This window comes from Bradyrhizobium tropiciagri (assembly GCF_018130545.1).
GTDB lineage: Bacteria > Pseudomonadota > Alphaproteobacteria > Rhizobiales > Xanthobacteraceae > Bradyrhizobium > Bradyrhizobium tropiciagri_A.
The window spans coordinates 170,013-211,203 of sequence record NZ_JAFCKF010000012.1; the positions used below are offsets into that span (position 1 = coordinate 170,013).

The window sequence follows — 41,191 nt, forward strand, 5'->3', positions numbered from 1 at the left end:
AGATGATCTTCGACATCCCGCCGGATCAATTGGCCGATACGCGGGTCGAAATGACCTTCTTCGAGGGCCGCAAGGTCTACGAGCGGGGCAAGTGATGGCAGCAATGGATCAGATCCCGGTCACGGTGCTGACCGGCTTCCTCGGCAGCGGCAAGACCACGGTGCTGAACCATCTGCTGCGGCAGAAGGAGCTCAACGGCGTCGTCGCCATCATCAATGAGTTCGGCGAGGTGGCGCTGGATCATCTGCTGGTCGAGAGCAGCGAGGATCGCCTGGCGCTGCTCGACAATGGCTGCATCTGCTGCTCGGTGCGCGAGGATCTGATCGAGACGCTGGCTGACCTCGCGTCACGCCGCGCCGCTGGCACGATCCCACCGTTCCACCGTGTGCTGGTCGAGACCACCGGGCTCGCCGATCCCGTGCCGGTGCTGCACACGCTGATGACGGCGCCCGATATCGTCGGCCGCTACCGAATCGACGGCGTGGTCGCGACCGTCGATGCCGTCAACGGTGCGCGCACGCTCGAGATGCACGGCGAGGCCGTCAGGCAGATCGCGGTGGCCGACCGGCTGCTGGTGACCAAGACCGATCTCGCCGCTGATGATGAATTGTCTCGGCTCGATGTCCAACTTGCGGCGATCAATCCGGTCGCGACGCGGTCTCACGTGCGGAACGGGATCGTCGATCCAGCGAAGGTTCTCGATGCCGGGCTGTTCGATCCGTCAGCCCGATCCGCCGATGTCGTCAGCTGGTTCGATCTGGCAGCGCAGGCGGCGAGCGCGCCGCATCATCACGCGGATCATGATTGCGACGACGAGACATGTGGGCATCACAGCCACCATACCCACGACGCCGGCGTGTCGTCCTACAGTCTTGTTATCGACGAGCCGATCCAGCGTGAGGCGTTCATACGCTGGCTCGACTATGTCGCCGCGCTGAAGGGCGAGGACCTGCTGCGCTTCAAGGCCATCGTGCATGTCGCCGAGCAGCCCGATGCGCCGCTGGTGGTGCATGGCGTGCAGCACGTGTTCCATCCGCCGATCACGCTTGCCGGCTGGCCATCTGCGGATCGGCGCTCGCGGCTCGTCTTCATCGTGCACGGCATCCCGCGCCAGATCATCGAGAACACCTTGTGCAAATTTGCCGCGGTGAGCCGCAACGCGATTCAAAGATCGGCGGCCTGAAGCATGATCCGGAAAAGTGCGAAGTGGTTCCGAAAAGATCATGCTCAAAGACGAGCGAGACGTAGTTCAGACAATTGTTTCAGGGGAGAGGGACATGACTGAGAATTCAAAAACGACAGCGTCCGGCCGGTTCGACCGGCGCACGCTGCTGAAAGCGGCGGGTGCCACCGGTCTTGCATCCGCGATGAACGTACCGCTGGTCAACGTCGCACGCGCCGCCGGCAACACCATCAAGATCGGCTGGGTCGGCTGCCTGTCCGGCGTCCGCGCCCAGTTCGCCGAGCCCGATCCCTGGATCCATGAGCGCATCAAGGTGCGACTGAAGGACGGCCTGAAGATCGGCGGCAAGACCTACCAGGTCGAGCTGGTGTTCAAGGACAATCAGTCCGATCCGAACCGCTCGTCGGTGATCGCAAGTGAGCTCGTGCTGCGGGAAAAATGCGACCTGATCCTGATCGAGGACGGCGACGCCCAGCCGCCGGTGCAGGAGCTTGCCGATGCCCGCGGCATTCCGACGATCTCGACCCAGGTGCCGTGGCAGGGCTGGATGTTCCCGCGCAAGTCGACGCCGGACAAGGGCTTTCCCTACAGCTACCATTTCTTCTGGGGCGCCGACGACGTCGCCAGGAACTTCCTCGGCATGTGGCAGTCGGTCGAGACCAACAAGAAGGTCGGCACGCTCTATATCGACAACCCACCGGGCCAGGCGTTCTCCGATCCCAAACTTGGTCTGCCGGCGGGCATCTCGGGGGCTGGTTATCAAGAGTTCTCTGCCGGCAAATTCCAGATCGCGACCGACGATTTCACCAATCAAATAGCGCTGTTCAAGAACAACGGTGTCGACATCGTCTCCGGCTTTACCTTCAGCAATCACTGGGTGACGCTGTGGAACCAGGCGGCGCAGGCCGGCTTCAAGCCGCAGATCTGCACGGTGGCGGCGGCCTTCCTGTTCCCGGCCGCAGTGAACGCGCTCGGCGATCGCGGCGACGGCATGTCGACCGAGGTGTGGTGGACGCCGGCCTATCCGTTCAAGTCGTCGCTGACCGGACAGAGCGCCGCCGAACTCGCCGCCGAGTGGGAGAAGACCACCGGCAAGCAGTGGACCCAGCCGATCGGCTATGCGCATGCGCTGTGGGAGGTCGGGCTCGCGGCGCTGCAGAACAGCGATCCCAAGGACAAGAACTCGCTGCGCGACGCGATCGCCGGCCTCGACATGGAGACCGTGGTCGGCCGGGTGAAGTTCAAGGACAGCCCGATCAAGAACGTCGCGGTGACCTCGCTGTCGGGCGGGCAGTGGCGCAAGACCAAGGGCGGCAAGTCGAAATACGAGCTCTTGATCGTGCACAACGGCACCGCGCCGTTCATCCCGAAGCAGGCCGATCTCCAGCTGCTCTCCAAGCTGGCCTGAGATGGCACCGCTTCTGCGCGTCAGCGGGCTCTCGAAGCGTTTCGGCGAGATCGTGGTCGCCGACAATGTCAGCTTCGCGCTGGCGCGCGGCGAATGCCTTGGCGTGATCGGCCCCAACGGCGCCGGCAAGAGCTCGCTGCTCAACCTGATCGTCGGCCTGCTTACGGCCGACGACGGGTCGATCATGCTCGACGACAAGGAGATAACAGGGTTGCCGCCGCATCGCCGGGCGCGGATGGGGCTCGGGCGCGCGTTCCAGATCCCGCAGCCGTTCCCGCATCTCTCGGTCTACGAGAACGCGTTGGTCGCAGCGTCCTATGGCGCCGGCCTCTATGGCGAGGCGGCGTCGAGCTGGACCATGGAAGTGTTGCAGCGGACCGGGCTCGACGCCAAGGCGGACAAGCTCGCCGGCGCCTTGCCTCTGATCGATCGCAAGCGGCTGGAATTCGCCAAGGCACTGGCCTCGAAGCCCAAGCTGATCCTGCTCGACGAGATCGCGGCCGGACTGACCGAGCCCGAGGTCGAGCGTCTGGTCGCGATCATCAAGTCGGTGAAGGCCGACCACGCCATGATCTGGATCGAGCACATTCCGCACGCTTTGCGTGCGGTGTCGGATCGCATCCTGGTGCTCGATTTCGGCCGCAAGGTGCTCGAGGGGCCGCCGGCGGAGGTCATGGACAGCGCGGTGGTGCGCGAGATCTATATGGGATTGAAGGCCGATGGCGTTGCTTGATGTGAACGGCCTGCAGATCTTCTACGGCGATCTCCAGGCCGTGTTCGACATGAACTTCACCGTCGCGGATGGCGAGGCGGTGGCGCTGGTCGGCGCCAACGGCGCCGGCAAGTCGACGTTCCTGAAGGCCCTGGTCGGGCTCAACGAAGAGCGGCGCGGAGCGGTGCATTTCGACGGCATCGACATCTCGCAGATGCCGGCCGAAGACGTCTCGCGGCTCGGCCTCATCATGGTGCCCGAGGGGCGCCTGCTGTTCGACTCGCTGACGATCGAGGAGAACCTCTTGATGGGCAGCGTCAACCGGCGCAAGGGCAGCTGGACCTTGCGGCGGGTGTTCGACCTGTTTCCAATACTTGAGGAGCGGCGGCGGATGTTTCCCGGCCAGCTCTCCGGCGGCCAGCAGCAGATGGCGGCGATCGGCCGTGCGCTGATGTCGAACCCGCGCCTCTTGCTGTGCGACGAGATCTCGCTCGGGCTCGCGCCCGTCGTGGTCGAGCAGATCTATCGCTCCTTTGCCGACATCCGCCGCGAGGGGACTGCGGTGGTGCTGGTCGAGCAGGACGTCAAGCGCGCGCTCGCGACCTCCGAGCGGATCTATTGCCTGTTGAAGGGGCGGGTGTCGCTGACCGGCCCGGCGCAAGGGTTGCAGCCGGAGCAGCTGACCCACGCCTATTTCGGAAACTAGCCAGGATTGTCATGACATGATCTGGGTTGAGACATTGATCAACGGAGCCTTGCTGGGCGGGCTCTACGGCCTGCTCGGCATCGGGCTCGCGCTGGTGTTCGGCGTGATGCGCGTCGTCAACATCGCCCATGGCGAGTTCATGGTGCTGAGTGCGTTCTGCGCCGTGCTACTTTCCAATATGTTTCCGCAGGTCTCGCCGCTGTTGATGCTGATCCCGGTGATCGCGCTGTCGTTTGCGGTCGGCTGGCTCTACCAGGCTGTGATCGTCAACCGCGTCGTGACGTCGCCCGATCCGCTGTCGCCGTTGCTGCTCACCTTCGGCGTGTCGGTGATCCTGCGCAACGTCATGGTCGAGATCTTCGGCGCCGACGTGCGCAGCCTCCAAGTCGGCGAGCTCTCCCGCGCCAGCCTCGAGGTCGCCGGCCTCAACATCGGGATCATGCCGCTGCTGACCCTGGTGCTCGCCGCATTGCTGTTCATGGCGCTGCAGCTCGTACTGCGCCACACCGAGTTCGGGCGGATCGTGCGTGCCACCGCCGACCGCCGCGACATCGTCCGGCTGTCCGGGGTCAAACCGGACCGGGTCTATAACTACGTGATGGGCCTGTCGCTGGCGCTCGGCGCGATCGGCGGCGTGCTGCTCGCGGTGCGCTCGAGCTTCACGCCGTTCTCGGGCGCCGAGCGGCTCTTGATCGCCTTTGAGGTCGTGGTGCTCGGCGGGCTCGGCTCGTTCTGGGGCGCGCTGCTCGGCGGCATCGCGCTCGGCATGGCGCAGTTGATCGGGCTGAAGATCGATCCGAATGCCGGGCTGCTGTATGCGCACCTCCTGTTCTTCATCATGCTGCTGATCCGCCCGTCGGGTCTCGTGTCGAGCAGGGTTTGATGCCGATGCCAACCCGGACAATTCTTCTGGCCTCCACCATCGTGCTGGCTGCGATCATCGCCGGCGCGCCCTTCGTGCTGAACGAGGGCATTCTGCGGCTCGCGACCGAATGCCTGCTGCTGCTGACGATGGCGCAGATGTGGAACCTGCTGGCGGGCTATGCCGGGCTGGTGTCGCTCGGCCATCAGGTCTTCATCGCCTTCGGCGCATATGCGCTATTCCTGACCTCGGGCTGGCTCGAAGTCACCCCGATCTGGGTCTTGCCGGTGGCGCCGCTGGTGGCGGCGGCGGTTGCGGCGATCATCGCCTTTCCGCTGTTTCGGCTGCGCGACGCCTATTTCTCGATTGCAATGTGGGTGTTCGCCGAGATCATCGGCGCCTTCACGATGAAGTCGCAGGCCGTCGGAGGTACGTCTGGGGTGCCGCTGGCCACCAGCAAGCTGATCGATTTCGATTGGTTCGAGCCCACGATGTTTTGGCTCGCCGGCGGCCTGACGCTGGTCACCATCGCGGCGCTGTACCGGATGATGACCTCGAGCTTCGGGCTCGGGCTGATGAGCGTGCGCGACAATGATCTCGCCGCGATGAGCGTCGGTGTCGACGTCCGGCACAACCGATTCATCGCTTTCGTGCTCTCGGCGGCGGGATGCGGGCTTGCCGGTGCGCTCAGCTTCATGGGCAATCTGTTCATCGCGCCGCTGGCGGCATTCGACGTCAACTGGTCGGTCTACATGATGTTCATCGTGATCATCGGCGGCATCGGCACGCTGGAAGGCCCGATCCTCGGCGTTATCATCTTTTTCGGCCTGCGCGAGCTGATGACCGGGCCACTCGGCCTGTCCGGCGGCTGGTACTTGGTCGGGCTCGGCGTCATCGCCGTCGTCGTGATGATCGTGGCGCCGCGCGGCATCTGGCCGGCCTTGCGCGATCGTCTCGGCGTGCGGCTGCTCGATGTCCACCGGGCCGCGCCACGCACGGCTACGGCCGCGATCCTGCCGGCCGCGTCGGAACGGGTTACCGGATAAAGCGGGCCTTCACGCCGTCACCTTTGCTTGTATTCTGACCGTTCTGGCTTTGAGTGGAGGGCACGATGGCTCTGATATCCCGGCATGGCGGATGGGCGTTGGCCGGCCTGGTCGCGGCGACATTGGCGGCGCCGCCATCGGTGCAGGCCGAGCGCAGGATGTGGCCGCAGGCGGCCGCGACGCACCCGATGGACGGGCTGACGACGGACGAGATCCGTTCGGTCTCCGAAATCCTCCGCGGCGCCGGCAGGCTCGACGATGCGACGCGGGTCGTCTCGATGACGGTCGAGGAGGATCCCAAGGACGAGGTGCGGGCGTGGAAGCCCGGACAGCCATTCGCACGCCGCGCCAACGCGACGCTGTTGAGCGGCGGGCACCTCTACGAGGCGCATATCGACCTCGCTGCGCGCAGCCTCGTCGGCTGGGAGGAGATCAGGGATCATGAGGCGGCGCTGACCATTGATGAGCTGATGTCCGCCGGCGATCTTCCGAAGCAGGACCCGCGCTGGATCGCGGCGATGGCCAAGCGTGGCATCACCGATTTCAAGAACGTGCTGTGCCTGCCGCTGACGGTCGGGCCGGTGACCGATCCGGCCCTGAAGGGCCGACGCCTGCTCAACGTGCCCTGCGTCGACACCACGGGCGCCGGCAACAATCTCTGGGGCAAGCCGATCGAAAACCTGTTCGCCCAGGTCGATCTCAAGAGCAAGACGGTGCTGTCGGTGACCGATCTCGGCGTGGTGCCGCCACCGCCGCAGACGCCGTCGCACGCCTATGCCGACTCCGGCAAATACCGCAAGCCGCCGAAGCCGATCGAAATCAGTGCGCCCGAGGGCAGCAATGTGAAGGTGGAGGGCGGCCAGGTCCGCTGGGACAATTGGTCGTTTCATGTCCGTCTCGAGCCGCGCGTCGGCGCCGTGCTGTCGCTGATCCGCTATGACGACCACGGCACGCTCCGCGACATCGCCTACCAGATGTCGGCGAGCGAGATGTTCGTGCCTTATATGGATCCGGCGCCGACCTGGTCGTTCCGCGCCTATATGGATATCGGCGAGTACGGCTTTGGCGTGCTCTCCAGCGAATTGCAGCGCGGCGTGGATTGCCCAGAAGGCGCGCATTATCTCGACCTGACGATCTCGGACACCAAGGGCGCGCCTGTCGTCTCCAAGGGCGCGGTCTGCATCTTCGAGCGGCCGACCGGCGATCCGATCTGGCGGCATAGCGAATTGCTCAACAACACCGCCGAGGTGCGGCCGAACAATGAGCTGGTGGTGCGGATGGCGCCGGTGGTCGGCAATTACGACTATCTGGTCGACTATGTGTTCGACCGTGCCGGCAACATCGACGTCAAGCTCGGCGCCTACGGCATCGACGCCACCAAGGGCGTGGCGAGCAAGACACTGAGCGACCCGACCGCCGCGCAGGATACCGCCTACGGAACGCTGGTCGACGAGGGGCTGCTGGCCGTCAACCACGATCACTACATGACGTTCCGGATCGACATGGACGTCGACGGTACCGCGAACCGCCTGGTCGAGGACCGCTTCAGTGTCCGCCGGCTGGAGCAGGGCCAGCGCAAGAGCCTCTGGCAGGTCGACACCAAGCCGGTCACGACCGAAGGACCGATCACGACGCCGCTGAACGCGGCGCAGTTCAGGATCGAGAGCACGGGCAAGACCAACAGCCGCGGCTACCGCACCAGCTACCAGATCATGCCCGGCCATTCCGACGTCTCGCTGTTGGCCAAGGACGATCCGATCCAGCTGCGCGCCGGCTTCAGCGCTTACACGCTGTGGACCTCGGCCTATGCCCGGGACGAGCGCTACGCCGCGGGCATGTATCCGAATGAAAACCCCGAGGTCGATGGCCTGCCGAAATGGACCGCGGCGAAGCGGCCGATCGAGGATCGCGACCTTGTGCTGTGGTACACTGTCGGCTTCCGCCACGTGCCGCGCGCCGAGGATTGGCCTGTGATGCCCGGCCTGTGGCATGGCTTCCGGCTGCGTCCGTTCAACTTCTTCGATCGCAATCCCGCGCTCGACGTGCCGCCGATGGTGAACGCCAGGGAGAGCAAGTGAGGGGCCGCGTGCATCGCGCCGGAGCGATGGCTGGCGCTCTGCTGGCGTTGTTGGCGTTGGCGCCAGCCGCGCTTGGTGCGGCGGCTTTATCGAACGACAGCACTGACGATGCGTCCTTGCTCTATCTGAGCAGCAGCGACTGGGAGCACCAATCCGCGCCGCGCAAGGTCGCGCTCGCCGCCGACTTCATGCGGATCTTCTGCACGGTTCAGACCATGTCGGCCGCATCGCTGGCCGACTGCCTCGATCGCGACAAGGCCGATGGCGCGGTGTTCGAGCGCGCCATGGCGTGCGTCAGCGCATTGTCAGCCGGCCGCTGAGAGGCCGGCGTCGATCCCTTCGGCAATCCGCTTCACGTCGGCCGTCGTCAGGATGAGGGGCGGGGACAGGATGAGGTTGTTGCCGGAGACCCGCAACATCACGCCCGCCTCGTAGGCGGCGTCGGCGACCTTGGCCATCGTCTTCTTGTCGGCTGGCTTTTTGCTGTCGCGATCGGCAACCAGCTCGAGCGCGGCCATCAGGCCCTTGCCCCTGACATCGCCGACCAGCGCATGTTTCGCCTTGAGCGCGGCCAGCGCCTGCGCGAGGTCCTTGCCGCGCGCGGCAGCATTCTCGTCGAGCTTGAGGCGGCGGGTCTCGGCGAGTGCCGCAAGGCCGGCGGCGCAGCCAACCGGATGGCCCGAATAGGTATAGCCATGGCCGATCGAGCCGAACGTCGTCGTGTCAGCCTCGAACGTTTCCGCGACCTGCTCGCCGATCAGCGTGGCGCCGAGCGGGAAATAGCCTGAGGTGATCGCCTTGGCCATCGTCATCATGTCCGGCTTCACGCCCCACAGCCGCGAGCCCGACCATGCGCCGGTGCGTCCGAAGCCGGTGACGACCTCGTCGGCGATCATCAGGATGCCGTGACGGTCGCAGATCTCGCGTACCAGCTTCATGAAACTGTCCGGCGGCACGATTACGCCACCGGCCCCGAGCACCGGCTCCATGATGAAGGCGGCGATGGTGTCGGCGCCCTGGAACGCGATCTCCTCCTCCATCGCCGCCGCGCAGAGCTGCGCGAGCTTGGCGGGATCGGTCTCGTTGAAGGGATTGCGATAGGTCGACGGCGCAGGGATATGAAAGACGCCCGGCAGCATCGGCTCATAGTTGCGGCGGAAATTGGCGTTGCCATTGACCGACGCGCCGCCGAAATGGGTGCCGTGATAGCCTTTCTTCAGCGCCAGGAATTTGGTGCGATCGGCCTGGCCCTTGATCTTCCAGTATTGCCGCGCCAGCCGCAGCGCGGTCTCGACCGAGTCCGATCCACCCGAGGTGAAGAAGGCGCGCACCATGCCTTCCGGCTTGAACCATTCGGTGAGCTCGTAGGCGAGTTCGATCGAGGGACCGGATGAGGTGCCGCGGAAGCCCGAATAATACGGCAGGGCGCCGAGTTGGTCAGCGATCGCCTGCTTGATCGGATCGCAGCTGTAGCCGAGATTGACGTTCCACAACCCGCCGACCGCATCGATCACGGTCTTGCCGTCGATGTCGGTGACTTCGACGCCTTCGCCCTTCATCACGATCCGCGGCGGCTGCGCTCGCATCTCGGCGGGATGGGCCATCGGGTGCCAGATCGGCTTGGCGTTGTTCTCAACCAGGAAGTTTCTGTCGCGCATGATCGCTCTCTGTTACTCGAATTGCAGCCCGAAATGCCGCAGCGCCTCGCCATAGGACGCGGCCGGGTTGCGCACATCAAACAGCACCGTGCGCATGTTGCACGCGGCGGCGCCCACGATGTTGCGGCGCTGGTCGTCGACGAAGACGCAATTGTCTGCCTCCAGCGCCAGTTCGTCCAGCACGCTTTGATAGGCACGGGAATCGGGTTTCAGGATCCCGGTATGGGTCGCGTCGACGATGGTCTCGAAGCGCTTGAGGATGGACAGGCGGTCGCGGAAATCGGCGCCGTAGAACAGGTCGAGCTCGTTCGACAGGATGGCGAGCCGGAACCCGGCATCGGCGGCGAGTTCGATCGCGCGCACCGCCTCGGGGCGGATCACGGTGTCGGGATCGGCACCGCGCGCTCGTTTCACGAAGGTTTCCATGTCATGCCAGTCTTCACCGACCATGCGCCCGATCTCGCGGCTGCGGGTCAGCCAGTAGTCCCGCTCGGAAATCTCGCCACGCTGCATAGCAGTCCAAAGCGGATCGCTGTCGGGCGCGAACGGTCCGAGCCATTTCAGCGTGCAGGGGGCGAGCCCGAGCGCGCGCTCGGTCAGGTCATGGGTCTCGAACAACGTCTTCGAGATCACGCCGCCGAAGTCGAGCACCAGCGCTTGGGCGTGCGGCCTCCTCATGCGGCGGCCGTCGTACGGCCGGGGCGGACAATGCCGGCCGCGACCCAGCGGTCGAAGATGCCGAGCACTGTTTCGTTGAATGCCGCGCTGTTGATGTGATCCTGGATCTCGTGCAACTCGACCGGCGCCTGGACCGCCGACCGCATCGCGTCGACAAAGGCGGCGAGGGCGTCGGGATCGTGCAGGGCCTCGCCCTCGCGGTCCCATTGCTGGATGCCGCCGGCCGGCAGCACGAACGCAACCGGCGCGCTGGCGCCGGATAGCTTCTGGGCAATCGCGCGGGCGATCCGTTGGCGATCGGCGGATCCCGACGTCGCCGACGCAAGCAGCCGGTTATGCGCGTGGAATGGACGATCCGACAGCTCCTTCGGAACCCCAAGCCATGCCGGGAAGTCGACCATGTCGATCGCCCCGGGAGCGACGATCTGCGGAATGCCGGCTCTCCCCGCGTTCTCCAGCCTGTCCGCACCGGAATTGACCACCGAGCCGGTGAGCTGGTTGGCAACCTCCTGCAATGAGAGATCCAGCACCGCCGCAAAGCCACCCTGGGCTGCGATCGATTCCATCGCGCGGCCGCCCATGCCGGTGGTGTGGAACACCACCACCTCGTAGCCGCGCCGCTCGAGCTGCGGCTTGAGCTCGACCATGTAGCGCAGGCAGCTTTTGCCAAGCGAGGTGATCGCAACGACCGGCCGCTCCTTGCGCGGCTTGATCGCGCTCCTGGCCGCGCCGACGATCGCACCGCAGGCTTGCGACAGCACGGCGGTGCAGGTGCCGTTGAGGCCATAGAGCCCGCCGGCCCACAGGATCATCATCAGATCGGCGGCGACACGCTCCGGCGGAATCAGATGCGAGAACGCGACGGTCGAGACGATCAGCTTCGGCAGGCCGAGCGGCAGCGCCTGCGCGACGTCGAGCGCAAGATCGGTGCCCATCGTGCCGCCGATCGCGATCACGCCGTCGATCGCATCGTTGGCAGCGAGCTCGCGCGCCAGATTGGCGGCACCGACCGCCATCAATGACATCGCGGAATTCTCGTCGCCGCTCGATGCAATCGCCGCGATCGTGGTCTGCGCGGCGGCCGCCACCGCGTGTTTGTCATGCGCGGGCTGATAGGGCGGATCACCGAGCACGCTGATGTCCATCATGATGGTGCGGCCGCCGGCACGCGCGATGCACTCGCTCATGAACAGCAGTTCGTCGGCCTTGGTGTCTCCCGTTCCGATCAGGAGAATACGGGGCTCTGTCATCTCAGGCATGACCTTCGGCTCGCCGGCGGCGTGAGGGATGTGGACGAGTTGGTTTGCACCGAGCGTGCAGAGCGTTCGGCCATCGTGCAATCACGCTATGGGGACGGTGGCTGCGGTGACATCCACCTATCGGTTGATTGCTGCCAAAGCCTTGATTTGGCGAGGATTGCACCATGCCCGCGATCCCGATCGGGAGCCGCTTTTGCCACCGTCACAATGATCCCGCATGCAGCAAGCCCAGATCGATCAACTTCGCTCGGCCTCCATTCCGGCCCAGCAACTTTTCATCGGCGGCCGACCCGCGCAGGCGGTCGGTGACGCGCGGCTCGATGTGGTGTCGCCGATCGACGGCCAGCTGCTGACGAGCATCGCCGACGGCGATGCGGCCGATATCGACGCCGCGGTGAGACATGCGCGGCAGGCCTTCGATCAGGGCAGCTGGTCGCGGGCGGTGCCGGCGCAGCGCAAGAAAGTTCTGCTGCGGTTCGCCGATCTGATCGAGCAGCACGCGCTCGAGATCGCGGTGCTCGGCGTGCGCGACAATGGCACCGAGATCGGCATGGCCTACAAGGCCGAACCGCTGTCGGCGGCCGGCACCATCCGCTACTACGCCGAGGCGATCGACAAGGTGTATGGCGAGATCGCGCCGACCTCAGGCGACGTGCTTGGGCTGGTGCACCGCGAGCCGCTCGGCGTCGTCGGCGTGATCGTGCCTTGGAATTTTCCGCTGATGATCGGCGCGTGGAAGATCGGCCCCGCGCTCGCCGCCGGAAATTCGGTGGTGGTCAAGCCGCCGGAGCTCGCCTCGCTGACGCTGCTGCGGCTCGCCGAGCTCGCGACCGAGGCGGGCTTGCCGGATGGCGTGCTCAATGTCGTCACCGGCCGCGGCGCATCGGCGGGCGAGGCGCTTGCACTGCATATGGACGTCGACGTGCTCGCCTTCACCGGCTCGGGCGCGGTCGGCCGGCGGCTGCTGGAATGTTCGGCGCGGTCGAACCTGAAACGCGTCCATCTCGAGCTGGGCGGCAAGTCGCCCAATATCGTGTTCGCCGATGTGCCCGACATCAAGCATGCGGCCAAGGTCTCGGCGAACGGCATCTTCCGCAATTCGGGCCAGGTCTGCGTGGCCGGCTCGCGGCTGCTGGTGCAGTCGCAGATCTACGATCGCTTCATGGCAGAGCTGCTTGACGCGACCGCCAAGCTCCGTGTCGGTGATCCCCTCGAACTGATTTCGGATGTCGGTGCCATCGCAAGCAAAGTGCAGCTGCGCAAGAACCTGGATGCCGTCGCCCGCGCCGAAGCGCAGGGTGCGCAGCGGCTGGTCGGCGGCGAGCAGATCCGCGTCGAGAGCGGCGGCAACTTCATGGCGCCGGCGATCCTCGCCGAGGTGACGCCGAAGATGGAGGTCTGGCGCGAGGAGGTGTTCGGCCCGGTGCTGTCCGTCACCCGGTTCGACGACGCGGATGATGCCGTCACCCTGGCCAACGCGACGCCTTTCGGACTTGCATCGGCAGTGTGGACCGGAAGCCTCTCGACTGCGCATCGCATGGTGCGCGCCATCCGGGCCGGCGTCGTGCACGTCAACGCCTATGGCGGCGCCGACATCACGGTGCCCCTCGGCGGCTTCAAGCAGTCCGGCTTCGGACGCGACAAGTCGCTACACGCGCTCGACGCCTATACCGACCTCAAGACCGCCTGGATCGCGCTATGACATCTGCAACTGCCGAACGCACCGGCGTTCTGAACCGATTGCTCGATGCCGAGCAGGAGCGATTTCGCGCGCTGCATCCGCGCTCGACCGCGGCCTGGCAGCAGGGCCGGCAGCACTACCTTTATGGCGGCCCGTCGCACTGGATGCGGCGCTGGGCCGGCGGCTTCCCTGTTTATGTCGAGGAGGCGCAGGGCGCGCATATCAGGGATATCGACGGCCGCGACTATATCGATTTCTGCCTCGGCGACACCGGCGGCATGTGTGGGCACGCGCCGGAGGCGGTGACGGAGGCAGCGCTCAATCAGCTCAAGCGTGGCGCCACCATGATGCTGCCGACGGAGGACAGTATCTGGGTTGGTGCCGAGCTGTCGCGCCGCTTCGATCCGAAATACTGGACGCTGACGACGTCGGCGACCGATGCCAACCGGGCCGCGATCCGGATCTCGCGCATGATCACCGGCCGACGCAAGGTGCTGGTGTTCTCCGGCTGCTATCATGGCGGCGTCGAGGAGGCGCATGTCGAGATCCGCGACGGCCGCGTCGGCCTGCGCAACATGATCCATCCCAACGGTATCGATCATGACGCGGTGAGCCGTGTGGTCGAGTTCAACGACGTTGCTGGCCTGGAGGCGGCGCTGGCGCAGGGAGACGTCGCCTGCGTGCTGACCGAGCCGCTGATGACGAATTTCGGCATGATCCCGGTCGATCCCGGATTTCACGAGGCGTTGCGCGACCTGACCCGCCGTGCCGGCACCGTGCTCATCATCGACGAGACGCATACCTTGTCCTGCGGGCCGGGAGGCTACAGCCAGGCGTATGGACTGGAGTCCGACATTCTCGTCGCCGGCAAGGCGATCGCGGGCGGCATTCCCGCCGGCGTGTTCGGCCTTAGCCAGGAGATTGCGGAACGGCTGTGGAAGCTCGTGCCCCACGTCAATCCGCGCGAACGGCAGTCCGCGCATCTCGGCTTCGGCGGCACGCTGGCCGGCAACGCGCTGACGGTCGCAACCATGCGTGCGGTGCTGGAGAAGGTGCTGACCTCGGCGAATTACGAGCGGATGATCGGGACCGCGACCTGGCTCGCGCAGGAAGCGCGCCGGTTGATCGAAGCGGCCGGTCTGCCCTGGCACGTCACGCAGATCGGCGCGCGCGCCGAGATCATGTTCATGCCGCATCCGCCGCGCAGCGGCGCCGATGTCATTGCAGGCCGGCAACCCGATCTCGAGACCTTGCTGCATGCGTTCTACATGAACGAGGGCATCCTGGTGACCCCGTTCCACACCATGCTGCTGATGTGTCCGGCGACCTCGGCGCGCGACGTCGACAAGCATACGGCTGTGTTCGCGCAGTTCATCGATTTGCTGCGCCGCGCGGGAGCAATCTGATGCAGCCGCCACCGTTCAATCTCGAGGGGCGGGTTGCCATCGTCACCGGCGGGGGCAGGGGGATCGGCGCCGCTATCGTGACCCGGCTCGCGCAGGCCGGTGCGACCGTGGTGATCGCAAACCGGACGCTCGATGTGGCCGAGGCGCTGGCGCGTGACCTGGCAGCCGAAGGACGGGTGGCACATTGCGTCCCGTTCGACCGGCTCGACCGGAGCAGCTTGCGTGCGATGGTGGACGGCGTGGCGGCCCAGCACGGCCGGCTCGACATCGTCGTGCACAATGCCGGTGGCTGTCCGTGGGCCTCGCTTGAGGAGCTCGATGAAGCCAGGCTCGACGAGACGCTGGCGCTGAACCTGAACGCCAGCATCTGGCTCGCACAGACGGCGATGCCGCATATGCGCGCCAACAGATTCGGGCGCATCCTCGTGACGTCCTCGGTGTCTGCGCGCGTCGCGATGGGCGGCGGCGCGCATTACTCGGCGGCGAAAGCCGGCGTCAACGCGTTCATCCGCGGCGCCGCCTTCGAGCTCGCGCGCGACGGCATCACGGTCAACGGCGTCGAGGCCGGCTTCATCGAGAAACCGGGCCGCGGCAGCATGAGTGCGCCGGAGAACAAGCCCAAGCTCGAGCGCTTCATTCCGATGGGGCACATGGGGAGCGCCGACGACATCGCCTGCGCGATGCTCTATCTCGCTTCCGCTGAAGCCAAATACGTCACCGGGCAGACCATCGTCGTCGACGGCGGCTCGACCTTGCCGGAGACCGGATTCGCCGTCGAACGGCAGTGGGGAATCTAGATGAGCATCATCTTTTCGGAAAACCGGTTTCCACGTTTCCGGATCATGCTCTGATGCCGCGGCTGGACGGAAAGACGGCGCTGGTGACCGGCGCAGCTACGGGTATCGGCCGCGCCACGGCGTCGCTGCTCGCATTGAGCGGCGCGCGCGTCGTGTTGTTCGGTCTCGGTGACGCCGAGCTTCAGGCGGCTGCGGCGGAGTGCGGCGGGCAGGCGATCCATGGCGACGTCACCCGGCCGGACGACGTTGCGAAAGCCGTCACTGCCTGCGGCGCCTGGCTCGATATCGTCGTCAACGCGGCCGGCCTGATCGTGCCGGATCAGCCCGCAACCGTATCCGATGAAGTCTGGGCCAAAACGCTTGATGTCAACCTCACCGGGACGATGCGTGTCTGCCGCGCATCGCTGCCGCTGCTCCGGCAGCGCGGCGGTGCGATCGTGAATGTCGCCTCGGTTGCGGCGTTCAATGCCAGCCCGGACAGCGCAAGCTATGCCGCGAGCAAGGCGGCGGTCGTCGCCTATACGCGCTCGCTGGCCTACGCGCACGGCGCCGATGGCATCCGCGCCAATGCGGTCGCGCCCGGCTGGGTGCGGACGCCGATGAGCGCCTATGAAATGCAGCTGCTCGCGGAGCAGAACGACACCACTGTTGACGCGGAGTTTCGCAGCGTCGAACGGCGGATCGCGCTGGGGCGGATGGCGGAGCCCGCCGAGATCGCGGCGTGCTGCCTGTTCCTTGCCTCCGACGAGGCGTCCTTTGTCACGGGTGCGGTGCTGGTCGCCGATGGCGGCGGCCGCTCGCCGACGCAGAATCGCGCGGTATAGAACGGTCGATTCGCGTCCAGGTGTGGCCGCCGGCACCTTGATCAGGGCCGGTGGATTTGGCACTCTCGCATCGTCACGTCATTCGATCGAGGGGCGTTATGAACAAGTCATTTTCTGTGATCATTGCTGCGGCTGCTTCAATCGTCGTCCTGTCGTCGACGGCGGCGCGATCTGGCGAGGTTTACCCGTTCGGCGATCCGCCATACCGGCTGGACTACATCCAGGAGCCTCAGATCGAATCAGGCTGCTGGAAATGGAATTGGCAGCTCTACCAGTGGCAGGATCACTGCCCGGTCTACGTCTATCCCAAGGCCTATATGTTCTCGCGCTCGTCGCGCGTCGTGCTCCACTCCAAGGGGTGAGGCGCAGCTGCGCTGACCAAAGTGCTTCGCGTCACGCCAATCGACGCGGAGCACGCGCTGAAGCGCGATCGCGCTTCAACTTTCTTGTTTGAACATGATCTCCGCGCAAACGCTTTGCGTTTGTCGCGAGGGAAACCGCTTAGCAGGTTTCCCGATCATGCTTCATGAATGGTCGATGGTGCAGGCGACCTGCTGGTGCTTGCCGAAGTTGAGCAGCGCGTTTTCCCGGAAACCGTCCAGCCAGACGCCGCGGCCAGCATAGCGATAGCCGACGCCCATCGGAACGTGCCGCACATGGATGCCGCCACGACCGGTCATCAGCGAGGCGGTGACCACTTCGCCCTCGACCGACACGGCGCGCGGGCACAGCGGATAGTGATGGCCATTCTCGCAGGTGAAGACGATCTCGGTGCAGGTGCCGACCGGTGCCTTGGTGATCAGGCCGAGATCCGCGGCCGCCGCCGGCCGGGAATTGCCCGACAGCGCTGCGCCCAACGCCAGAATGCCCGCGACCATGTAGCCAATTCGAATACGCATCAGTGCCCCCTCGTCCAGCGATAGGCTAAGTAATTGAGGAAAAATAACTGGCGCTAAATGAGCAAAAAAAGCCTCCGAGGTCAAACCTACGACAGCGGTCAGCACAGGGTTCGGGCGCTGGGTGTTGCAGGTTTGCTGCAGTGGAACGGAATTGAGCTGAACGCTGCCCGGCTGCGACAACGTGCCTTTACTGGCCACAATTGGCCTGCAAGTGGTGGGAGGTATTTGAGTCGTTTCGCAGGGACTGCTTCAGCGCCTGACCGGATCGCATCGCGAACGGCGCCGCGCGAACATCGGGGGTGGGAATGAACTTCCGTGGTGCAATTGCAGGTTCGTTACTGACCTTGATGATGGTCTCGACGTCGGCGCTGACGGCTCAGGCGCAGACGGCATCTCCTCAATCCCCTAACGGCCGGGCCGCGGCAGCGCAGGGCGATCAATCGTTTTCCGGCCCGAGCTTCCGCAAGGGCTTGTGGCGCTTCATCCGAACGCTCGACGTCGTCCGGAGCGCCAACAAGAATTTCAAGTATCGGGTGATGAATGCGGAAACGACGCGCTGCGTCGACCCGACCTTCGCGATGAAGGCGACGTTTTCGCCGGATCCGGTCGGAGGCTGCGTCTCCGACAAGCCTGAAAAGGTCGGAAATCAATACACCTTCGGGCACCGATGCGATTACATGGGCGCGGTCAGCACAGTGATCACCGTGCGCAGTGACGAGGCCTATACCGAGCTGAATGAGGTCAGCACCGGCGAGCATCCGAGGACCGATATGGTCGTCGCGACCAGGATCGGCGACTGCGAGGATGGGGCGGCCGCCAGTCCTGAGAAGTCGGCCGTCGCGCGCTTGCAGCATTAGCCGGAGATCAGGAGCAGCCGGCCCAGGCGTCGGCGTGCTGAAGGCTTGGGTTTTGCGGCCGGTGCCTCGCCTTTGACGGTGAAGATTCGTAGCCAAAAGGGCGAGTGTTTACCTGACCTTAACGCGAAGTGTTCTGAAATGACGTCAGGTTGGCGTGCTTCAAGCCGAAGTCACGCGATGCGCATCGTGCGGCCGATTAAGGATTCAACACATGATATCGCGTGAGGGCTTCGGGCAGTCGAAGGTCTGCGCATGCACGCTTGGCGTCGTGATCGCGCTTGCCGTGTCCTTGTTCGCTTCGCACGGCGCCGCCGCCGAGGAGAGTTTCAACGGGCCCACATTCCGGAAAGGGATGTGGCGTTTCGTGCGGACGATGGAGTTGGTGAACGGGCGGCAGAAGCTGCTCGAGCGCGAGATGACCCGCTGCGTCGACCCGACCCAGGCGATGAAGGCGACCTTCTCGTCGCCGTCGATCGGAAACTGCCATTCCTCGAGGCCGGAGAAGATCAGCAACAAGTACATCTTCTCCAACCGGTGCGACTACATGGGGCCGGTCTCCACCGTCATCACCGTGCTGAGCGATGAGGCCTATACCGAGGTCAACGAAGTCCACGGTCAGGCGCCGCGGATGGACCGGGTGGTCGCTCGCCGAATCAGCGATTGCCATGAGGAAAGGGCGCAGCTTGGCCAGCCCGCCGCTGCAGCACCGAGCGATGTCTCGCGCGACGTGGAGCAGGAAACGGCCGAGGGCGATCCGCTCTGAGACCGCGCCGTCAGATCTTTTGCTGGTTGCCCGGCCCGCTGACCTTGACAGTGATCTTCTGAATTTCGGTACGACCGCCCTGGTACTTGACCTCGATCGTCAGGGCGTCGTCGCCGAGGAATTCCGGTGGCGCCTTGTAGAAGGCGACATAGGCCGGCACCTCGAGCGCCAGGCAGGCCTTGTAATTGGTGGCCTTGGCCTTCGCCGTCTTCACCACGACCTTTCCGGCAGTGGGGGGCGTGACCAGCCTGATGGTCGGCAATGGCCCCGACGTGCAGTCAGGTAATACATTGAGATAGATGCCGATTTGGGTGTCCCGGTTGGCCAGGGTCCGGACCTGGCGTTCGACCGTGGTCGCCGGTGGGACGGGCGTTGGTGTTGGCGCTTGCGCGAATGCCGCGCCGACCATGCCGCAAAATAAAACCGCGGCGCATCCCTGAAGAATCACCCGCATCGGCCACTCCAAAATCGACGGCAACATGAAATTGGGCCGGGCGGCCAGACCGCCTTTCGACCAAGCCGAATCGGCTAAGCCGTTGTTCTTGCAGCCTCGACCTGTTCGATCTTTACCACACTCGCAGGGAAAGCATTGATTAACCAAATACATTTCTTGACCGGGGGGAGGGTTAACAATAGCCTAAAACTAAATTTTTCTACAATTTTTCCTCTAAACGCATTTTTGCGGAGTTGATAATGCAGGGTTCGTTTCAGGTCGCTCAGGCTACCGGCACCGGCAATTCCACCAATTCGGCTCCCGTACGAATTTACAAGCTGACCAAGCCGCTGACCGACCAGGCAGTGGTGGTCAATCTTGGCTACGACCAGAAGGTGAAGGTCGACTTCTCGTCGATCGCCAATGAAAAGATCACGCTGGTTCATATCGGCGAAAAGCTGATCATCCTGTTCGACAACCAGTCGACTGTCACGGTCGAGCCGTTCTTCGACTCCCGCGCGGATGGCCTCAGCAACATCACGATCGAGATGGCGCCCGGGCGCGACGTCTCGGTGCAGGACTTCGCGAGCCTGTTCCCGATCAGCACGGACTCCTCGGTGTTGCCGGCAGCCGACAATGGCGGCAACTCGAACGGCAACGCGCAGGCGAGCGGTGCGAACTTCAGTCCGTTCGCGGTGGATCCGCTGGCCCCGCCGCCTCTCAATACGTTGGCTCCGCAGGAAGAGCTGCCGGGCTTCACCGACACGGCGCCGACCGGCTTCGTGCCGCAGCAGACAACCACGCCTGACGCACCCACCATTTCCCTGGGCACCGCACCGGGCCTGACGGTTGATGAGAGCTTCCTCACGGTTGCGACCAACGGGATCGCCGGCTCGGGACAGCTTCCGGCGGGATCGACCGTCTCGAGCGGGCTCATGCCGTTCTCGATCACTGCGGCCGGCGGCCAGCAGTCACTGACGTTCGCGCTGTCGATCAGCGCGCCGGGAGTGGATTCCGGATTGATCGATTCCCAGACCGGCAATCACGTCTACCTGTTCGTCGAGAACGGCCAGGTTGTCGGCCGGGAAGGTACGAGCGCGGGGACCGCGGCGACCGGTCTGGCCGATTTTACGGTCTCGGTTGATTCCACCGGCCACATCACGCTGACCGATTTGCGCAGCGTGCACGAGAATACGCCCGGCAACTCGAATGAAGGAATATCGCTGGCGTCTGGGTTGATCACCCTGACGGCGACGGTGACCGATAATTTCAACCAGACGGCATCTGCGACCGCCGATGTCGGTTCGCATCTGACGATCCTGGATGACGGTCCGCTCAATCCGACGGTGACGCTGTCTGGGGTGAATGCGGGAGAGCTGCTGACATTCGACGGCGGTCTGGCCGGCGGTAACTTCGTCGGCGTGCAGAACGTACACGACACCAATGCGTCGGCGACGGTCGCGACGGAGAACTTCTCCGGTGCGTTCACGTTCGGCAATTTGGACGCTGCCGGTGCAGACGGCGGTACAACGGCGATCAGCTACACGCTCGATCTGCACCCCGGCGTGGTCGACGGCACCGCCAGCGGGCTCACCCATGCCGGCAGCACGATCTTCCTGTACGACGTCGGCGGTGTGATCACCGGTTCGACCTCGGCCACCGAAGCCGGCATCACCGCCGGCAACACGGTGTTCACGCTGAGCGTCGGCCTCACCACCGGCATCGTGACGCTGACCCAGTTCGAGTCGATCGATCACACGCAGACGGATACTTACAACGGCTCGTACATCAACGACATCAAGTCGCTGGCTGCGAACCTGATCGATCTGAAGGCAAGCGCCGTTACCACCGACAACGATGGCGATACGTCCGCCACGATCTCGGCGGTGCTCGATCTGGGCGGCAGCGTTCAGTTCGGCGACGACGGTCCGAAGGCGCCGACGGTGACGCTCTCGGCATTGAAAACGGGAGAACTGCTGACGTTCGACGGCGGTCTGGCAGGCGGCAATTTCACCGGCACGCAAGATTCGCACGACACCAACCCGTCGGCGACGGTCGCGACCGAGGACTTCTCCGGTGCGTTCACGATCGGCAACACCAACCTGTATGGCGCTGATGGCGCCGGCGCGACGACGGTCAATTACACGCTGGGCTTCCACACCGGCGTGGCCGACGGCGTCGATAGCGGCCTGACCCATGCCGGCAGCACGATCTTCCTGTACGACGTCGGCGGTGTGATCACCGGTTCGACCTCGACGACTGCTGGCGGTATCAATGCCGGCAACACCGCGTTCACGCTCAGCGTGGACCTCACCACCGGCATCGTGACGCTGACGCAGCTGGAGTCGATCGACCACTCGCAGACCGACACCTATAACGGCTCGTATATCAGCGACATCAAGCAGATCGCGGCGAACCTGGTCGATCTGACGGCGAGCGCGTTCACCACGGACAGCGAAGGCGACAAGACCGTGACGGTCTCCGCGTCGGTCGACGTCGGCCATCAGATTCAGTTCGGCGATGACGGCCCGCAGACCCCGACGGTGACGCTGGCGGCGTTCACCGCACCGGTGCTGCTGACGTTCGACGGCGGTCTCGCCGGCGGCAACTTCACCGGCACCCAGGACTCGCATGACACCAATCCGTCGGCGACGGTCGCGACCGAAGACTTCTCCGGTGCGTTCACGATCGGCAACACCAACCTCTATGGTGCCGACGGTCCGGGTGCGACCACGATCAACTATACGCTGGGCTTCCACACCGGCGTGGCCGACGGCGTCGACAGCGGTCTGACCCATGCCGGCAGCACGATCTTCCTGTACGATGTCGGCGGTGTGATCACCGGTTCGACCTCGACGACCGCTGGTGGCATCAACGCCGGCAACACCGCCTTCACGCTCAGCGTGGACCTAACCACCGGCATCGTCACGCTGACCCAGCTGGAGTCGATCGACCACTCGCAGACCGACACCTATAATGGCTCGTATATCAGCGACATTAAGCAGATCGCGGCGAACCTGGTCGATCTGACGGCGAGCGCGTTCACCACCGACAGCGAAGGCGACAAGACGGTTACGGCGTCGGCCTCAGTCGATGTCGGCCATCAGATCCAGTTCGGCGACGACGGTCCGCAGACCCCGACCGTGACGCTGGCGGCGTTCACCGCACCGGTGCTGCTGACGTTCGACGGCGGCCTGGCCGGCGGTAACTTCACCGGTACCCAGGATTCGCATGACACCAATCCGTCGGCGACGGTCGCGACGGAAGACTTCTCCGGTGCGTTCACGATCAGCAACACCAATTTGTACGGTGCTGACGGTGCCGGCGCGACCACGATCAACTACACGCTGGGCTTCCACACCGGTGTGGCCGACGGCGTCGACAGCGGTCTGACCCATGCCGGCAGCACGATCTTCCTGTACGATGTCGGCGGTGTGATCACCGGTTCGACCTCGACGACTGCTGGCGGTATCAACGCCGGCAACACTGCGTTCACGCTCAGCGTGGATCTGACCACCGGCATCGTGACGCTGACCCAGCTGGAGTCGATCGATCATTCGCAGACCGACACCTATAACGGTTCCTACATCAGCGACATCAAGCAGATCGCGGCGAACCTCGTCGATCTGACCGCGAGCGCGTTCACCACCGACAGCGAAGGCGACAAGACGGTCACGGCTTCGGCGTCGGTCGACGTCGGTCATCAGATCGAGTTCGGCGATGACGGCCCGCAGACCCCGACCGTGACGCTTGCGGCGTTCACCGCACCGGTGCTGCTGACGTTCGACGGCGGCTTGCCCGGCGGCAACTTCGTCGGCACCCAGGACTCGCACGACACCAACCCGTCAGCGACGGTCGCAGCCGAAGACTTCTCCGGCGCGTTCACGATCGGCAACACCAATTTGTACGGTGCTGACGGTGCCGGCGCGACCACGATCAACTACACGCTGGGCTTCCACACCGGCGTGGCCGACGGCGTCGACAGCGGCCTGACCCATGCCGGCAGCACGATCTTCCTGTACGACGTCGGCGGTGTGATCACCGGTTCGACCTCGACGACTGCTGGCGGCATCAACGCCGGCAACACCGCGTTTACGCTCAGCGTGGACCTGACCACCGGCATCGTGACACTGACCCAGCTGGAGTCGATCGACCACTCGCAGACCGACATCTACAACGGCGCCTACATCAACGACATCAAGCAGATGGCGGCGAATCTCGTCGACCTGACCGCGAGCGCGTTCACCACGGACAGCGAAGGCGACAAGACCGTCACGGTCTCCGCGTCGATCGACGTCGGTCACCAGATCCAGTTCGGCGATGACGGCCCGCAGGCGCCGACGGTGTCGCCGGGAGCGTTCAACGCACCGGTGCTGTTGACGTTCGACGGCGGCCTGGCCGGCGGCAACTTCACCGGCACCCAGGACTCGCACGACACCAACCCGTCGGCGACGGTCGCAACGGAAGACTTCTCCGGCGCGTTCACGGTCGGCAACACCAGTCTGTACGGAGCGGACGGTCCTGGATCCACGACCATCAGCTACACGCTTGCTCTGCACACCGGCGTCGCCGATGGCAGCTCCAGCGGCCTGACCCATGCCGGCAGCACGATCTTCCTGTACGATGTCGGCGGTGTGATCACCGGTTCGACCTCGACGACTGCTGGCGGCATCAACGCCGGCAACACGGTGTTCACGCTGAGCGTCGGCCTGACCACCGGTATCGTGACGCTGACGCAGCTGGAGTCGATCGACCACTCGCAGACCGACACCTATAACGGTTCGTACATCAACGACATCAAGCAGCTTGCTGGCAACCTGATCGACCTGACGGCGAGCGGGTTCGTCACCGACAGCGAGGGCGACAGGTCGGTCACGGCGACGGCCACGATCGACGTCGGCCACCAGATCCAGTTCGGCGATGATGGCCCGCAGACCCCGACCGTGACGCTGGCCGCGTTCACCGCACCGGTGCTGCTGACGTTCGACGGCGGCTTGGCGGGCGGCAACTTCACCGGCACCCAGGACTCGCACGACACCAACCCGTCGGCGACGGTCGCAACCGAAGACTTCTCCGGCGCGTTCACGATCAGCAACACCAATCTCTACGGCGCCGACGGTGCCGGCGCGACGACGGTCAATTACGCGCTGGGCTTCCACACCGGCGTCGCTGACGGCGTTAGCAGCGGCCTGACCCATGCCGGCAGCACGATCTTCCTGTACGATGTTGGCGGCGTGATCACCGGCTCGACCTCCGCCACCGCGGGCGGCATCAACGCCGGCAACACGGTGTTCACGCTGAGCGTCGGTTTGACCACCGGTATTGTGACGCTGACCCAGCTGGAGTCGATCGACCACTCGCAGACCGACACCTACAACGGTTCGTATATCAACGACATCAAGCAGATCGCGGCGAACCTCGTCGATCTGACCGCGAGCGCGTTCACGACCGACAGCGAAGGCGACAAGACGGTCACGGCTTCGGCCTCCGTTGACGTCGGTCACCAGATCGAGTTCGGCGATGACGGCCCGCAGACCCCGACCGTGACGCTTGCGGCGTTCAGGGCCCCGGTGCTGCTGACGTTCGACGGCGGCCTGGCCGGCGGCAACTTCACCGGCACCCAGGACCCGCACGACACCAATCCGTCCGCGACGGTCGCGACCGAGGATTTCTCCGGCGCGTTCACCATCAGCAATACCAACCTCTATGGTGCTGATGGCGCTGGTGCGACCACGGTCAACTACACGCTGGGCTTCCACACCGGCGTTGCCGACGGCGTTAGCAGCGGCCTGACCCATGCCGGCAGCACGATCTTCCTGTACGACGTCGGCGGTGTGATCACCGGTTCGACCTCGGCCACCGCGGGCGGCATCACCGCCGGCAACACCGTGTTCACGCTGAGCGTCGGTTTGACCACCGGCATCGTGACGCTCACCCAGCTGGAGTCGATCGACCATTCGCAGACCGACACCTACAACGGCGCCTACATCAACGACGTCAAGCAGATCGCTGCGAACCTCGTCGATCTGACCGCGAGCGCGTTCACCACCGACAGCGAGGGCGACAAGACCGTGACGGTCTCGGCGGCGGTCGACGTCGGTCACCAGATCCAGTTCGGCGATGACGGCCCGCAGACCCCGACCGTGACGCTGGCTGCGTTCACGGCGCCGGTGCTGCTGACGTTCGACGGCGGCTTGGCCGGCGGCAATTTCACCGGCACCCAGGACTCGCATGACACCAATCCGTCGGCGACGGTCGCGACCGAGGACTTCTCGGGCGCGTTCACCATCAGCAATACCAACCTCTATGGCGCTGACGGTCCCGGCGCGACCACGATCAACTACTCGCTCGGCCTGCATACCGGCGTGGCCAATGGCAGCGTCAGCGGGCTGACGCATGCCGGCAGCACGATCTACCTGTATTTCGACAGCGTGACCGGCGTGGTCACCGGCTCGACATCGGCCACCCAGGCCGGCATCACCGCCGGCAACACGGCGTTCACGCTCAGTGTCGGCCTCACCACCGGCATCGTGACGCTGACGCAGTTCGAGTCGATCGATCACTCGCAGACCGATACCTACAGCGGTTCGTATATCAACGACATCAAGCAGCTTGCTGCCAACCTGATCGACCTGAAGGCAAGCGCATTTACCACCGACAGCGAAGGCGACAAGACGGTCACGGCCTCGGCCTCGATCGATGTCGGCCACCAGATCCAGTTCGGCGATGACGGCCCGCAGACCCCGACGGTGACGCTGGCCGCGTTCACCGCGCCGGTGCTGCTGACGTTCGACGGCGGCCTGGCCGGCGGCAACTTCACCGGCACCCAGGACTCGCACGACACCAATCCGTCGGCGACGATCGCAACGGAGAACTTCTCCGGCGCGTTCACCATCAGCAACACCAATCTGTACGGCGCCGACGGCGCCGGTGCGACCACGATCAACTACTCGCTCGGTTTGCATTCTGGCGTGGCCAATGGCAGCGCCAGCGGCCTGACGCAGGCCGGCAGCACGATCTTCCTGTATCTCGACAGCGTGACAGGCATCGTGACCGGTTCGACGTCGGCGACGCAGGGCGGCATCAACGCCGGCAATACGGTGTTCACGCTGAGCGTCGGTCTCACCACCGGCATCGTGACACTGACCCAGTTCGAGTCGATCGATCACTCGCAGACCGACACCTACAACGGCTCCTATATCAGCGACATCAAGCAGCTTGCGACCAATCTGATCGACCTGACCGCAAGTGCATTCACGACGGACCATGAAGGCGACAAGACGGTCACGGCCTCGGCCTCGATCGACGTCGGCCACCAGATCCAGTTCGGCGACGATGGTCCGCAGACCCCGACGGTGACGCTCGCGGCGTGGACGGCGCCGGTGCTGCTGACGTTCGACGGCGGCCTGGCCGGCGGCAACTTCACCGGCACCCAGGACTCGCACGACACCAACCCGTCGGCGACGATCGCGACCGAAAACTTCTCCGGTGCGTTCGCCATCAGCAATACCAACCTCTATGGTGCTGATGGTCCCGGTGCGACCACGATCAACTACACGCTTGGCCTCCACTCCGGCGTGGCCAATGGCAGTGCCAGTGGTCTGACGCATGCCGGCAGCACGATCTACCTGTATTTCGACAGCGTGACCGGCGTGGTCACCGGCTCGACGTCGGCCACTCAGGCCGGCATCACCGTCGGCAACACGGCGTTCACGCTGAGCGTCGGTCTCACCACCGGCATCGTGACGCTGACCCAGTTTGAGTCGATCGATCACTCGCAGACCGATACCTACAACGGCTCGTACATCAGCGACATCAAGCAGCTTGCGACGAACCTGATCGACCTGAAGGCAAGCGCGTTCACGACCGACAGCGAAGGTGACAAGACGGTCACGGCCTCGGCCACGATCGACGTTGGGCACCAGATCGAGTTCGGCGATGACGGCCCGAAGACCCCGACGGTGACGCTGGCGGCGTGGACGGCGCCGGTGTTGCTGACGTTCGATGGCGGCCTGGCCGGCGGCAACTTCACCGGCACCCAGGACTCGCACGACACCAACCCGTCGGCGACGATCGCAACGGAGAACTTCTCCGGCGCGTTCACCATCAGCAATACCAACCTCTATGGTGCCGATGGTCCCGGTGCGACCACGATCAACTATACGCTCGCCCTGCACAGCGGCGTGGCCAATGGCAGCGCCAGCGGCCTGACCCATGCCGGCAACACGATCTACCTGTATCTCGACAGCGTGACAGGCATCGTGACCGGCTCGACCTCGGCCACGCAGGCCGGCATCACCGCCGGCAACACGGCGTTCACGCTCAGCGTCGGCCTCACCACGGGCATCGTGACGCTGACGCAGTTTGAGTCGATCGATCATTCGCAGATCGACACCTACAGCGGCTCGTACATCAACGACGTCAAGCAGCTGGCAGCGAACCTGATCGACCTGAAGGCGAGTGCGTTCACCACCGACAGCGAGGGTGACAAGACGGTCACGGCCTCGGCCTCGATCGACGTCGGTCACCAGATATCGTTCGGTGATGATGGCCCGAAGGCACCGACCCTGACGGTGAGTGCCGCGACGGTGGGTGTCGACGAGACGCCTGGCGTTCAGACGGTCAGCGGCGCAAGCGACGTTCTCGGTTCGACCGCGATCACGTTCAACGGTGCGGCGAATACGGTTGCCGGGCTGTTCGCAACCGTGGCCAACGCGGGCACCGATACCGACGTGCCTTCCGCGGTGCTCGACAATGGTGCGCTCAGCTTTGCCTCTACGGGGGCCGCCAGCATCCTGACGGCAGCCGGCGGCAGCTACGGCGCGGATGGCGCGGGAACGACGATCTACGCCCTCAGCGTGCTCAATGCCGCGTCTGGTCTGACCCTGACGGACGGCACGGCGATCACGCTGTCACTTGATGCCAGCGGCCGGATCATCGGTACGGCCGGCGTTGATGCCGCCAATCCCAGCCTGAGCAACAAGGTGGCGTTCGCGATCGCGATCGATCCGGTCACCGGTCAGCTCTATGTGGCGGAATACCTCTCGCTGCATCAGAACGACACGACCAACCCCAACGACGTTCTCACGATGGCGGCGGGCAAGGTCGGCGCGACGGTCACCGTGACCGACTCCGACGGCGATCATGCGACTTCGTCGGCCGACATCAGCACCCACATCAGCTTCCTCGACGACGGCCCGACGCTCGGCGCATTCGTCAACGGGACGCTGCCGAACGAGATCGGGTCGGTGAACGGCACCTTCGCCGTGAACTTCGGCGCCGACGGATTTGGCGGTTTCACGCTCACCGGTCCGGCCATTGCCGGCATCACCTACTCGACGGTGAATTTGACCGATGCCAGCGGTCATGTGATCGGCTCCGAGCTGATCGGGTCGGCCGGCGTCACCCAGGTGTTCGATCTGAAGGTGTACGAGGACGGCACCTACACGTTCGATCTGCTGCATCCCCAAGCGTCGACGACGGTCACCGACAGCCTCACCGGCTTGACCAGCGGACACGTTCCATGGGTCGAACTTGCTGATGGCAGCATCGAGTTCTCTTCGCCAGGCGATGTCAATTCTTCGACGCAAGGCTTTGGCGTCGGGAACAACTTCCTGAACTTCGGCGAAACGTTCAACATGGAGTTCCACGTTCCGGGGACGGGCATCGGGACGAATGACGCACCCAACTCGAACCCACAGTTCGTGGATTTCGTGAACTTCAGCGTCAATTCCGCCAACGTCGGGGACTCGGTGTCCTGGACCGCAACCGACACGGTTCATGGCATCACGCAATCAGGAACAGCGTCCGTGGATGCGACCGGGCATCTGCTGATCGATCCGACGATCGCGTTCAACTCCCTTCAGGTCACGGGAAGCACGGCTGGCGAATCCATTCGCTTAACCGCGGCGGAGATTGGGAAGACGGTTCTTCCGTCCGACCAGAACCTCTCATTCGGGATCGTGGCGACCGACGGCGATGGCGATCATACGACGTCGTCCACCCTGGGCATCCACGTCGTCGCCGGCGATTCCAGCGGCAACTTCACGCTGACGGGCGGCGTAACCGCCGACGTCATCGCGACCAGCTCGCACACCGATACCGTTGTTGGTGGGGGCGGCACTGATATCGTCGACTATCGGGACGACACGACCGGCGTGCAGGTGAACCTGCAGACGGGTACCGGCTTGGGCGGTACGGCCCAGGGTGATACCTATAGCGGGATCGAGGGCATCCTCGGCGGGAGCGGTAACGATACCCTGACCGGTCTCGCCGCCGGCGGTAACTACCTCGACGGTGGTCCCGGTAACGACACCCTGAACGGCGGTGCCGGCAACGACACCTTCGTGTTGCAGTTGAACGGTGGCGGACACGACACCATCAACAACTTCAACGCGCTGTCCGACCAGATCTTCGTCAACCTCGGCGACAATCTGTCGATCGGCCAGGCGTCCACCGTCGCCGCGGCCAATTTCCATACCGGCGACGAGACCAACGCCGCGACGTGGAATGGCGGTACCGGCAAGGAGTTCGTGTTCAATGCCACGACCCATGAGTTGTGGTATTCGGCCAACGGTACCGGCACCGACAAGGTGGACCTTGCTCACGTCAGCACTGGCGTGCCGGCCGCGGCGAACGTGCACGTCTACTGATCGGCCCTGACGCGTTCTGCAAACCCCGTCGAGTTTTCGACGGGGTTTGTTTTTGCGCGCCGCTACATGAGCACGGGCAGGAAGCCCGGGAGCGGGTCTGCGGCTTCGAGCGGCTCGACGCCGGTCCATTCGGCCTCTGCCGCATTGGCGGCCGCGGGAGCGGCATCGAGCTCGTCGCCGAGCGGCAGCCGCTTGGCGTAGGGCGCTGCAAACAGCTGCACGCCGCGCTCGTTGATCGCAAACATCGGCGTGAAATTGCCGAGCTCGCCGTCGTCGATCAGCTCGGAGCGGCGGCTGTCCAGGATCAGCCAGTGGCCGTCGAGGCGCGCCGCCAGCACGGCATGGTCCTGGCGGATGGCGCGATCGCGGCCGAGCACCAGGCGCAGGTCCTCGCGCGAGAAGCCGGCCTCGCTGAGCGCGATGTATTTTGCGATCGCATAGTCCTCGCAGTCACCCTTGCCGGTTGCAAAGGTCGCAAGCGGGGCGCTCCAGCGATCGGCCTCGCCATACTGGGCGAAGTCGCTGACGTAGCGGACCGCCTGGTTGACGGCACGGTTAGCCTCATCCAGCCGGTCGCGTCCGGATTTGGACTTGACCGCGTTGATCAGGCGGAGGAATTGCGCGGCATTGGGCGGGCAGCCGGTCGCGTTCTCGCGGCATTGCACGAGCACGGTCTGCTCCTTTGCCAGGTCGGCTTCGAGGCCGCGCCACTTGCGCCACAGGCTGCTTTCCGGCGCGCGGAAGGTGAACAGGCCGAACGGCTCGGCACCCACAGGCGGAAGCGGCTTCGCCGCGGGCGAGGCGTCGTTCGCGGTATTCGTCGGCGTCAGCGAGGCGGTGCGAAGGGCGTTCGGGCCGCGGCCGCGCTGCCGGTCGAGCTTGGCCAGCACGTCGCTGATGGTGAAGAAGGTGGCCGGCGGGCGGTTCGATGCGGCGTCCGACGCCGGCGCGGGCTCGCCGACTGGGGCGGCAAGGGAGGTGCCAAGGGAGAATTCGTCGGCAGCAAACGCTGGCGGCGCTGTGCAAAGACTTATTGAAAATGCGGCCACGGCGATCAGCGCCGACGAGGCCAACTTCACCGACTTCATAATGACGTCCCCACTGCCGGGGACCGTCAACGTCTGTGCGTCGATCTGCGTCCCCGCTGTTATCGGGACGCAGACTGGCGCCTTGGCCGCTTAAGCGGAGTTAAGTGGAAAGGCCGGGGCCTGGCATTGTCGGAAAGGCGGTCAATCCAGGGTTTGCCGGTTCGTTCGAAGTTGAACGATCAGACGTCAGGATCGGTTAACCACGCGGGCGCCGATCAGCGCTCGCGCAGGGCCTCGTCGCGCAGCAGGCGGGCGGGCTTTATGATGTAGTCCAGCACGGACTTCTCGCCGGTCAGGACCTCGACCGTGGTGATCATTCCTGGAATGATCGGCAGCGGATGCTGCTCGGTGCCGAGATGGTTCTTATCGGTGCGCACCATGACCCGGTAGAACGTCTCCTGACGTTCAGTCTTGTCCTTGTCGTCGACGATGGTGTCGGCGCTGATGCGTTCGACCTTGCCCTTCAAGGATCCATAGACCGAAGAATCATAGGCGCTGATCTTCACCACCGCGTCCTGGTCCGGACGGATGAAGGCGATGTCCTGCGGACGGATCCGTCCCTCGACCAGCAGCGTGTCGTCCAGCGGAACGATGTCCATCAGATTGGCGCCGGGCTGCACGACGGCACCGATGGTGCTGATGTTCAACTTGTTGACGATGCCGTGGACCGGCGCCTTCAGATCGGTGCGGCGCACCCGGTCCTGGGCGGATTTGATGTTCTCGTCGAGCACGGCGAGGTCGGCACGCGATTTGGCCAGATCCTCGTCGGCCTGCGAACGGAACGACGCGGTGATGTTGGTGATCTTCGACTGCGCCTCGGCCAGCTGTCCCTTCATCTCGGTGGCCTGCCGGTCGAGCCGCAGCATCTCGATCTCGGGCACCACCTTCTGCTCATACAGCTTGCGGGTCAGGGTCTGCTCGCGTTCCAGGAGCTTCAGCGAGCCGGTGAGGCGGGTGACCTGCTGGTTGAGCACGTCGATGTCCTGCGCGACCTTCTGGCCCCGCATCTTGAACACGCTGCTCTCGGTCGCGATGGCGGAGGGAACCATCTTGTCGAGATCGTCCGGGAAGGTGATCTCGCTTCGTCCGCGCGCCTCGGCGTCGAGGCGGGCGACGCGCGCCGCCATCGCGGCGCGGCGCTCGCGGATCTCGCCGAATTCGGAGGCGAACTTGGTGTCGTCGATGCGCATCAGGGACTGGCCCTGCTGAACGATATCGCCTTCGCGCACCAGGATATCGCCGACGATGCCGCCTTCGAGCGATTGCACCACCTGCATCTGCCGCGACGGCACGACGCGGCCGCTGCCGCGTTTGACCTCGTCGAGCACAGCGAAGTGCGCCCAGACCACAAACGTCGCCAGCAGCGCGCAGGACGTCCACAGCAGCATGCGTGAGGTGCGGGGCGTGCGGAGCAGCGCCGCGGACCGGATGTCGTTTGCAAAGGCAAAATCGGAAGACGCCATAATATTCGCTCGTTATGCAGATTTCGGCTGGATCGTATTCTCGGGCGACGGCGGCGTCGACGCGGGCTTGCCCTGGAGCAAAGCGAGCACCTTGTCGCGCGGGCCGTCGGCAACCAGGCGGCCATTGTCGAACAGCAGCAGGCGGTCGACCATGTTCAGCAATGACAAGCGGTGGGTCGAAATGATGATGGTCATGCGCTCGTCGCGCAGCCCCTTGAGACGTTCAAGGAATTCCTGCTCGCTGCGAATATCGAAATGCGCTGTCGGCTCGTCGAGGAACAGCACGCGGGGCTTGCGGATCAGGACGCGCGCGAGACCGATGGCCTGCTTCTGGCCGCCCGACAGGCTGCGGCCACCTTCGGAGATCGGCATGTCATAGCCCATCGGGTGGCCGGCGATGAAGCTCTCGACGCCGGAGAGCCGCGCGGCCAGCAGGATTTCCTCGTCGGTCGCCTCCGGTTTGCCGAGCGCGATGTTGTCGCGCAGCTTGCCGTAGAACAGGTCGGTATCCTGCATCGCAAAGCCGATGCCGGCGCGCAGGTCCGAAGGATCGTATTGGCGCGAGTCGACGCCATCGACCATGATGCGGCCTTCCTTCGGCTCGTAGAATCCGAGCAGCAGCCTGCCAACCGTGGTCTTGCCGGATCCGACCCGGCCGATGATGCCGACCCTTTCTCCGCCCTCGATCTTGAAGCTCACTTTCTCGAGCGCGTGGCCCGGCGCGTTGGGATAGGCGAACGTGACGTTCTCGAAGGCGACCTTGCCGTCGTCGATCCGCCTCGCGACATAGGATCGGGTCGGCGAGCGTTCGCGCTCGATCGACATGATGCGGTCGATCGCCTTGAGCGACGACAATGTCTGCGTTCCCTTGGTGATCACAGAGGCGATGCCTGCGATCGGCGCCAGGATGCGGCCGGCCAGCATGTTTGCCGCGACCAGCGCGCCGACGCTCAGCTTGCCGTCGAGGATCAGGAAAATGCCGACGATGACCAGCAGCAGACTCGTGATCTGCTGGGCGGTGCTCGCGCTTGTCAGCGACATCGAGGACCAGAAGTGAACGTCCTCGCCGGATCGAGCGGTCGCCGCGACCGAACGCTCCCACAAGGTCTGCATGCGGGCCTCGGCGCCGGTCGCGCGGACGGTTTCGAGGCTCGACAGCGACTCGACCAGCACGCCGTGCCGGGCGGCGGATTCGGCCTGCAACCGCTTCATCGCGCGGTCGAGCGGGCGCTGCAGCAGGAAGCCGACCAGCATGACGAGCGGCAGCATGATCAGCGGGATCCAGGCCAGCGGCCCGGCGATGATGAACAACACGCCGACAAACAGGATGGCGAACAGCAGGTCGGTGGCCGAGACCACGCTACCGGACGTGAAGAACTCGCGCACCGAGTCGAAGTCGCGGAGCTGATTGGCGATGATGCCGACCGAGGTCGGCCGCTGCGCCATTTTTACGGCCATCACATGCTCGAAGATGTTGGCGGCGAGCACGACGTCGATGGTCTTGCCGGTGACGTCGATCATCCGGCTGCGGACCATGCGGAAGATGAAATCGAAGACGATGCCGAGGCCCATGCCGATCGAGAGCGCGATCAAGGAGGGGATCGCGCCGTTGGGGATGACGCGGTCATAGACGCTCATCGTGAACAGCGGGGTCGCCAGCGCGAGGATGTTGGTCAGGAAGGCCGCGATCGCGATGTGCCCGTAGCTGCGCCAGTGCGCTTTCACCACCGACCAGAACCAGTGGTTCCTGGGGATGTCTCCTGCGGCGAGGGTGCGCGCATCGGCCTGCGCCGCGCTTCGCACCAGAAATGCGTAGCCGGTATAGTCGGTCGCGAGCGAGGCGATGCCGGCGACGCGCGGGGTGTTCGGCGTTTCCGGGTCGACGATCTTGATCGACTTGTTCGCCGGGTCGACGCCGAGCAGGATGAGCGCTGAGCCGTCCTTCATGATGAGGACAGCCGGCAGCACCAGCGCGGGAATGTCTGCGATCTCGCGTTTGACGGCCTCGGTCTCGAGGCCCGCGCGCCGCGCGGCGCGGTCGTAGAGCGAAACCGACAGTCGTCCATCCGTGATCGGAAGTCCGCCGAGCAGCGCTTCGCGGCTCACGGCGCGGCCATGATGAGCCGCGAGATAGGTCAGTGATGCGGTGAGGGGATCATCGCCGAGCGCGCGCGGCCGGCTTGTCGCGGCGGGCGTTGGAGTTGAATCATCTGACGGGGAGCGGCTGGCATTCGCCGCCGCGATGGGGGTTCGAAACAACAACTGAAACCTCGATAACCAAATGGAAATGCAGAAATCGCATTCGAAGATCTGGGTGCAGACTACAACAAACAGCGAACGAAATCAGCGAAACTTGCTTTAAGTATTAATACGGGAATCAAAAGGGCCCCGTTTGGGGCCCTTTCGGAAGTTCCTGATCCCAGTCTTTGCGGCTGCTATTGAGCCGAAGTCGGGAAGGCCGACAGCAGCCAGTGCGGCTTGGTCGACGCATAGGAGCTGGCGTTCGCCGTGACCGACGGGTCCGCGTAAATGACGTTCGGACCGTCAGCGGCATTCTTCTGCTGCTGCATCCATTCCGCGGATCCGGGCACCGAAGCGGTCGTCGTCGAGCCGGTGAAGCGGTCCGCAAAGCCGGTATCCTTCGGCTGAGCCGCCGCATAGCCTTCCCTGTAGCCCTTGGCGGGGCGGGCAGCGGCAGTGGGGGCCGGAACGCCGACGTGCAGCGGCTCGGAGCCGGTCTGCGGCAGGTTCACGCGCAGGGTGGGGAACGAGTAGCGCGGCAGGCCAATCGACAGCATGTCGGTCGGCGCCGCGTCGACCGGCGGCGGAGCCTTCAGATACTCGATCAAGGTGCCCATCGCAGCCAGCAGCTGGTAGTCGGCGAAAACGACGACGCTGCGGGCGGAGGTGAGCGAGACTGACGCGTTGAAGAACTGGTTCTGCGCGTTCAGCAGATCGATCAGCGAACGCTGGCCGAGCTCATATTCCTTCTGGAAGGCCGCGATGGTCTTGCGGTCCGCTTCCAGCTGACGCGTGAGAGCCGAGATACGCGTGGCCGTAATCGTACGGGCATTCCACGCCTTGTCGATCGACTCATAGGCGTCGCGCTGCAAGCGCGCGTGACGCATGGTGGCTTCGGTATAGCGCTCCGCCTTCTCCGACCTGTTCCAGGCATCCGCGCCGCCGCGGAAGATGTCCCACGACATCACCACCTTGCCGCTGTAATCCTCATGGGTCACGGCGGGATTTCCCGGGGCCGTCACGTAAGGGAACGAGTTGTCGTAGTGGGTGGCGCGTCCCTCGAGATAGAATTTCGGGCCGAACGTTCCGTCGGTCGCCTTGAACGCATGCTTGGCGGCGTCGGCATCGGACTGGGCCGCGGCGATCGTCGAATTGAAGCGCAGCGTGGTCGCGAGCGCTTCGTCGCGGCTGTGCGGCAATCCACTGAGAGGGGCGGGGAAGCGGACGTTGATCGGCTCGAGCCCAACGACCTTGCGGTACTTCGCCCGCGCATCGTCGAGGCTGCGCTGGAATTCCGCGAGCGCCGCACGGGCGGCCTCGACGCGTTCGCGCGCCTGCTCAAGGTCGCCTTCGCCGGCCCGGCCGCCGGAGAAGCGGGAGTTCACGTTTGCAAAGATCTTCTCGTGATTGGCGACGTTCTGCTGGGCAAGGCTCACCAGCCGGATGTAGCGCACGACGTCCATGTAGCCTTCGGCGGCGTCGAGGGCGAGCAGCTCGGTTCTTTCCTTGACGCGCGAGGCCGCCGCATTGACGCGCGCGGTCTGGCGCCAGACGTCATAGATCGACGAGAAGCCGTCCCACAGCAGCTGGCGCACGACCACCGATTCCTGGCTGCCGTTGCGCCACGGGCCTGAACCGACGGTCGGCGTCTGCACGGTGTTGATGACGCCGGGCGGCTGGTCGAATTTCTCCGGACCGTAGCTGGCGTCGACGCGCACCTGCGGCAGCAACGTGCTTTGGGTTTGCCTGAGTTCGCTTTCCGTCGCGCGCCGGTTTGCTGAAGCCTCACCCACGCCCGGGTTGGTCAACATCGCCTGGCGCAACGCGTCATTGATCGAGAAAACCTCGGCACATGCTGGCGTTGCCGCCAGGCAGAGGCACGCAATTACCGTGTATGCCGATCTCATAATTTCCGCCCCTACTCACAAAAATATTAGGTAAGAATCTGCGGAAGGCTAACAGCGGACAGTTCCACAACCTATGACATTTCAGCCACACAGCGGCCCTAAGTGACGGGGAGCGGTCTCGCGCGAGTGGCCGGAGGTATTAAGATTTTTATTAAAATTCAACGGTTTGGGTGCCGCTGGGTGATCGATCCGGCTGATGCCGGGCAGCAACACCGGCGACCGGAACAGTTAAGGCCGTCTTAACGCCGGGACCTGCGCCTACTGCTCGCGACAGGTCGCGAGATAGGTTGCAACGAAGGGCATGGCCTTCGAGTCGGACGAGGGACCCCCGAGGCGGCTCGTCAGTTTGTAGAGCGTCTTGCTGCCAAAATAGAACCGGAAGATCTCGGCTGTGGACTCGTCCACGCGGGTTGCGAAGATCGATGCCGCGGTTCGATGGGCGGCGGCAAAGACATAGGTCGTGAGCTTGGCTGGCTTGCCTTCCGCCGCGACCGACGTTCCCCAGGTGACCGTGAAAGTTTCGCCATCGATCACGACGGCAGGCCGGACCGTCGCCAGATCGTCCTCCGTCCACTGAACATCGTTGCCCTTGCCCGAGGTGCCGGGCTCGACCCGTTTGCCCTGCGGCGCGTCACAGGTAAATCGGGAAGGTTCAGCTATCGCTGCGCTTGCTGTTGCCAAGAACAACAACAGACAGCCGACCATCCGCCACATGGGCTCCCCCTCTGCAATTGCGTGATCATACTGATGTCTCCGACTGGTCCGCGCAACTCGGCGATCTACGGACACGTCGGCCGGAGGCCTCACTCCGGCGCAATCGGATGCGGCGGGCGCTCGATCGATGTTCTGAGGCTCTCGAGTTCGACGAAGGCATCGGCGTGCCTGCGAAGTTCGTCGGCGATCATGGGAGGTTTGGTTCGAATGCTGGAAATGACGGTGACGCGCACGCCCATCCGCCGGACAGCTTCGACAACGGCGCGCAAGTCACCATCGCCGGAGAACAGGAACGCCTGGTCGATGCGCGGTGCGATTTCGAGTGCGTCGACCGCGAGCTCGATGCCGATGCTGCGCTTGATGCGCCGCCGTCCATCGCCATCCTCATGTTGCTTGGCCGACTTTCGCCTGACCGCATATCCATTGTAGTCGAGCCAATCCACCAGCGGCCGAAGGCTGCTGAACTCGTCGTCGTCCCTCACGACCGTGTAGAAATAGGCACGGACGATCTGCCCGTGCTTGCCGAACTCCGTGAGCAAGCGCCGGAAGTCGACTTCGAAGCCGAGGTTCTTGACCGTGGTGTGCAGATTCGCACCATCGATGAAGAGTGCAATACGATCGGTCATCTGAAGCCCCATGACGCCGGATCAGTCGCGGTACGCTTTGGTTCTGGAAATTCCACGGCGCTTGGTGGCGCCCTCATTGAAATGCCTGATCCTAGAGCAAGGAGTCGGCGGGGATGAAGCGGAAAGTTCCGCCAGCGCGTTGGGAGTATCTCATCCAGCGCATGCCGATCCGGTCGCGGTCGCGGTGAGGCGAGCCTTCGACCGCAAGCGAAACGCTCGCTGGTTGAAGGAGATGGTTGTCGTCGCCGAAAGAAAACGCCGCTATCGCCGCATGGTGCGGCGCTACGCCGACGTCTTGCCGCTGCGCAAGGTTGCTATTGCTTGCGCAGCTGGAATGCATTTACCATCAACCAGCTGACGCGCCGTACGGTACCCGGCGATATTTGAGACGATCACCTGATTTTTGCGGATTTCTTTTTTGAAGCCCGGATTTTTTTGTCGCAAGCGAGAGGACGGTTCTGCGTCCCTGACTGCACAAACAGTTTGCTGTTGCTTGCAGGCGTGACCGAAGGAGGTACGTCGATCGGGTTAGCTTGCCGCCGGATCCGTGATCAGCGAGAGGCCGAGGGAGAGGCCTGGTCAAAGCGCGCCAGATGCCTGGTTGTCCTTTCGCTCTGCATCCTGCTGTCCTGTTGCGGCGCTGCGCGCCAGGCCATCGAAAAGGAGGCGGGAGCGGCAGCGGACCCGACAACGGAGACGGCAACAGCGGGGACTGCAACAGCGGTCACCGAGCCGACACCAGCAGCGACGACGACACCGGCACCGCCCCCGGAGGTGACAACGACACCGTCACCAGCGGCGGAAACGGTCAATCTGAGCGGCGCACTCGTGGAATGCCGGAACGCCTTTCCGGACCAGATTGCGCAAGCGGTGGCGAGGGCGGCTTGCGTGATCAAGGCAACCGAACCGGTACGGCCCCTGTTGCCGTTTCCCGACTTGCTCGATCGGGAGAACGCCCTGCGCAAGACGCTGGCAGAGCAGGTTCAGGCAAGAACAATCTCTCTGCTCGAGCGAAACATTCAGATCCAGAAGCTCCATTCGCAGCTGCTCGACGAAGAGCACAGCAGACTGCAGGCCGCGCCGGCGGACGCGAGCAAGCCGCCGCTGGCGGTCACGCAGTGGCGGCAATCCAACGGGGAGAGTTGCGGGCGGCTCGGAGGGGATTCCGGGACCTGTTACTGAGAAGAGGCCCTTCCTGTGACGTGGCTCGCGCTACCCATCGCTATCATCGAAACAGAATGGGAAGGAGAGATTCGCTGTTTCCGTGAGGCCGACGCTTCGGTGATCCTAATGCAACGCGACAGATCGATCCTTGGCCTGCTTGATTCCACCGGCAAGCGCCTTTGCGTATAGCTCGCGCGCCTTTGTCACGTCGCCGAGTGTTCCATAGGTCTTCCAGGTGGAAAGAACGAGGGGATCATAAGTCTCCGCAAGCATAAAGCTCGCCTGTGCACTGCTCCTCCCGACGGCGTGTTCGAGCACGATCCGTGCGGCACTGATATCCCCCTGGACGAGCAGAGCACTGGCGCGCGCTAGCAGCCTGGCAACTTCCGGATCGCCTTGCGCCTCAGCGATCGTTGGCTGCTCTTTCGCAGCTACCTCCACGGCTTGAGTGAGCTTGGGTTCGCGGCCCGGTGCCGACGCTTGGGCCGTGTCGTGCTCCTGCTTGAGAGACTGTCGCAGCTCTGTCGTCGCGCTCTTGGCGGCCTTCTTTGCCTGCACCGCTTCGTCACCGGCCTTGCTTGACAGCGCCAGCTGGGTCTCGATGTCCCGCCGTGCCCTCGCAAGCTCGTGAGTCAGCGCCTCGGCCCTGTCGTGTTCCGTCTTCAAAGACTGTTGCAGCTCCGCGATGGCGCTCTCGGCGGCCTTCTTCGCCTGCACCGTCTCGTTACCTGCCTTGCTTGACAGCGCTAGTTGGGTCTCGAGGTCGCGCCGCGCTGTCGCAAGCTCGCCAGTCAGCGTCTCGGCCCGCTCGTGCTCCTTCCGCAGAGATCGTCGTAGCTCCGCCATATCGCTCTCCGCGGCCTGACCGAGCTGCGTCGCCTGATCGCGCGCCTTGTTCGCCTGCGCTGCCTGCATCTCAATGGTCTGCTGTGCGCTCGCCAGTTTATTTGCCAAGGCCTCTGCGCGGCGCCGTTCTTTTTCAGCAGACTGTTGCTCTTCCGGCTGCATTGCCGCGGCAGCTTGTTTGCCCTGCGCACTATCCCGCGACGCCTGCACGATCGCCCGGTCGGCTTGCTGATGAAGCGCCGGATCTCCCGCCGATGAATCTGCCTTTTGCTGGTCTTGGCTTGGGACCTGGGTCTCCTTCTTGACCGCCCCCACGCCAGCTGTGACAGGCCCGACGTTTTCCTGCTCACCAATGTATCGGGCCACTCGGGCGGAGAGTTCAGCGTGGAAATACCAGCCAATGAGCGACGCCCCGACCATCGCTGCGGCGATCGAGAAGATGGCGCGCCGCGCGGTCCGTCCGCGCTCCTGCTTGCTCTGCTTGGCCCGCGCTTCAACCAGGACGTCAGTGACCGGGTCCGCGTTCGTCACCAGACGAGTCAATTCCGCTACCCTCGCGCGCTCGGCGAGGCCCGAGGGGAAACAAAAGGAGCGGGGCCCTGGCGACGCCGGAGGAGCGATCGATCCACTTTGCTTTGGCGGAATAAACTCATCCTGCAGAATAAATTCATCACCTTCCTCTGGAAGGTGCATTGTTTGCCAATGCGTCGGCGTGATCTCGCTTGGCGCGCCATTTTTCCTAACCCACCCACGCCCCTCGGCCGACCATTGAGCAGATTCGAAGCGTCCGCTTACGTCATCCTCAAGAATGACGAACGTTCCATCCTTTGGAGCGGTGTCGATCACGCGGCGCATGCAAAAGACGCCTATTCGATGCGGTTATCCGAATTTCAAAAAGGACTTCGCCAATGCACAGATTCTACTCCACCCCACCAAAGCCCTCAAGAAAAAGTCATTTTGGTCTTTGGCGGTAGTCCGATTGCAGGACGGCGGGCACCTCCTGGGCTGCGCGCGATCAGGAGAACGCCCTGCGCAAGAACCTGGCAGAGCACGTTCAGGCAAGAACAATCTCTCTGCTCGAGCGAAACATTCAGATCCAGAAGCTCCATTCGCAGCTGCTCGACGAAGAGCACAGCAGACTGCCGGCCGCGCCGGCGGACGCGAGCAAGCCGCCGCTGGCGGTCACGCAGTGGCGGCAATCCAACGGGGAGAGTTGCGGGCGGCTCGGAGGGGATTCCGG

Annotated in this window: 32 protein-coding genes (1 of these 32 running past the window's edge); 19 read left to right on the forward strand and 13 right to left on the reverse strand. The window is 64.3% G+C overall.

Annotated features, from left to right (window positions below; translation table 11 throughout):
• From JQ616_RS36930 to JQ616_RS36970, 9 genes are all read left to right on the forward strand, one after another.
• Window positions 1–95, forward strand: partial view of an amidohydrolase gene (locus JQ616_RS36930; RefSeq protein WP_212023091.1) — the 3' end only. It extends 1,573 nt beyond the left edge of the window; the window shows 95 of its 1,668 coding nt (coding positions 1,574–1,668); its start codon lies off the left edge, out of view; the stop codon is at window positions 93–95.
• Window positions 95–1,183 carry a CobW family GTP-binding protein gene (locus JQ616_RS36935; protein WP_212023092.1) on the forward strand — a complete coding sequence of 363 codons (1,089 nt, stop codon included), beginning with the start codon at window positions 95–97 and terminating at the stop codon, window positions 1,181–1,183. Before JQ616_RS36930 ends, JQ616_RS36935 begins: the two co-directional genes overlap by 1 nt.
• A gap of 94 nt (window positions 1,184–1,277) precedes the next feature.
• Window positions 1,278–2,591, forward strand: coding sequence for an ABC transporter substrate-binding protein (locus tag JQ616_RS36940; RefSeq protein WP_249137791.1), 1,314 nt, complete (start codon window positions 1,278–1,280; stop codon window positions 2,589–2,591).
• Window position 2,592: 1 nt separating this feature from the next.
• Window positions 2,593–3,324 carry an ABC transporter ATP-binding protein gene (locus JQ616_RS36945; protein WP_212023093.1) on the forward strand — a complete coding sequence of 244 codons (732 nt, stop codon included), beginning with the start codon at window positions 2,593–2,595 and terminating at the stop codon, window positions 3,322–3,324.
• Window positions 3,311–4,009 carry an ABC transporter ATP-binding protein gene (locus JQ616_RS36950; protein WP_212023094.1) on the forward strand — a complete coding sequence of 233 codons (699 nt, stop codon included), beginning with the start codon at window positions 3,311–3,313 and terminating at the stop codon, window positions 4,007–4,009. Before JQ616_RS36945 ends, JQ616_RS36950 begins: the two co-directional genes overlap by 14 nt.
• A gap of 16 nt (window positions 4,010–4,025) precedes the next feature.
• Window positions 4,026–4,892, forward strand: coding sequence for a branched-chain amino acid ABC transporter permease (locus JQ616_RS36955; protein ID WP_212023095.1), 867 nt, complete (start codon window positions 4,026–4,028; stop codon window positions 4,890–4,892).
• Window positions 4,892–5,917, forward strand: a complete 1,026-nt coding sequence (locus tag JQ616_RS36960) for a branched-chain amino acid ABC transporter permease (protein WP_249137793.1) — start codon at window positions 4,892–4,894, stop codon at window positions 5,915–5,917. The genes JQ616_RS36955 and JQ616_RS36960 overlap by 1 nt, the downstream gene beginning before the upstream one ends.
• 65 nt (window positions 5,918–5,982) lie before the next feature.
• Window positions 5,983–7,995 (forward strand): tyramine oxidase, encoded by a 2,013-nt coding sequence (locus JQ616_RS36965; RefSeq protein WP_212023097.1) that lies wholly within the window; start codon window positions 5,983–5,985, stop codon window positions 7,993–7,995.
• Between the two features lie 26 nt (window positions 7,996–8,021).
• On the forward strand, window positions 8,022–8,315 hold the full coding sequence (locus JQ616_RS36970) for a hypothetical protein (RefSeq protein ID WP_212023098.1): 294 nt from the start codon (window positions 8,022–8,024) through the stop codon (window positions 8,313–8,315).
• Here the strand turns inward: JQ616_RS36970 and JQ616_RS36975 are convergent.
• From JQ616_RS36975 to JQ616_RS36985, 3 genes are read right to left on the reverse strand one after another with little or no spacing between them, the layout of a single operon-like run.
• Window positions 8,301–9,653: an aminotransferase class III-fold pyridoxal phosphate-dependent enzyme gene (locus tag JQ616_RS36975; protein ID WP_212023099.1), complete on the reverse strand. Its 1,353-nt coding sequence runs from the start codon at window positions 9,651–9,653 to the stop codon at window positions 8,301–8,303. The two genes, JQ616_RS36970 and JQ616_RS36975, sit on opposite strands and share 15 nt — an antisense overlap.
• A 12-nt stretch (window positions 9,654–9,665) precedes the next feature.
• A complete protein-coding gene (locus JQ616_RS36980; protein ID WP_212023100.1) occupies window positions 9,666–10,331 on the reverse strand; it encodes an HAD family hydrolase in 666 nt (221 codons plus the stop codon).
• Entirely contained in the window at window positions 10,328–11,590 is a 1,263-nt protein-coding gene (locus JQ616_RS36985) for a Tm-1-like ATP-binding domain-containing protein (RefSeq protein ID WP_212023101.1), read from the reverse strand. The genes JQ616_RS36980 and JQ616_RS36985 overlap by 4 nt, the downstream gene beginning before the upstream one ends.
• A gap of 217 nt (window positions 11,591–11,807) precedes the next feature.
• Between JQ616_RS36985 and JQ616_RS36990 the strand changes: the two genes are divergently transcribed.
• The 5 genes from JQ616_RS36990 (at window position 11,808) to JQ616_RS37010 (ending at window position 16,660) form a co-directional block, all read left to right on the forward strand.
• Window positions 11,808–13,292, forward strand: a complete 1,485-nt coding sequence (locus JQ616_RS36990) for an aldehyde dehydrogenase (protein WP_212023102.1) — start codon at window positions 11,808–11,810, stop codon at window positions 13,290–13,292.
• Window positions 13,289–14,677 carry a transaminase gene (locus tag JQ616_RS36995; RefSeq protein ID WP_212023103.1) on the forward strand — a complete coding sequence of 463 codons (1,389 nt, stop codon included), beginning with the start codon at window positions 13,289–13,291 and terminating at the stop codon, window positions 14,675–14,677. Before JQ616_RS36990 ends, JQ616_RS36995 begins: the two co-directional genes overlap by 4 nt.
• Window positions 14,677–15,474, forward strand: coding sequence for an SDR family oxidoreductase (locus tag JQ616_RS37000; protein WP_212023104.1), 798 nt, complete (start codon window positions 14,677–14,679; stop codon window positions 15,472–15,474). Before JQ616_RS36995 ends, JQ616_RS37000 begins: the two co-directional genes overlap by 1 nt.
• Before the next feature lie 53 nt (window positions 15,475–15,527).
• Window positions 15,528–16,298 carry an SDR family NAD(P)-dependent oxidoreductase gene (locus JQ616_RS37005; RefSeq protein WP_212023105.1) on the forward strand — a complete coding sequence of 257 codons (771 nt, stop codon included), beginning with the start codon at window positions 15,528–15,530 and terminating at the stop codon, window positions 16,296–16,298.
• A 98-nt stretch (window positions 16,299–16,396) separates the two neighbouring features.
• The gene (locus JQ616_RS37010; protein WP_212023106.1) at window positions 16,397–16,660 is read left to right on the forward strand and encodes a hypothetical protein; all 264 of its coding nucleotides are present in this window, start codon (window positions 16,397–16,399) and stop codon (window positions 16,658–16,660) included.
• A 162-nt stretch (window positions 16,661–16,822) separates the two neighbouring features.
• On the opposite strand, the gene JQ616_RS37015 is transcribed toward JQ616_RS37010, so the two are convergent.
• A complete protein-coding gene (locus JQ616_RS37015) occupies window positions 16,823–17,197 on the reverse strand; it encodes a hypothetical protein (RefSeq protein ID WP_212023107.1) in 375 nt (124 codons plus the stop codon).
• Between the two features lie 305 nt (window positions 17,198–17,502).
• On the opposite strand from JQ616_RS37015, the gene JQ616_RS37020 reads away from it, so the two are divergent.
• Window positions 17,503–18,054 (forward strand): DUF3617 domain-containing protein, encoded by a 552-nt coding sequence (locus tag JQ616_RS37020; RefSeq protein WP_212023108.1) that lies wholly within the window; start codon window positions 17,503–17,505, stop codon window positions 18,052–18,054.
• Window positions 18,055–18,265: 211 nt separating this feature from the next.
• The gene (locus JQ616_RS37025; RefSeq protein WP_212023109.1) at window positions 18,266–18,817 is read left to right on the forward strand and encodes a DUF3617 domain-containing protein; all 552 of its coding nucleotides are present in this window, start codon (window positions 18,266–18,268) and stop codon (window positions 18,815–18,817) included.
• A 10-nt stretch (window positions 18,818–18,827) separates the two neighbouring features.
• Here the strand turns inward: JQ616_RS37025 and JQ616_RS39560 are convergent, their stop codons facing one another.
• Entirely contained in the window at window positions 18,828–19,424 is a 597-nt protein-coding gene (locus JQ616_RS39560) for a hypothetical protein (RefSeq protein ID WP_249137795.1), read from the reverse strand.
• A gap of 86 nt (window positions 19,425–19,510) precedes the next feature.
• Here JQ616_RS39560 and JQ616_RS37035 point away from each other — a divergent pair, with 86 nt between their 5' ends.
• The gene (locus tag JQ616_RS37035; RefSeq protein ID WP_212023110.1) at window positions 19,511–29,902 is read left to right on the forward strand and encodes a DUF5801 repeats-in-toxin domain-containing protein; all 10,392 of its coding nucleotides are present in this window, start codon (window positions 19,511–19,513) and stop codon (window positions 29,900–29,902) included.
• 62 nt (window positions 29,903–29,964) lie between these two features.
• Here JQ616_RS37035 and JQ616_RS37040 read toward each other — a convergent pair whose 3' ends face one another.
• The 6 genes from JQ616_RS37040 to JQ616_RS37065 form a co-directional block, all read right to left on the reverse strand.
• On the reverse strand, window positions 29,965–30,990 hold the full coding sequence (locus tag JQ616_RS37040; RefSeq protein ID WP_212023111.1) for a transglutaminase-like cysteine peptidase: 1,026 nt from the start codon (window positions 30,988–30,990) through the stop codon (window positions 29,965–29,967).
• A gap of 215 nt (window positions 30,991–31,205) precedes the next feature.
• Entirely contained in the window at window positions 31,206–32,453 is a 1,248-nt protein-coding gene (locus JQ616_RS37045; RefSeq protein ID WP_212023112.1) for an HlyD family type I secretion periplasmic adaptor subunit, read from the reverse strand.
• Window positions 32,454–32,465: 12 nt separating this feature from the next.
• Entirely contained in the window at window positions 32,466–34,592 is a 2,127-nt protein-coding gene (locus JQ616_RS37050; RefSeq protein ID WP_212023133.1) for a type I secretion system permease/ATPase, read from the reverse strand.
• Between the two features lie 296 nt (window positions 34,593–34,888).
• Window positions 34,889–36,601 carry a TolC family outer membrane protein gene (locus JQ616_RS37055; protein WP_212023113.1) on the reverse strand — a complete coding sequence of 571 codons (1,713 nt, stop codon included), beginning with the start codon at window positions 36,599–36,601 and terminating at the stop codon, window positions 34,889–34,891.
• A gap of 258 nt (window positions 36,602–36,859) precedes the next feature.
• On the reverse strand, window positions 36,860–37,315 hold the full coding sequence (locus JQ616_RS37060; RefSeq protein WP_212023114.1) for a hypothetical protein: 456 nt from the start codon (window positions 37,313–37,315) through the stop codon (window positions 36,860–36,862).
• A gap of 89 nt (window positions 37,316–37,404) precedes the next feature.
• A complete protein-coding gene (locus tag JQ616_RS37065) occupies window positions 37,405–37,941 on the reverse strand; it encodes an NYN domain-containing protein (RefSeq protein WP_212023115.1) in 537 nt (178 codons plus the stop codon).
• Between the two features lie 10 nt (window positions 37,942–37,951).
• Between JQ616_RS37065 and JQ616_RS37070 the strand changes: the two genes are divergently transcribed.
• Window positions 37,952–38,299, forward strand: a complete 348-nt coding sequence (locus tag JQ616_RS37070; RefSeq protein ID WP_212023116.1) for a hypothetical protein — start codon at window positions 37,952–37,954, stop codon at window positions 38,297–38,299.
• Window positions 38,300–38,829: 530 nt separating this feature from the next.
• Window positions 38,830–39,123 carry a hypothetical protein gene (locus tag JQ616_RS37075; protein WP_212023117.1) on the forward strand — a complete coding sequence of 98 codons (294 nt, stop codon included), beginning with the start codon at window positions 38,830–38,832 and terminating at the stop codon, window positions 39,121–39,123.
• A 105-nt stretch (window positions 39,124–39,228) separates the two neighbouring features.
• Here JQ616_RS37075 and JQ616_RS37080 read toward each other — a convergent pair whose 3' ends face one another.
• Complete coding sequence (locus JQ616_RS37080) at window positions 39,229–40,797, reverse strand: hypothetical protein (RefSeq protein WP_212023118.1); 1,569 nt, start codon at window positions 40,795–40,797, stop codon at window positions 39,229–39,231.
• A 95-nt stretch (window positions 40,798–40,892) separates the two neighbouring features.
• On the reverse strand, window positions 40,893–41,191 hold a 299-nt coding region (locus JQ616_RS37085), incomplete at its 5' end, for a hypothetical protein (protein WP_212023119.1).

What these genes read in the sequence shown, in the direction of transcription:
- JQ616_RS36935 (WP_212023092.1), top strand. Translation starts at nt 95, where the DNA reads ATGGCAGCAATGGATCAGATCCCGGTCACGGTGCTGACCGGCTTCCTC.
- JQ616_RS36940 (WP_249137791.1), top strand. Translation starts at nt 1,278, where the DNA reads ATGACTGAGAATTCAAAAACGACAGCGTCCGGCCGGTTCGACCGGCGC.
- JQ616_RS36945 (WP_212023093.1), top strand. Translation starts at nt 2,593, where the DNA reads ATGGCACCGCTTCTGCGCGTCAGCGGGCTCTCGAAGCGTTTCGGCGAG.
- JQ616_RS36950 (WP_212023094.1), top strand. Translation starts at nt 3,311, where the DNA reads ATGGCGTTGCTTGATGTGAACGGCCTGCAGATCTTCTACGGCGATCTC.
- JQ616_RS36955 (WP_212023095.1), top strand. Translation starts at nt 4,026, where the DNA reads ATGATCTGGGTTGAGACATTGATCAACGGAGCCTTGCTGGGCGGGCTC.
- JQ616_RS36960 (WP_249137793.1), top strand. Translation starts at nt 4,892, where the DNA reads ATGCCGATGCCAACCCGGACAATTCTTCTGGCCTCCACCATCGTGCTG.
- JQ616_RS36965 (WP_212023097.1), top strand. Translation starts at nt 5,983, where the DNA reads ATGGCTCTGATATCCCGGCATGGCGGATGGGCGTTGGCCGGCCTGGTC.
- JQ616_RS36970 (WP_212023098.1), top strand. Translation starts at nt 8,022, where the DNA reads ATGGCTGGCGCTCTGCTGGCGTTGTTGGCGTTGGCGCCAGCCGCGCTT.
- JQ616_RS36975 (WP_212023099.1), bottom strand. Translation starts at nt 9,653, where the DNA reads ATGCGCGACAGAAACTTCCTGGTTGAGAACAACGCCAAGCCGATCTGG.
- JQ616_RS36980 (WP_212023100.1), bottom strand. Translation starts at nt 10,331, where the DNA reads ATGAGGAGGCCGCACGCCCAAGCGCTGGTGCTCGACTTCGGCGGCGTG.
- JQ616_RS36985 (WP_212023101.1), bottom strand. Translation starts at nt 11,590, where the DNA reads ATGCCTGAGATGACAGAGCCCCGTATTCTCCTGATCGGAACGGGAGAC.
- JQ616_RS36990 (WP_212023102.1), top strand. Translation starts at nt 11,808, where the DNA reads ATGCAGCAAGCCCAGATCGATCAACTTCGCTCGGCCTCCATTCCGGCC.
- JQ616_RS36995 (WP_212023103.1), top strand. Translation starts at nt 13,289, where the DNA reads ATGACATCTGCAACTGCCGAACGCACCGGCGTTCTGAACCGATTGCTC.
- JQ616_RS37000 (WP_212023104.1), top strand. Translation starts at nt 14,677, where the DNA reads ATGCAGCCGCCACCGTTCAATCTCGAGGGGCGGGTTGCCATCGTCACC.
- JQ616_RS37005 (WP_212023105.1), top strand. Translation starts at nt 15,528, where the DNA reads ATGCCGCGGCTGGACGGAAAGACGGCGCTGGTGACCGGCGCAGCTACG.
- JQ616_RS37010 (WP_212023106.1), top strand. Translation starts at nt 16,397, where the DNA reads ATGAACAAGTCATTTTCTGTGATCATTGCTGCGGCTGCTTCAATCGTC.
- JQ616_RS37015 (WP_212023107.1), bottom strand. Translation starts at nt 17,197, where the DNA reads ATGCGTATTCGAATTGGCTACATGGTCGCGGGCATTCTGGCGTTGGGC.
- JQ616_RS37020 (WP_212023108.1), top strand. Translation starts at nt 17,503, where the DNA reads ATGAACTTCCGTGGTGCAATTGCAGGTTCGTTACTGACCTTGATGATG.
- JQ616_RS37025 (WP_212023109.1), top strand. Translation starts at nt 18,266, where the DNA reads ATGATATCGCGTGAGGGCTTCGGGCAGTCGAAGGTCTGCGCATGCACG.
- JQ616_RS39560 (WP_249137795.1), bottom strand. Translation starts at nt 19,424, where the DNA reads ATGTATTTGGTTAATCAATGCTTTCCCTGCGAGTGTGGTAAAGATCGA.
- JQ616_RS37035 (WP_212023110.1), top strand. Translation starts at nt 19,511, where the DNA reads ATGCAGGGTTCGTTTCAGGTCGCTCAGGCTACCGGCACCGGCAATTCC.
- JQ616_RS37040 (WP_212023111.1), bottom strand. Translation starts at nt 30,990, where the DNA reads ATGAAGTCGGTGAAGTTGGCCTCGTCGGCGCTGATCGCCGTGGCCGCA.
- JQ616_RS37045 (WP_212023112.1), bottom strand. Translation starts at nt 32,453, where the DNA reads ATGGCGTCTTCCGATTTTGCCTTTGCAAACGACATCCGGTCCGCGGCG.
- JQ616_RS37055 (WP_212023113.1), bottom strand. Translation starts at nt 36,601, where the DNA reads ATGAGATCGGCATACACGGTAATTGCGTGCCTCTGCCTGGCGGCAACG.
- JQ616_RS37060 (WP_212023114.1), bottom strand. Translation starts at nt 37,315, where the DNA reads ATGTGGCGGATGGTCGGCTGTCTGTTGTTGTTCTTGGCAACAGCAAGC.
- JQ616_RS37065 (WP_212023115.1), bottom strand. Translation starts at nt 37,941, where the DNA reads ATGACCGATCGTATTGCACTCTTCATCGATGGTGCGAATCTGCACACC.
- JQ616_RS37070 (WP_212023116.1), top strand. Translation starts at nt 37,952, where the DNA reads ATGACGCCGGATCAGTCGCGGTACGCTTTGGTTCTGGAAATTCCACGG.